Source organism: Actinoplanes sp. G11-F43 (genome assembly GCF_050589265.1).
GTDB lineage: Bacteria > Actinomycetota > Actinomycetes > Mycobacteriales > Micromonosporaceae > Actinoplanes.
The window spans coordinates 1-57,671 of record NZ_JBNZCE010000031.1 but is presented as its reverse complement, the minus strand read 5'-3'; the positions used below and the strand labels follow the sequence as shown (position 1 = coordinate 57,671).

Genomic DNA, 57,671 nt, shown 5'->3' with positions numbered 1-57,671 from the left:
CCTTTCGCCAGCTCGCGATCCTCGCCGTCGCCGCGGTCTGCGGCTACGGCGCCTGGAACGCCTTACGCGATGTTGTCCCGATTCCTGTGCTGGTCGGCGGCGCCGTAGTGCTGGGCGGTCTGGTGTTCGGCCTCGCGGTCGGCCGCCGTGACGGACTGCCGTTGGATGTGTGGCTGCTCGCGGCGTTCCGGCATTCCCGCGCCCCGCGAGCGCTGTCGACCACCGACACCACCGCCAAGGTTCCCGACTGGGTGGAGACACCGAAGTCGAAGGTCATGCTGCCGGCGCCGCTGAAGCTGCCCGCCGGCGCGATCACCGACGACGGTGAGATCACCCTCGGTGGCGCCCGAGCGGCGATGGTGGCCGCGACCAGCGTCAACCTGGCGCTGCGGACCACCGACGAGCAGGCCGCCCTGGTCGACACGTTCGGCCGCTGGCTCAACTCGTTGTCGACGGCGACGCAGATCGTCGTGTCGGCGCAGCCGGTCGATCTGCACTCGCATGCCCGCACTCTCGCCGAAGCGGCCGACAGCCTGCCGCATCCGGCGCTGGCCTACGCGGCCGCCGACCACGCCCGGTTCCTCGACGACCTCGCCGAACGCCGCGATCCGCTGCGCCGGCAGGTCCTGATCGTCACCCGCACCAGCGCGGGGGAACGCGGCGACCACGCTGCCCGCCGCCGCGCCGACGGCACCGTCCGTGCCCTCAGCGGGTTGGGCGTCACCACCCGCGCCCTCGACGGGCACGCCGCCACCGCCGCCCTCGCCGCGGCGGCCGACCCCTACCGGCCGCCGCGCCCCGGCGGGCTGGCCGCCCCCCACACCGTCATCACCGGCCCCGCGCCGGCCGCACCCCGGAGAAAAGCATGAAGACACTGACCCGCAAACGCGGCAGCACCCCACCCGAGGAGCCCGCAAGCCCGACCTCGTCGCTGGCCGCCGCCGCCGCGCCCGCCTCCGTTGAGGTCACCCCCCGCTACCTGCGCGTCGGCGACGGCTACGCCGCCACCCTGGTGGTCACCGGCTACCCGGCCGAAGTCGGCCCAGCCTGGCTCGAACCGCTACTCAGTTGGCCGGGCAGACTCGACCTGGCCCTGCACATCGACCCGATCCCCGCCCCGACCGCGGCGGCCCGGCTCCGGACCCAGCGGGCCCGGTTCGAGTCGTCACGGCGCTCGGACGCGGCGAAAGGCAAACTGGCCGACCCGTACGTCGAAGCGGCTGCCGACGACGCCGCCGACCTCGCCGAACGCCTGGCCCGGGGGGTGTCGAAACTGTTCCGGGTCGGGCTGTACCTCACGGTGCACGCCCGCACCGAGGCCGAACTCCTCGAAGCATGCGCGCAGGTGAAAGCGGCTGCGGCGTCGACGCTGATCGAGGTGCAGCCGGCCACCTGGCGGCACCTGCCCGGCTGGACCACCACCCTGCCACTGGCGGCGGATTCGCTGCAGATGCGCCGGACCATGGACACGCAAGCGCTGGCTGCGGCGTTCCCTCTGGCGTCGGCGGACCTGCCGGCGCCGTTACCCGGCGACCCCGCGACTAACGGCGGGGTGCTCTACGGCATCAACCCGGACTCCGAAGGCATCGTCTGGTGGGACCGCTGGAGCCAGGAGAACTACAACAGCATCGTGCTGGCCCGCTCCGGCGCCGGGAAGAGCTACTTCGTCAAACTCGACGTTCTGCGCCAGCTGTACCAGGGGGTGCGGGTCGCCGTCGTCGATCCCGAGGACGAGTACCTGCGCCTCGCCGACGCGGTAGGTGGGACCATCGTGCGGCTCGGCGCCCCCGGCGTGAAGATCAACCCGTTGGATCTGCCGGTCGGTGACAGCCGCCCGGACGTGCTCACCCGGCGCGGCCTGTTCCTGCACACGCTGATCGCGGTGCTGCTGGGCGAGGTGCCGCCACCGGCTGAACGCGCGGCCCTGGACCGGGCGATCCTGCAGACCTACCGGCAGGCCGGGATCACCGCCGACCCGGCCACCCACCACCGCCCGGCCCCGCTGCTTGCCGATCTCGCCGCGGTCCTGCATGGCGACGACGATCCGGCCGCCACGCAGCTCGCCGCCCGGCTCGCTCCCTGGGTGGCCGGTTCCTTCGCCGGACTGTTCAACGGCCCGACCACCACCCGCCCTGACGGGCACCTGGTGGTCTGGTCGTTGCGGCAACTGCCCGACGAGCTGCGCACCGTCGGCACGCTGCTCGCGCTGGACGCGATCTGGCGCAGCGTCGACGCTCCCGGCCGAGCCGGGCTCGGTGTACGCCGCCTCGTCGTGGTGGACGAGGCGTGGCTGCTGATGCGCGACGGCGAAGGCGCGAAGTTCCTGTTCAAGATGAGCAAGGCGGGCCGCAAACGCAACGCTGGCCTGTCGGTGATCACGCAGGACGTCGCCGACGTGCTCGGCACCGACCTCGGCCAAGCCGTCGTCAGCAACGCCGCCACCCAGGTGCTGCTCAAGCAGGCGCCGCAGGCCGTCGACAAGGTCGCCGACGCGTTCGGGCTCACCGCAGGCGAGCGGCGCATGCTGCTGTCGGCCCGGGTCGGCCACGGGCTGTTGATCTCCGGGGCGAATCGGACCGCGTTCGAGGCGATCTCGTCGCGGGCCGAACACGCCCTGGCCACCACGAAGCCGTCCGACCTGGCAGGCCTCGACGACCAGGAGGCCGACCTGTGAGCCCACCCCTGCTGTCGCCCTCCACTCCGGCGCCTGGTCCTTCGGGACCGGGCGCCGATGTCATTGTGCCTCCGAGCGCGCCCGCGCAGTGGATCCTCGACGCCGCAGCGTGGGCGATCCAGCGGCCGTGGCTGCTCGGCGTCGCCGCGGGACTGCTCATCGCATACATCGCCGGGCAGAACATCCTGGCCGGGTGGCGGCACCGCCGCCATGCCGAAGGCGCCCGGCTGGTCACGGTCGCGCCGCCGCCGGAGGTCGACGCCGCCTCCGCGGCCGCGTTGTGGGCGAACCTACACGGCACCCTCACCCCGTCGGTGAAACGGCGGCTGCTTTACGGCAGCCCGCACGTGGTGTGGCAGTACACGTGGAACGGCCGCCAGCTGATCATCAGCGTGTGGGTGCCCGGCACCGTGTCGCAGGGCGCGGTCGAGGCCGCAGTCCGTGCCGCCTGGCCGGGCGCGGCCTGCACCACCAGCAACGCAGCGCCGCCGATCCCGCTCGGCATGCCGCAGGCCACCGGCGGGCACCTGCTGCCACAGGCCGCGGAATGGCTGCCGTTGAACACCGACCACGACAACGACCCGCTGCGAGCGTTGATGTCGGCCGGCTCGCAGCTCAAGAACGACGAGTACGCCTGCGTGCAGGTCCTCGCCCGCCCGGCCCCACCGAGGCGGGTGGCTCGGGCACGCAGGGCGGCCGGACGGCTGCGCGACGGAAAGACCGCGATACCGGCGATCAACCCGGCAGCGCCGCTGCTGTTCCTGCTGGAGATCTTTCTGCCTGGCCGCAGCACACCCGCCCGCAGCACCACCCCTGCGGCCCGGCGGGATCCGGGCGTCGAACGCGATGTCCGCGCGATTCTGGACAAGACCGTCCACAGCCTGTGGACAGTCGGCATCCGTTACGTCGTGGCCAAGGACAACGAACGCGGCGGCGTCCACGCCCGCGACCGGTTACGGGGCATCGCCGACACGATCGCCTCCGCGTACGCCGTCTACGCCGGCCGCAACCGCCTCGCGCATCGCACCCGGATGGGCCAGCCGGTGGCCGTGGTCGCGGCCCGGCGCCTCGGCGCCGGGTTCCTCGCCTCCACCCCCGAACTCGCCGTCCTGGCCGCGCTGCCGCGGGATCTGGCCGTGCCAGGCCTCGATCGGGCGCGGGCCAAGTCGATGCCCGCGCCGGTGGCGGTCCCTGCCGGCGGGCGTGGGGTAAAGGTGATCGGCGACGCCGAAATCGGCGGCCACCCGGTCGCTGTGGCGGTCTCGGACGCCCGCTATCAGATGCACGTGGTCGGCGCGACCGGATCGGGCAAGACAACGCTGCTGGTGAACATGGCCGTCGACGACATCAAAGCCGGACGCGGCACCGTGGTGATCGACCCGCACGGCGATCTCGTGCTGGACATCCTCGACCGTCTGCCTGCCTCGGTCGCGGATCGGGTGGTGCTGTTCGACCCCGATCAGCCCAACCCGCCTACCATCAATCCCCTCGAGGGCGACGACCCGGACCTGGTGGTCGACAACATCGTGTCGATCTTCGGCAACATCTTTGCCAAGGCGTGGGGGCCGCGGATGGACGACGTCATGCGCGTCGCCTGCCTCACCCTGCTCAAGCACGCCAACGTGACGCTGCAGCACATCCCGCCGCTGCTCAACTCGGCGCAGTTCCGGTCGGCGATGACCGTCGGACTGGACGACCCGGCCGGCTTGTCGGGGTTCTGGCAGTGGTACGACTCGCTCAACCCGGCCCTGCGTTCGCAGGTCATCGGCCCCGTGCTGGCTCGGCTGCGGTCGTTCCTGCTGCGTGACTTCGTCAAACGCACCATGCGCTACCCGAAGTCCAGTTTTGACATGGGCAAGGTCCTCGACGGCGGCGCCCTGCTGGTGCGCATCCCGAAAGGGCAGCTGGGGGAGGACACCAGCAAACTGCTCGGCTCTCTGATCCTGGCGCAGGTGTGGCAGGCCGCCACCGCCCGCGCCACCATCGAGCCGGACCGGCGCCGCGACGCCACGCTGATCATCGACGAGGCACAGAACTTCCTCACCCTCGCCAGCAGCCTGGACAGCATGCTGGCCGAGGCCCGCAAATATCGGCTGTCAATGGTCCTGGCGCATCAGGACCTGGCCCAGTTCCCGAAGGACCTGCTCGCCGCGGCGTCGGCGAACGCGAGGAACAAGATCTACTTCTCGGTGGCGCCGGAGGACGCCCGCGTCCTGGCCCGCCACACCCAGCCCGAGCTCGACGAACACGACCTCGCACACCTGGACGCCTACACCGCGGCGGCCCGGCTGGTCGTCGCCGGCCGGCAGACACCGGCGTTCACCTTCAAGACCCGGCCACCCAAGCCGATCGTCGGCGAAGCGACCGCCATCCGGCAGGCCGTCGCGACCCGGGTTCCGGCGCAGGACACCAGCGCCATCGACGAACTCGTCGACAAGTTCTCGGCCCGGCCCGACGACGGACGCCAGCAGCGCGGCAAGAACGGTGAGAAGCCGAAACCCTGAGCCCAACACGTTCTGTCAGCATGCCGAAAAGGTCGTCGCCGGCAGATCAGAAAGTCTGTCACAGCAGCTCAGCAGCCTGCGAGCACATCTTCCATTCGGGCTTCACCAGCCCTTCACCACCGAGCATCCCGTCGCCCTGACAGAACCGACGGAAGTGCCCTGTTCCCGCAGCACAGTGCCGCGCAGCGACTCTCGGCGGCCGCTGCGCGTACTCCGACACCCCTCCAACGGAGGGACAACCTCTTCGCCTGAAGGAGCATCACTCGTGTCCACCTCGGACTACTCCGGTTCTGACCCCAATTCCTTCTCTTCCGACTCTCGTCCCTTCTCCTCCTCCGATCCTTCGTTCCCCCGCTCCGGTTCCTCCCGGCCCGCTTCTCGTAGGTCCTCGTTGTCTCGCTTGGACCGCCTCGACCGGTTGCGTCGCCTGACCGCCCGCGACCACCTGCTGCTGGCCTGGCTCGCCGAGCACTACGTGCTGACCACCGGCCAGATCGCCACCGCCCTGTTCCCGTCGCTTCGCTCGGCCCGGCTGCGCCTGTCCGTGCTGCACTCACTGCAGGCTGTGACCCGCTTCGTCGACGTCACCACCGGCGACCGCCAGTACCTGTACACCCTCGGCCCGCTTGGGGTGGTGGTCTACCCGACGCAGTACAACGACCCGCTGCGCACCGACGGCCGCGACCCGCGCTCCAGTGTGGAACGCACCGAACGCATCATCGGCAGCCGCCGCCTGCCGCACCTGCTCGGCACGAATCAGCTGTTCGTCGACCTGCACGCCTACACCCGCACCGATCCGACCGCCCGCCTGCGCCGGTGGTGGTCTGAACAGCACGCCACCGCGGTGTACTCGGCGGTCGCCGCAGCCGCGGCCGGTCCCGGGATCCGCCCGGACGGGCACGGCGTGTGGGAAGCCGGCGACCGGGAGGTCGGGTTCTTCCTCGAGCACGACAACGGCACCGAGACCATCGGCACGGTGCTGCGCAAGCTGCGCGAGTACGACCGACTCGCCGGCGGCGGCCCCCGCTACCCGGTCCTGCTACGCGTGCCCGGCCGCCGCCGCGAACAGCACCTACTCGACGTCCTCGCCGGGGTACAGCTGGCGATGCCGGTCGCGACCGGCATCCACGACGAGCATCCCGCCGGCCCGGTCTGGACGCTGACCCACGACACGGGGCTGCGCCGATGGCTGCACGAGCTGCCGTCCGACCACGGCCCGGAGAACCCGGCCACCAACCCGCACCGCTACTCCGGCGGCGGCACCGTGGCGTAGCCGCGCCCCAGCACGACCGGTCTAACAGTCTGACGAAAGTCCGACAAGAGTCTGACAACCCTGGTCAGAGCAGGTTCTGACGATCATGAAGCGGCCGGTTCTGACAGACCGTGCCGCTACCGTTTCCGGCAACACCTCTCTTGTATATCTCCATCCCGGTCCGGTCCCGCCTACGGAACCACCGCCGCACCGTCCGGTGCCCGCACCCACCGCCCTCTTTGAGGCCGGTCGGCGCCCGCGCCGCGCGGCGACCCCAGGTCGCACCGAACCACCAGCACCACCTCTCCACATCTCTCTGCACCGACTCATGCACCCAGTGGGCCGGTCACTTCCGCGTGCCCGAAAGGTACGCCCGCATCCCAAGGAGGAACCCTTCATGACCACTCACACCGCAGCCCGCAACGGCCAGCGTGTCCCGAACCCGCCGGCCCCGGCTGCCGCCCAGCCCACCAGTAATAGCAAACCGCCGGTCGTCCGGCCGACCGCGACCATCACGGCGATGATCGTGTGCCTGCCCGACGAGCTGTCGCGTGAGCCGTTGACCGCTCACCAGCTCGACCGACACTTCGGTGTCTCCGGCACCCTGCAGCCGAGGTTCTGGGCGAAGCCCAACTTGTACCTGTGGCAGCTGCGCCACCTGATCGGCCGGGTCAAGGCTGTGAAGAACCAGCCCGAGTACTGCGCGGGCGGACCGGCACGACTGTTGCAACTCACCGGCATGCGACACGCCGCCGGTGTCGGTGCGGGCATCCGCCATCAAATCTGGCAGCAGGCCGTGCAGGGCACCCGCCCGGCACAGCCGTGGGTCGACTTCCACACCCGGCACCTCGCGGAGCCGGGCAAGTACAACTACGAGCAGGCCGTCACCGACTTCTGGGGGCAGGCCCGCATCAGCGCGATGCGCGCTCACAACGCGGCCAACGTCGGTGTGCCGCTAGCCATCGACGAGCTGGAGATGCTGCAAGCCGGAGCCACGGCCTACCAGCACTACAGCGCCATGACCGCGATCTGCGGCGACGCGCTACTCACCGCCGAAAGCGCCCAGCTGGCACCCGCCAGCGACGCCTTCGCCGACCGGGTGACCTACCTCGAACAAGCCGTGCGCTACCTGGCCGGCATCGAGAACACCAGCCAGCGACTGGTCGCGGTCTCCCTCTGAAACACCCACGGAACCGGTCCGGTAGCTGCCGCCACGCCCTGAAACCAAGGGACAACGCGACAGCCCGGACCGGTGCCATCCCCTTCGAGCGCGCCCGAACCGGCGCCCCCGAACGCAGATGTCCGCCGAAATCCCTGCCCTACACCACATCGCGAAGGAGAAGAACATGCTCGTCAACCTCACCCCGCACCCCCTGCGATTCTTTCCGGCAGGCACGCCGGACCACATCGACGAGGGCAGCGTGGCACCCCGCTTGGTGCTCGCTCCGTCAGCGCAGCACCGGCCGGCCCGGCTCGGTCAGCAGACAACCGGCGAGTCGGTGACCGTCGTCGACGGTATTACCGTCGACGTGATCACCTTCGGGGACACCGCGACATCTCCCCAGCTGCCGCCGCCGCACGACGGCACCTGGTACGTAGTCTCCCTGGCCGTCGGACTCGCGGCGAACCATCGCGATGACCTACTCGTGCTGCACGAGTACGTGCGCGACCCCAACGGACGCATTGTCGGTGCCCGCAAGCTGGGGCGCCCCGGCAGACCCGCCTGACCTTCGCGATCCGGACCTCCGCGCGACCGGCAGCGACCAGCCGTTTCACCGTCAGACTGCCGCCCACCGGCCGCTACCGGCTCGTCGAGCCGCTCGGCAACGCCACGCCGACAACGCCCCACCTCCATCTGCTGGACGGCGGCCGCACCTCGGCACCCGCCGCGAGCCGGCCTTCGCACCCGCGCTCTAGCGCGCATCACCGCCGAGCGCCCCGGGCCGGGGCTTGCGGTAAAGCCGCGGCCGGCGCCACGGCCGACCTTTCCCTCTTCGTCGGTCACGCAGGTCGTCTGCCATGACCGCGAACGCACCGAGTACGCCCTGCTGTTGAAAACCTTCCCCGGGATCATGCCTGCCCCGTTCCCTGTCCCGGATGACGTCCCGGGGCAGATCGTGCGGGTCCGCCACGGCTTTCCGGATTCATCGAGAAAGGACCCCGAGCCCATGTTCGAGCCCTCCACCGCGATCGCGAACCTGCTGACGGCTGTCGCGTCGAGCCCGGCAACCGCCGACAGCGTGCGGCTGACGACCGCCCGTGCCGCCGACTTCGAGCACCCTGCGGCCGCCCAGCTGACCGGGATCGCTCTCGACCCGGCCAGCCGCGACGCCGCCGACCGGTTCCTGGACACCTACTGGTCGGACGAACAGCGCCAGCGCGACGCTCTCACCACCGCAAGCACCGACCGTGACGTGATCATCGGCAGTGGCTTCCACGCCGCCGTCTACGCCGCGACCCGGGTGCTCGCCGGCCACCGGCGCCCGTTGGTGCTGGAGCGCGACTCCCGCGTCGGCGGTACCTTCGCCATGACCAGCCGACCGGTGTTCTGGCTCAACTCCCGCAACCGTCCGGGCGGCCCCGGCCTGGCCGGCGACCAGACGGCCAACCTGAACTACCTGCCCGGAGCGCCGATCCAGGCCGCGAACGTCTCCGCCGCCGAGTATCAGACGAACACCGACATGGCGTTCGTGATTCGGCTGACCCTGGCCCAGTACGCCGACGTGGTCCCCAACGCCACCGTCATCTCCGTCGGTGAGTACGAATCCGACGACTACTACGGCGACGGCATGCCCGTCGACATCTCCGGAGGCCGCAGCCTGTCGGCCGCGCGGATCATCGACGCCCGTGGTCTGGGCGATCAGGCAGGAGAAAACCTCACCAACGGCACCACCATCATGTCCTTCACACAGTTCATGCAGCAGATGTCCGAAGCGTGGCCCCTGCGGGGTCTGCGCCGGGTCGCCGTCGTGGGCGGCGGCGACGCCGGCAAATGCGCGGTCGAGTCGCTGCTGGGCATCGCCCCGCAGCCGCTCATGGCTGCTGCCGGACTCGACTGGGTGCGGCGCATCGACTGGTACGCCGCAGACCTGCCCACCGACTGCGAGCAGTGGCAGGCCACCATCCGGGGCAGATACCAAGCGATCGGCCGCCACCTGCGTGCCGACCGTTCCGGCGCCGGCCGACTGGCCGTGATCAACCGGCGAGCCAGCATCGTCGATCTGCCCGGCACGGCACTTATCGACGGCACAGGCTACGACCTGGTCGTGCTCTGCACCGGCGCCAGAGAACCGGTCATCCAGGGGTTGGGCGACATCAGCGGCACCGACTTCCACACGGTGCCCGGCGTCGGCGCGGTCGCCCGCAAGTACCTCCAACAGCCGGTCTACCGGGTCGGCCCCCACGCCCAGCTGCCGTTCACCTCACTGGAGCGGGCAGAGGGGATCGCCGCGGAACCCGGCAACAGCGTCGCGATGTTCCGGCTCGGCAGCAAGACAGCAGCTCTCGCGGCGACCCTGCCGTCCCCCGCAGACAGCTGAGCACCATCGCGCACTCACCCGGCAGGCAGCCCAGCCGGACAGAGCCTGTCGCCCGGTGACCGCCGGGCCGGGCCCGCAAACGGCCCGTGTAACCCCGTCGACCGGCCGCGCGAAGGCGCGGCCGGTCTTAGCCCTGTTCTGCGTCATCTCCGCACGCAGGAGGCACTATGCCCCGCTACTGGTTCCGACTCGACGACGTCGCGCCGCTGGCCACACACGCGATCGGCTGCGAACTACACACCACCCGCGCCGGCGCCGACAACGGCCCGGCGCTGGTCTTCTCCAGCGACCGCGACGGCGCAAGGTTGCGTTCCAACGGCAACCCCGCCAGATACGACAACACCGGCCGCGAGCACACCGCCGAGGCCACCGCCTGGCGGCACGCCCCGACCGGACGCACCAGCCATGTGCACCTCAGCGACTACGTGCACGCCTTCCTGTCGCTTACCGGCCCGGTCATGCACCTGATCACCACCGCCCGCACCACCGGCGACAGCTGGATCGGCATCCACCTCGACGCCCGCGACCAGCACCTGATCAGCCCCTACGCCATCCGCACCGCCAGCGGCCTCGCCGACATCGTTCCGGCCACCTGCCGATGGCGGCCCGCCGTGGTCACCTGCGCAGAAACCGGCAGCGTCGACTACCCCGCCCAGGTCCCCGACAGCTACACCACCACCGCCGGACATGCCCTGCCGTGCTTCGACCGGCCCACCATCGCCCGCATCGCCGCCGACCTCGACCAGTTGCATGCCATCGACGCGATGCCCGGCGTCTATCCCATCCTGCGGCTGCGCGGCAACGACCTCATCGTCCTGCAGGAGGTGACCTCCGACGGCAACTGGATCTGGCAGCAGGTCGACCGGCCGCGTCCCGCCCCGGGCGGCTACTACGCCCTCGGCGCCTACCGGTGGGCGTGGGAGACCGTTTCCCAGCCGGTACCACTGCTCGCGACGGTGCGCCACATGCAGGCCGTAGCCCGCCGACGGCTATCCAAACAGGTCAGAAACAGACCCGGGCGGTCGTGATCGCCAGCCTGCGCCGCCGCGGACCTGCCGGGCACGGGCACCAGTCCCCGTCTGCCGCAGCCCGCCCCGCGCGGGCGACTCAGCCGCGTTCCGCTTCTCCGCACCCGCACAAGGAGGTTCCATCCCATGTCACATCGACTGTGGTTCCGGCTCGACGACGTCGTGCCGCTGGCCGAGCACGCCATGCACTGCCTCAGCCACGAACCCGCCACCGGTATCCCCACCGACCTCGGCCCGGCCGGGCCGGCACTGATCTGGACGAGCACCGCCTCACTCGACCTGCTCACTTCCACCGGTCTGCCGACCTGGTACGGCCGCAACGGCACCCTGCACGCCGCCGAAGCACAGGCGTGGCGCGACCCGCACGGCCGCTACCGGCCCGCCGGCCGCGACGGCTACACCACCGCCTACCTGCCGCTGACCAGCAACTCCGGAACCCCCGGCCCGGTCATCAACCTGCTGCGCTCCAGCCTGGACCATGGGAAAGGCTGGCTCACCCTGGACATCGATCCCGGCGACCGGCACCTGATGGACGCCTACCGGGTGCACGTGGTGTCCGACCGCGACGACCTCGTCCCGCAGAACGCGGTCTGGCGGCCCGGCTCGGTGACCTGCCCGCAGGTGGGCGAGCGCATCTACTGGGGCCTGGTCGCCGACTACACCACCACCGGCGGTGACCTGATCGTCCGCTTCACCCGCCACACCGTCGAACAGATCACCGACGACCTACAGGCCCAGCACGCCGCCGCGACACCGGCCGGTCCAGCACGCCCGGGACTGGGCTTCGACGGCGACGTCCTGATCGTCTATCAGCTCGATCCCGGCCACGTGTGGCCGCGCCGCACCACCGACTACCTCATCCCCGACCACGGTGACCGCTACCCGCTCGGCGCCTACGTGTGGCCGTGGCGGTACGCCACCGAGCCGACGCGAGTTACCTGACAGAGGTGCCATGCCGTTCGAGTAGTACGGCGCGCCGGTGTCGGCCCGCAGATCGCCCTCCTGCCCGCCCGCGAGCAGGCCCTGTAGGGGCACGGTCCTCCACCAACGCGGTGTCGTAACCGCTGCGGCCCGGACGCGGTGTCCCGCCGCACGGGACCGAACCCGGCTCGGTCGCCCGGATCCGCTGTCAGCGCAACGTGCTCGACGGCCGGCAGTTCTTCGGCTGGGCCAATCCTGACCACTACGAAGAAGGAGCGCACACATCGTGCAACCCTCATCGATCCACCTGCCGCACAGCGGCCTCACCGTTCCCGACATCAGCTATACGGTGACCTCCTACAAGGAGCACCAGACCCACGACGGTGTCGCCTTCACCGCGACCCTGCGGCGTAACGGGAAGATCATCGGCCAGATCGAGAACGACGGTTGCGGCGGTCCCGACATCTTCTACCCCAACACCGCCGGCGGTGTTCGAGAGCAGCGCGACGCTCTGGAGGTGTTCGCCGCCCGCTGCACCGACGCGCGCGGCGTCACTCCCGACGTGGCGCTGCTGTGCGGTGACCTCGTCACCGAGTATCAGACCAACCGCGCGATCGTCCGTGCCGCCAAACGCGGCAACACTCTGCTGCGCCTGCTGAAGGACCACGAACTCGGCGGCGGCCCGATGGGCTGGCCCGCAGCGGCTGCCACCACCGAGGCCCGGCCGGCGGGTGCCGCCGACCGCGTACGGCTGCGTGCGTACCTGCTCGGCGATCCGGAACTCGCCCCGCCCGCACTCGGCTGGTGGCAGATCTGGGGCGCCGGCGAGAACCGCTGGATCGATGTCACCGACCGTCCCGCCCACCTGCTCACCAACCGCCACTGACCACAGCCGGCTCTCGGCCGTCTGCCGCGCCCCGGCACCACATACCGCGCAGCCCGCTGACGCGGCCCGCCCAACAACCGTAAGGAGAGAAGAACAGTGGTAACCCGTATCCAGCGCGTCGTTGAGGACGATTTCGACCACAGCACCGACGGCATCGGCACCTACCGGTTCGCCCTCGAAGGTACCGAGTACGAGATCGACCTCGGCGAGCACAACCTCGAGCGGCTGCGCGCCGCGTTGCACCCGTTCATCGCCGCCGGGCGGCGGCTGCCGAAAAGCTCCAGCGGCAGAACCGGCCGGACGGCACCAGGCGCGAAGGCCGGCACCAGCATCCGGCAGTGGTGGCGTGAGAACCAGGCCGACCTCGACCTGCCCGCCTACAACTCGCGTGGCGCCATTCCGACCCTGGTGAAATCCGCCTTCCGCAGCAGCGCCACTCAGCCCTAACCAGCGCACACGAGGTCCAGGCGGCGAGCCCTCGTCGCCGTCCCGAAATCCCCCTCGCTACTCGGCCGACGCCCGGCCCGGCGCCACCGTGCGCCACCTCCCTGAAGTTCCGGGCGTGGCCGCACGGCCGTGCCCGGAACTCCTCACACCCCATTTCGGTGAAGGAGACCGACCCATGGCACCTGCACACCCGCCCGTCCACCCGCCGGCGTCCGACGACACCGCTGGCACCGGCCCGGCGGACCGGCTCTGGTTCCACCTCGACGAGGTACTGCCGCTCGCGGTGCACGCTGTCAGCACCCCGCGCCGCGGCATCACCGCTGCCGGGCTGCTGGCCGGTTCACCGTTGCTGCCGGCGCTCATCTGGCAGGCCGAACCCGACGGTGACACCCTGACCTCCAACGGCCTGCCCGGCTGGTACGACCGTAAAGGCGGCGAGCACGCCGCCCACGCCCGCCGCTGGCAGCGTCGTGGCGCCGCCAGCAGGATGACGGTCGGCGACTGCTGCGGCCTGCTGCCGTTGCGCGGTGTCGCGGACACCCCGTTGCCCCTCATCGACTGGCTGCAACAGGCCCATGCCCGTGGAGCGCACTGGCTCAGCATCACTCCCACCCGCCGCCCGGTGATCGGACCCGACCAGTGTGATGTCAGCGAGCAGCGCGGGGACCTCTATCCGCCGGCGACGACGTGGGTCGAGGCCACCGTGGTATGCGTGCCGCTGACCGGCAGCGGCAGCTATCCGGCGCTGGTCGCCGACGGCTACCACAGTAACCACGGTGGCGGCCTTCTCGCCCGGTTCGACCGGGCCACCGCCGACCAGATGATCGGCGATCTGCGTCAGTCGCGGCCCGAGCACCGCCCCGTACCCGACGCCTACCCCGTGCTGCGGTGGGCCGGCGACCGCATCGAGGTCTACGCCGAGGGCATCGACGGACTGCCCGGCCTGCGCCGCCACGACGTGGTCGGCCCGGACCCCGACGGCCGGTATCCCCTCGGCGCACACCTGTGGCCCTGGCTGCGCCTGGACACCCTGTGACGCCACCGAACACCAATCCCACACAATGCATCCGACTTGATCAATTTCTTGTTCGAAGCGTGAATGCAGTGAACCACTCGTCACCTGCTGAAACAGAAAGGGACCCGCGATGACCGACAACCCCTCCGCCGCTGCGGCCGAGGAGCCGACGGCGAACACCAACTTCGCCGTCCTGGCCGCGATCGCCGATCTTGCCGACAAGGCCACCCCCGCCGCAATCGCCCAGCAGGTCGGGATCGCCTACTCCACGGTGAACCCGAAACTGCGCTCCTGGGAGACCGCCGGGCTGGCCGAACGGTTCCGGTCCGACAGCGGCCAGTCCTTGTGGCGGCTGACCGCCGCAGGCCGGGCCAGCACCGCCACGCCGGCTCATTTCGCCGCCACCACAGCATCCGCTGCGGCCGGCACCGTCAGTGAGCAGGCCACCACCGCCGCCATGGTGCCCCCTGTGGGTGAGCGGCCTTCCGCGGTGACGGCCGCCGCGGGCCTGCACGACGGCGACGACCAGGATCCGGCGGTTGCCGTTCCGCCTGATACGGCAGCCAGCGACACGCCCGTTCCGGAGCCGACAACGGCTGACCTGCCCCGTGGTGACGACGTCAGCGGTGACGCGGAGCCCGCCGACGCCGCTGCCAGCGGCACCCCGCAACCCGTCACCGCGCCTGAGCCCGTGCCGCCCGCCGCCGATGAAGCGGCCGCACCCGAGGCGGAACACAAAGCCGGTGTCGGCACGACAACGGCTGTCGCGGCACCGACCAAACGTCGACGGCCCAAGGGAGCGCTCCGGACCAGTGCGCTGGCCGTCCTGCAGGCCGCCCCCGACCGCGAGTTCACCGTGGACGACGTGAAGAAGGAGATCGACCAGATCGACGCGGGTACCGGCTACCCGCGCGCCAGCCACGGTGCCGTCTCCAACGCCCTCGACAAGTTGGAGGGCGACGCCGCGATCGAGAAGGTCGACGACCGCAAAGCCGCGACGTTCCGGCTCACGCCCGCCACCGACTGAGACCGAGATCCCCGTCAATCAGCCCGGGACGGGCGTCAGTCGTGGCCCGACACGCCCGTCCCGGTGCTCCTCAACGCGAAGGAGTGATCCCATTGTCCCCGATCTGGACCACGATCTTCACCGCCCTCGGCGGAGTCCTCGCCGGTTTCGCCCTCACCGCAGCTCTGTTGTACCGGCGGCTGGACCGGCTCGACGTCGCCCGACGGCAGACCGCCGCCGCCGAGCAGCGGGCTGCGGCCGCCGAACTATTGGCCCGCCGCGACGACACCACCGGCCTGCCCAACCGCCGCGCCGTCCGTGAACACCTCGAGCGGGAGCTCGCCGCCGGCACCGGTGTCGGGGTGGTGATGCTCGACTTGGACGGCTTCAAAACCGTCAACGACACCTTCGGCCACGAGACCGGCAACGACCTGCTCACCGCAGTCGGGATGCGGCTGGCCGATCTACGAGCCCCGGTCCGACTCGCCGCGCGGCTCTCCGGTGACGAGTTCGTCGTACTCGTCACCGGAGACGCTGAACAGACCCGTGCCTGCGCCCGTGCCGCTTGGCGGGCGGTCACCGGCACCCCGATCCCGATCGCCGACCGCGTCGGGTGGCAGGTCACCGCCAGCGTCGGCTACACCACCACCGGCACCTCACCGACGGACCTGCTCCGCAGTGCCGACCAGGCGATGTATCAAGCCAAGAGATCTGGCGGCGGCGTTTGCGAGCCTGCAGCGGCCAGCCAGCAGCCGTCCCTGCCGCAGCACATCCGATGCCGCGACGCCCATCGCTCCTGAGGACCGGCACCGGACACGGCTCGCGTCAGCACCACGGACGCGAGCCGTGCCGCGTCGATGCCTCGGGCGAATCGGAGGCCCCCGGCGGCCTCTGGCGGCCCCCTCCTCATGCGCCCCCGGACCTTTGGAGCTCCGCCAGTGCTGTCCCTCGAAACCGTTCACGCACTCGTCGACCACCTCATGCACCTCGACAAAGCCCGGCCCAGATCCGCTGCGAGCCGCTGGCGCGAGCTCGGCACAATCGCGCTGGTCCAGGACTTCGCCCTGGGTCCCGGTACCCCCGACCTGCGAGGCTTGCGCGTGCTGCAGCTGCCGCTCGTCACCGACCACCGCCGTCACCAGCCACTGCCTGCCACCCTCCACGCGATCGCCGACGTACTCGCCGTCGACGCCGGCCACTCGCCGCAGCAGGGCGATGTGGCCCTGAATCCGTTCGACCAGGCCGTCCTGCGCCGCGAGGCGCTCCGGCCGGACCCGGGGCTGCGGCCGCTGGCGTGGGCGGTCTGCTACGGCGACCTGCTCACCGACTCCGATCCGCTCACCCGGGTACGCCGCGTCGAGGCCGTCGACGCCGACGGTCGCGTGTACCAACTGAGCCGCACCGCCCGCGAAACCCACCCGGTGGTCCTGGTCGACGAACACCCCGACCCCGCCGACCTACCCACCACCTACCCGGGGCTCGCCCGACTCGCCGCAGCAGCCGCCCACCCCACGACTTGACCTCTACCGCACAGCACGCGTCCATCTGTCATGGTCACCGCCACGGCATGTCTGACCAGGGGAAACATCTTCCGCAGAGATGCCGGGCGGTGACTGTCGCATGCCGTACGCCTGCCGACGGAGGTCACCGCCATGGCACCGCCCCACGCCCACCCCTTCGAGAAGCCGCCGCCGGACGGTGACACCTGCGCGATCGGTGATGTCGTCGACCGTCGCTTGTGGGCGCTGGCCGCCGCGGTCGCCGCCGCCCACCGCGCCGGAACGGACGGCCGCTGCACGAACCTGCTGTGCCACGGCCAGCCAGCACCCTGCGAGCCCGCCCGCAGCGCGCACGCCGCCGCCCAACTGGCCCGCCGCCCACCGGCTTCACCCCTGCCCCTGCCGCCAACGGATGACCATCCGGCGCGCGGGCGCGCCGCTGTGCCCTACGGGCCGAGCGGATTCGCTGGGCTGCTCGATCCGCCGGAGCGCACCACAACGGCGGACGCCGCGACCGACCGCCGCGTCTTTACCCCATTCCGGCGGCCCGACGCCGCTGCCACCCGACAACAGCACCAGGAGGAGGAACGCTCATGAACTTCCTGCCCAACGACACTCTCGCCGGATACGCCCGCACCGCCGTCGACCTGCGCGCCCGCATGGTCGATTTCACCAGCGGGATCCCCGCCCGCACCTATCTGGAAGCCATGTTCGCCGGTATGCCGACCGAGTACGGCACCATGACCCCCGACATGCTGGAGGCGATTCACGTCATCACCGGCAGCCCCTGGCGCACCGGCGAGCCGTACATCGTGGCGCCCGCCATGACGGCGATCATCGCCGCCGCCGCCCAAGCCCTGGACCTGTCCGGCGAGGTGCTGCTCGACGACACCGCCCCTGACGACCAAGGCGTGGTGTTCTTCCCCGAACCGCTCTACCACCGCGGCCACACCGGCAAGGTCTCCTCCATCGGCGCGATCACCTGGGCCCGCATCACCACCACGTCCGGGCAATCCTCCTGGATGGTCGCCGGATGGGCCGATCAGCACGACCCGCACGACCCGTCGGTCGCCCGCCGCCGCGCCGACCTCGCCGCCCGCCCTGACATCGCCCGCCGACTCGGCCCCTACCTGCTGTCGGACTACACCGATATCCCGATCGGCCGCCCCGTCGAACACCCCGAACACCCCGTCATCGACGACGCCGTCCACGACTGGGAACCCGCCCCGGACGGCCGATTCTGCATCGACGAAGCCACCGCCCGCACCCGGGGCTGCACCGCCATCGCCTACGCCTTCTGGTGCATCCAAGCCCAGCCCCTCGCCACCGTGGCCGCGGCCGCAATGGACAGGCCGTCGCGCCGCCGTGCCGAGCGGGCCGCGATCAAGCACGACACCCGCGTAGTGATGCTGCGCCGCACCAGCCCGCTCGCCGAGCCCGGCGACGGTGACCCGAAGTGGCACTACCGCGTCCGGTTCGTCGTCCGTGGCCATTGGCGACGGCTGACCGACCGCGACGGCAACCCTTACCGCATCTGGATCAACGCCCACATCAAGGGCCCCGACGGCGCTCCCCTGCTGCACGGCGAGAAGGTCGCCGTCCTCGCCCGCTGAACCACACCCCCGAACCCAATGTTGTGGCCACCAACCGACAAGGGTCGTCTCACCCAACCGACGCCCACCGAGGAGACAACAAACCGTGAGCACCCACAGCTACGTCGGCATCCCCGACCCCGCACAACCCGGCCATGTCCGGCTGCGCTACGTCCACAGCGACGGCAACCCGTACCGCATGATCCCCGCACTGCGCGGCATCTGGGCCGGAGCCGCCGCCGGTGACACCAAACGGCTGACCACCCTGCTGCTCGAGCACCACTGGGACTACCTGGACCCGGAGATGACCGACGGCAGCGACTCGACCCCGCTGGCCGGCGAGGAGCTGATCCCCGGCATCGGCATGACCCTGGCCGCCACCGGCGGTGACGGCGAGGTCCTGCCGCCCGAGCCGATCATCGTCACCACGCTGACCGCCGCCAGAGACCTGGACGCTCAGTGGATCTACCTGCTCGACCCCGGCACGGACACGGTCACCATGTACCTCAGCAACGGAACCGCCTACGGCACCGAGCCACTCGCGTCATGAACCGCCACCTCGTGGCCGGACCCGCGCCCGGATCGGCCACGAGGTGGGCCACCCGTGGTGACGGAGCAGCAGCCACCCCAGCTGGTCGGGCACCGGCTCAACTGAACGGAGATGACCAGTGATCTCGCGTGCCATCGGCGGGATCACGGCCGTAGTCGCCGTCGTGCTGATGGGCTGCTCCGGCCTGTTGATCGGGATGTTCGGCGGCGGTGCTTCGGCGAACTGCCTTCCCGTCAACGCGATGTCACCGACAGGCTCTCACACCTCCGGCGGCGGCGATGCGAGCGCGGAGCCCGAACCGATCGGAGACTGGAACGTCGAGCAGGTCGCGAACGCGGCGGTCATCGTCGCCGTCGGTCAGCGCCTGCAGGTCCCCGCCCGCGGTCAAGTGATCGCAGTAGCCACCGCCATGCAGGAGTCCTCACTGATCAACCTACCCGGCGGCGACCGCGACTCGGTCGGGCTGTTCCAGCAACGCCCGAGCCAGGGCTGGGGAACGCCCGAACAGCTTCAGGACCCGCAGTACGCGGCGACCAAGTTCTACACCACGCTGCTGGCCATCCCCGGCTGGCAGCTGATGACCGTGACGGCCGCGGCGCAGGCGGTGCAGATCAGCGCCTATCCGCAGGCCTACGCGAAGTGGGAGCCGGATGCCGTCCACCTGGTCAGCGTGGTCACCGGGACCACGACCGCCTGCCCGGCCGTCGGCATGGCCGTGCCCGCCCCCCGCAACCCCGACGGCTCCCTGCCGGAGGAACAGTGCTCCATCCGGCCAGATCCGACCACCGGCGCCGGCTGCCTCACCCCGCGCACGCTGCACCTCGTCCGGCAAGCCGCCGGCGCCGGCTTCCCCGATCCCAGCTGCTGGCGCGTCGACGATCACGGCGAACACCCGAAGGGGCGCGCTTGCGACTGGATGATGAGCGCCGGCGGTGAAGCCACCGGAAGTCAGAAGGCGATGGGGGACGCAATGGCGGCCTGGGCGGTCGGTAACGCCGAGGCTCTCGGAATCCGCTACGTCATCTGGTTCCGCATGATCTGGGAACCCGAGCGCGGCTGGTACGCCTACAACAACCCCTGGGGAGGCAACGATGCTTCCGGCTGGCACACAAACCACGTGCACATATCGATGTACTAGCTGTATGAAGGCAAAGCAAAACCCCGGCGGCATACCCTTGCGGGCAGAGGCGGACCGGGGTCTACGGGAGGAACCTGGCATCCGACCGCATCGGCAAGCACCATGATCCGGTGACTGCTGCCCTGACGGGAAGAGTCCGGCCCATTCGCGCCATCGGAATAACCGTGTTGCCCCGGTAACGAGCCAAGCCCTCATCCGGCGAGACGTTCACGTCGTCGGCTGACCGGCGGTGATGCCGTCCGTGACGAGAACCTACCGTGACGGCCTTGGCCGATGCAGATGCGATGGCACTGCCTCCGAGATCAGTCGCCGTTGCCGACGTCTACGCCTCCACACGACTCGGTCTCACCCGGAGCCTCCCGGCCGTCCTCGACGTCCCTTCGGCGAGCGGCGGCGAACAACAGATCGAAGTCCAACGGGACGACATCCTGCACCTCGTCGCGGAACACGCGAAGCCGCACGGGCCGGCTCTCTCCGTCATTCATTCGCCGAGCATACGCAGGGACGCCCGCAGCCCGCTCTTGACTGCTCGTCCCGCGAACTCGTCGATCTGCACCCGGTGCTTGCCAGCAGGGCCACCGCACCGAACCTCGTCAAACGCGCCTTCACGCAATACCCGCCACGCCGTATCTCAACGGGCGTCGTCATACGCCCGTGAGCACTGCGCTGTAACGGAATCCCCTCAATCAAGGAGAACCTCGTGACCGACCACGATGTGATCGTCATGCCCGCCGCCGGCGGGCATGACGAGACCGACAACACTATCGCCTACCCCATTTCGCCGGATTATGTGAAGTCTTGGACACCCGTCCGGGCGGTGTCCGAATTGATCGCGAACGCGCTCGACGAAGACGAGCATGCCCAGGTCAGCTGGGCTGACGGGGTCCTGACCATCGTCGACAAGGGGCCGGGTATCCCCGAAGAAGGTCTCATCCTCGGGGTCTCCACCAAGACCGACCAGCAGATCGGGCAGTTCGGCGAGGGCAAGAAGCTCGCCTGTCTGGTGTTGGCCCGAAGCCCGCAGATCGGTGGTGTGCGCTGCGAGACCGTCGGCTACGGCTTCACCCCGACCGTGACGCGACGCAAACTGCTCGGCGGGCTCATCCCGTCCCGCTCCGAGCAGGGCAGCGAGGTCCTGGTATACCGGTTCCACCCCAACAGCCGTACCCGCGGCACCGTCTTCACCGTCGAATGCCCGCGAGAACTGGCAGACGAGGCGATCGGACGGTTCCGCGCCCTGGCCGAACCCGGCTACCGGCCGCCGACAGCGCCAGGGGTGTGCGTGCTCGACGGCGAGCCGGGCCGGGTGTGGATCGGCGGAGTCCTGGTCACCCGCATGCCCGGCTTCCTCGCCTCCTACGACCTGCCGCTGGACCACAAAGCGCTACAGAATCGGGACCGCACCGTCATCGAAGCCGGCGCACTGCGCACCGCGGTCCGTGACATCCTCGCCGCCAGCGACAACCTGAAACTCATCGACCGGTTCGCCCGACACGTGCTCGACGGCGGGAAACTGCGCGAGCAGGAACAGTTCTTCGGCGAGGTCCACCGGCCCCACCCGCGCGCGGCGTGGCGATCCTGGGCCCGCATGCATCTGCCGGATAAGACGTACTACCCGGCACCCGGCAGCGAAGAAGCCGTACTCGACCTGAAGGACAACGGCTACACCGAGCAGGTCACCGCCGGTCTCAGCGTCCATCAGCAGGCCCGGCTGATGCACCTGCTGGGGGTCCAAGCCGCCAAGACCAGCCAGCAGAGCCACTACACCCGCACCCGCAACAAGACCCGCTGGGTACCCGCGAAGGCACTCACCAGGGCGGAGCGCACCCTGCTGGACGACTGCTGCCACCTGGTGCGCCGCGCGATCGGATCGTTCGCCCTGAACCAGGTGAAGGTGTACGACCACAGTGACGAGTCACCGTGCGCCGACGGCTTCTACAGCCCGAGAAGCGGCGACGTGGCCGTGCACCGCGAGGTGCTCACCGACCGGCACCGGACGCTGCTGGTACTGCTGCACGAGGCCGCACACCGCGTCGCGCACCGCGGCGGCGGCCACTGGGCCTCGATCCCCGACTTCTACGACCGCAGCCGCGGCTTCGAAAACATGCTCAGCGACTTCGCCGCCCGGCTGCTCGGCCTGCTGGCCGACGGCGCCGGCCTGCCGGACCTGGCCCCGGCCCCCGCGCCAGCCGATGGCCGGGTCCGGAACTGGCGGGCCGACGATCCGGGCGTGCCCGCCGTGCGCCGGGAACTGGCACACCTACTCCTCGACCAACTCCCGCACGCCCTCACCACCGGAGGCTTCCGCGGGACGTCCGAGCTGATGGCCTCCACCGCAGTGTATCCGGGCTACTGGCGCACCCTGACGAACCCGCGCGCGGTCGGGCACCGTTCCCGGCGCGGCGACCAGGCCGGCGACTACGACAAGGTCGCCGTGCTCGCCACCGCCCTCGGCCTTCACCCGCCGGTGGTGTGGCTCGGCTACCACCTGTGCGAAGGGCCCATCCGCGGGCGCCGCCGAGAGGGCTGGGGCCGGGCCGGCGCATGGACTGCCAAGACCCGCGCCGACGTGACCCACGCGTGCACGGACCTGGAGAAACTCGGTGCGCCGTACGCCGACCAGATCCCGCCAATACTGGCGCTGGCCTCCGGGAAGACACCCGCTCCGCTCGACGACGACGGCTGGCACGCCCCGGCCCGGCAGCTGCTGATGCTCGAACGCGATCGCCTCGGCCTCACCATGACCACGCCTGCCTGAGCCTGGCATCCGGCACCACCGGCCCCGGTCGGTGACGAAGCTGAAACGCCCCCGCGTCCCCCTCTACGCCCCTTCGCCCGGCGAGCGGAACCGCCTCGGCCCGACCAGACTCGCCATCCGGACCGAGGCCTCGGCCCCATCCCGGTACGACGGCATTCCGGTCAAGTCTGCCGTGCACTGCGGCCGGGGATCGCACCGCAACGCACGGCAAGCGAAACCCCACTAGACATCGGCTTGCGCCGAATTAACCAAGAAAGGAACGGTATGTCAGACCGCGTCTACATCGGCATGGCATCACGTGGCGGCGTGACCGCCCGTTACCTGCACAACGGCGACGCCCCCGAGTCCCTGATTCCCACGCTGCGCGCCATCTGGGCTGGTTTCGGCGGTGACAGTCGCCGGATGACGGACGCGTTGCTCGCCGAGGACTGGTCCTACCTCACTGCGGACCGGCAGCACACGAGCCCCTACCAGATCGTGACGGGAGTAGGAGTGCCGTCACCCGGCGGCACACGACCCCGCCCGGCCCTGCTCCGGCTGACCGGCTGCATCGGCGCGGATATCGGGTGGCTCTACGTCATCGATCCGGCCACCGCCGTCGTCGCCGTCTACGAAGCCACCGTCCATGACCGCTGGCTTCGGCACAGCGAGCACTACCTGCCGCCAGCCAGGCACGACACCGCACCCGGGCAGCCCGACGAGCCGGACCCGCGCAGGGTATGGCGCGACGACCTCGACGACGCGATTCGTGCCTACGGCGACGCCCGCGAAGAAGGCAATGGCTCCGCCGATGCCTTCGGCGTGGTCGACCACCTCCTCGACCAGGTAATGAGCGAACGCGACGACTAACCGCGCCGCCCGCTGACCGCAAGACCTACCTGCACACAGGGCATCAGGGCATGCCGTGCTGGTCCACGCCCGGCGGTGCGAGGACGCGTCCCGCCCGCGCATTCAGCGCGATCTGCACCCTTCTCTACCGGCCTGCCGGCCGCCATCACCCGACAACCCTCGGGACACCGCGCCGGCGTACTGCCGGCGCGGTGTTCACATCCGCGAAGGAGACCCGCACCCGTGAGCCGAACCTCCCGACCGAATCCCGCGCGAACCGCGCGGTTCGAGCTGCACGAGACCGGCGGCAACGACGTGTTGCTGCTCGGCCCCCGCCACCTGTCGCCGATCACCGACGACCTCGTCCTCTCGGTGCAGCACCGCACCTACGGCGCATCCTCACGCCGGTCGATCCTGCTGTCGCGCGTCCAGACCGGCGAGCTCCTGGCGTGGCTGGGCACCTGGTGGAAGCAGGGCTGGCCGGGCGTCACCCGCGTCGAGGGCCCGACCAGTTCCGACGTCATCGAGCACTACCGCAACATCGCGGTCCGCGAACGGATCCGCGCCGACCACGAGCGCCTCGACGCGCACCGGCTTCTGCACGCCGCGATCGCGCTGGTCGCACCTGGCTCCCGCAGCGAGGACCTCGACGCCGTCGCCCTGGAGCAAGGTCGCGCCTGGGTCCGGCTGCAACAGGAACGCGACCGGTTGGAGGAGATTCGCCGCGGCCTGGTGCAGGGCCTGTGCGAACTACAGGCTGCCAGCAACGCATCGGCCGACCAGCTCCGCGCCGCCGCCGGCCGACTGCTGCGGCTCAACGTCCCCGGCAGCGGGCAGGTCGACGCCGCGGACGCGGCCGACAGCCCGCTGTACGACCGGCAGCGGCTCGTCATCGCCGCCGACCTGCTGCCCCGCGCGGTGTCGGTATCGCCGGCCGGCGGGGAGCGCCAGCCGTGACCACCTATCTTCCCGGCCAGCGTGTCGTCCTGATCCACACCAGCGATCCGCACACCCGGCTGCGGCCCGGCGCCGTCGGTACCGTCCGCCGCCACGACCTGCGATCGAACACTGTCGCCATCGCCTGGGACGACGGCTCCACCCTGGCGATGCTGCTCGACGACGGCGACCGTATTGCCCTCGCCCTCGAACCGCAGGCCGTCACCGCCGACACGCCAGACGCCGAGCATCCGACTCCGGTGGAAGACCCGGCACCGGACCCCGGTCTTCTGACGCCGCCGGTTGCCGCCAGTGATGCGGTCGCCTACGTCACCGAGCTGCCGCCCTGCGACATCCACCGTGCCATGAGCGACACGGTGATTCCCGCCGGCTTCGACGGCTCGACCCGGCTCGGTCCGTGGGCCTACATGTGCGATGGCTGCTTCAAGGCCTACGGCCTCGGCCTCGGTGTCGGCCGCGGGCAACGGCTGATCCTCGGCCGCCGACCCGACCTCGGTACGGCTGCCGACAGCGGCCTGGACTGAGCCCGCCGCCGCTGGCCGCGCCATCCGCGTACGGCACGCCTCGAACGCGGGTGGCGCCACCCTGACCCGGCTAATCGGCACCCGCGACTCACCTGCGACACCTAGCCGGTGACCACTGCACGACACGACTGGGCCGCCGAACGGGGCGGTACTCGACAAACCCCGGCGTGACGAAGCGACCGGCGCCTACCGCGACGCAACTGGGACCACGGTTCGCGACCGGACCACCGACCTGTTGCCGGCAGGTGGTCAACCCCCATCGTCCGGGCCGAGGAGCCGGCACCGAACCGACCTGTGACTGACCGCCTCACGAGACAAGGAGAACCTCATGGCCGAACCGAGCACCGCCACCAGCGGTGACGAGAAGACCGATCCGGATTGGATCACCCGCTGGCTGCGCCCTGGCGACCTCTTCCGCGACGAGCCTCTCACCGATGAGCAGGCCGGCATCGAGTTGTTCGACGGCAGCATCTACGTCGATAACCGGGCCGGGCTCGCTGCCCTGGGCCATGCCATTGTGCAGCACTGCGATGGGCCCGACACCGGCACCGTAGCGGCTGCCGGCCTCGACCCGACTGCTGATGCCGGCCATACCTGGCCTGACGTCGCCCGGGCCGCTCTCGCGAAACCGGCCGTCGTCTACGTCGCCACCACTGACACTCGGCACTACTCGTGGACCGGGATCGGCGCCACCGCCGAGCAGGCCCGCGACGCGCTGATGTCCGCGTGGTACGCCCACGCCGAAGCTACCGGGGCAGATCCCGACCACATCCGGCGCGACGAGCTCAACGTCATCGGCGGCAGGCCCGGCCAGGGCTTCCGCGACTACGCCCCGCTGTCCCGCCTCTGACCCACACCCGCGCCACACCACGGCCTCGCATTCCGGCATCGGAAGGCGGGGCCGTGGCGCGCGCCCAGCTCACGACATCGACAGGTGATCCACACGATCGATCACCACATATCGCCACCTGCCACGAGATCCGCGACCACCCGGTCGCGGATTTCACATTTCCGGAAAGGAAGAACCATGCCCGACAACTACGACTGGCCTCTGCCACAGGCAGCCACCATCGATCAAGTGCTGCGGGACCTGACCGAGCACGCCGGCTACAGCATCGCTGACGACGGCGAACTCGATCTGGCCTTCGCCCAGCAGCCGAAACTGATCCTCACCTGGGTGGCGACGGCAGCCCGCTACACCGCCACCGATTTCCAACTACAGATGCTGCACCACTCGGTCGCCTGGATGCGGATGGAGCTCGCGCCGACCAGCGACCAGGAAACCGAGGACCTGACCACCTATGTGGACAACCTGCGCCAGCTGCTGGTGGAACACGGCAGGCTCCGCACCGCCCGCGCCGATGCTTACCGAGACTTCACCCGCGCCTGCTCCTCACTCGAAGGCCAGCAGGTGCTGGTGCCGGCCGTGCGGGTATGGCAGCCGATCGAGCTGATCGCGGACGGGCTGACCGAGCTGATGACCGTCGAGGTGCCCATCGGCGCTGCGGCTCCGTGGCCGCTGGTCAGGGCCGGGCGGCGGCTGATCGACAGGCTCGTCGACCTGCCGGCTTCGGCGCAGTCCGGTCGGCAGGTGCTGCGTCGGTCGCTGGCCGGGATCGTCTGCGTCGATCATCACGGTGCCCGCCAGTGGGTGCTGCCCGACCCGGAGCGCCGGTACTGGCTGCACGACTTCGGCTGGTCTGTCCCGCATCGTGACGCCGGTGGGGCCGTGGCCGTGGACGGCGGCGACCGATGAGCGACGCGAGCATGTGGGCGATGACCCTGATGGGCCTGTACACCGCTGGCCGGCAAGCCGGCCACGACGCCGCCGACCAGTGGGCCCGCACCAGCCTCGGCAGGCGTGTGCTCACCCGTCGAGGGCCGAACCGCAGCACCGGCATCGGCGGGCAGCTGGTCCCCTACCTGGGCGGAACCGGCGGATGGGTGACCGGCGAGACCTATCAGGCCGCCGCCGGAAGCGGCCAGCCGTCCTGGGATGACCTGACCGACATACAGCGCGACGAGGCGCTGGGGGCGTACATCGACGGATTCGACGACGGGGTCCACGAACGCTCCCCGGTGCATTTGGCGGCCGCGACCCCGACGTTGCCGTGGCGGATGTTGCCTCACCTGCACCCGGAGCGGCTGCGGGTCGGGGCGGCCGGCGTGTTCGCCGGCAGCTGGTCATGGCGGACGTGCCCGTTCGGGACCCGGCGGATCCCGGCCGGGTTCGTCGGCACGCAGCGCGAGCTGCGCCTCGACGGCCGGGCGGTGTTCGCCTGCACCCGGCAGGTCGCCGAGGCGATCGTCGCCGACCAGCACCGGCTGCGCGTGTTCTGGCGCGACGAACTGCTCAACCTCGGCATCCGACCGCAAGCGTGCGCCGAGGCGGTCGACCGGCTACCGACGATGAGGTTCGACGGTGACCTCCTGGTCGTCGACAAGACCGGCGTGTCTGGTGGCCCGGACACCACGAGGAGGATCGCCCCGGACGACGACGGCGAGTACGTGGTGATGGGCGGCGCCTGGAACTGGCGGGCGGTCGACCCGCACGACTGCGACCGCATCGTCGGTGAGGTGCCCGCGCCCGGAGATCAGCAGCGATTCGTGCCGCTGCCCCACGCCCCGGGGATGCAGGTTCCGCACGACCGGTTCCGGCTGAGCATGCTGTCGCGGTGGCCGGCGCGTGGCGGCACGGCCTACGTCGCGGCGCTGCTGCTCGACGGCCAGCGGATCGGCACCGTCGGCGACGACGCCACCGGTGCCGGCCACGAACTGCTGATGAGCGACGCGGCCGGCACCGCAGCATGGTCGGCGTACGTGGCCGCCAGCCGCCACGACGGCCGGCGCGTCGACCAGCAGATGCTGGCCACAGCGGTCGCCGTCGAAGCGGCCATGGGCAACACTCTGCTGCGCCTGGTCGACGATGCCGGCACCACCCTGGCGCTGCGCCCGATTCCCGCGCCTGTCTCGGGGCGCGACCTCGAGCAGGCCCTCACCGCACCGCCAGCAGGCGGGCGGTGGCGGATCTGGACCGGCCATGCCTGGGACACCCTGCCCGACCTCTCCCCTACGAAACGGTGGTGACCACAGCGATGGACCTGGAAAACATGATCGCCAAATACACTGGCCGCGATCTCACCCACCAACAGCTGGAACGTGCGATGCAACGCGGCGGGTTGGCAGCGGAGTTCGCCCAGGAAATCGGCAGCACCGCCGAGGCCGTCGGGGTCACCGAGAACGAGCTGCTCCGTGTCATCGACACCATCACCGGTCACACCGGCACCGTGCGGCAGGTGATCGAGGCCGAACCGGGCCAGCCCGCCACACCGCTGAGAAGGTTCGACGAACTGCGGGGCGCCGGGGCACGCTTCGACGCCCTGCTCGCCGTACGACAGGCGCAGCTCGGCCACCTGGACGGGCTGCTGCGGCTCTGGCAGCTGTGGCTCGACAGCACCGACGAGACCGAGCCGGAGCCGCGGCGATGACCCGCCCGGACGACCGGTCGGTCGGCGACCCCGAAACGATGCGGACCCGGCTGCTGGCCCGCATGTGTGACACCTGCATATTCCGCCCCGGCAACCTCATGCACCTGCAACAGGGCCGGCTGCGTGACCTGGTCGACGAGGCCAGAGCAGCAGAAAGCTTCATCATCTGCCACAGCACTCTGCCCGGCATGGCGCCCGAAGGTGTGCAGCCGGCGGTCTGCCGCGGCTTCGCCGACCGGTACCGCACGAGGTCGTTGCAGATCATCGAGCGGATGTTCGGCTTCACCGAGGTCGAGCCGCCGCCCAAACCCGACGCCTGATCGCCTCAGCCCGATCCCCGCGGTCGCCTGGCTCTGACCGAGCCGGGACCCGCGCACCGCCTTCTGATCCGAGCACCACACGGCTGCGACACCCGACGTCCTCGATCCGACTGATCGAGACGCTCCGGGCGATCGCCTGACCCGTTTCCGCTGTGCGGGCATGCCTGCGCACCCCGGAGACGGGGGGCGCAGGCATGCCCGCCTTCTCGAAAGGCTGCCATGACTGCACCCCCGCCCGCTCCCGAGCCCACCGCCGGGGCCTCGGGATACCTGTACCGCAAAGTCGCCCTCTACCTGCGAGACCACCCGGACCGTCCGCACAAGGTCGGTGAGATCACCAAAGCGATCGAGGCGCCCTCGACCGGTGCCGTATTCGAAGCCGCCAGGAAGATGGCCGCCGCCGGACACGCCACCCATGACCGCGACCCGCACCGGTTCCAGATCACCCAGCCCGGTATCGCCGCCGCCGGCACCATCCCGCCCACCACCCCCGGACGCCACGGCGGTACCCGCCGCAGCGGGAAGCCGACACCGATCACCCGCCCCAGCGGGCTGCTGTACTACCCGCGCCGGCTCGGCCGCGACTGGGACGTCAGCGTCCTGCACCAACTGCGCCAGCAGCGGATGCCGGTGCTGCTGTACGGGCCGCCCGGCACCGGCAAGACCGCCATGCTCGAAGCCGCGTTCCCCGACCTGCTCACCGTCGCGGGCACCGGCGACACCATCGTCGACGACTTCCTCGGCTCCTACGCCCCGCTGCCCGGCGGCGGCTACGACTTCATCTACGGCCCCCTCGTGCAGGCGATGCGCGAAGGCCGGGCGCTGCTGGTCGACGACGCCACCCTCATCCCACCCCGCGTACTCGCCGTGCTGTACCCGGTGATGGACGGCCGCGGCAAGATCACCGTCACCACCCCGAACGGCGCCGAGACCGTGGAAGCCGTCGACGGGTTCTACGTGTGCGGCGGCCACAACCCCGGCGTGCACGGCGCGATCCTCACCGAGGCCCTGGCCTCACGGTTCACCGTGCAGGTCGAGGTCACCACCGACTGGGACCTGGCCGCCGAACTCAAAGTCCCGAAAACCGTGATCGCCGCAGCGGTCGACCTGAACCTCGAACTGGCCGCCGGCCGCATCGGCTGGGCCCCGCAACTGCGTGAACTGCTCGGCTTCGTCAAGGTCAAAAGCACCCTCGGCATGACTGCGGCGCTGTCGAACCTGGCCGGCATCGCCCCCGACGACGCCCGCGACGCCGTCACCAACGCCCTGTCCCAGCACACCGGCAAACCAGTCACCGCCCTCGCCCTCGGCAAACGCTGACCCCCGCCCTCCACCAATCGAGAGGAGACAACCGATGTCGCCATCGAACCCGCACCGCCGCGCCGGCACCGCGAACAAGGCCAAGCCGAACGCGGACTGGCAGCTCTGGTCCGACGCCTGGACCAAATACGTCCCCCGGCTGACCGGCCGCACCGACCTCACCGTGCTCGTCGCACCCGGCGCCGGCGGCGGCGCCCCCGAATGTTTCTACCCGGCACTAAACCGCATCGAGATCAACGCGACCCACATCGCCGACACCCCCGACGTCGCCGACCCCCGACGGGCCGGGCACAAGAAGATCGTGCCCACCGGATACGGACTGCTCGTACACGGCTGCGCCCACGCCGCCCACTCCCTGTGGACGGCACCGCCCGGCACCGCGCCGATCCTGACCGAGGTCGCCGAACTGCTCGAGGAATCACGTGCCGAAGGCCGGCAACGCGGCCGCCGCCGGACCGACCGCCGCTGGCTGCGCCACATGACCAACACCGTGGTACATCCCGGCGCCGCCCCGGTCGACGACCATTGGCACGCCGGGGTGCTGGCCGCGCTGCTCCTCGCCCGCGTCGACGCACGGATCCTGACCAGCAAAGACGTCCGCGGCATCCGCGCCGCCGTCACAGCCGTCATCGGCCGGCTCACACTGCGCCGGCTCCGGGAGGTCTGGCGGCAGGCACACACGGTCGACGACACCGACGCCACCACGATGATCGAACTGGCGCGCCGATGGTGCGAGATCCTCGGCATCGACCCGGACCAGCACCAGCTCGTCCCGATCGCCGATGACAGCCTGTTCGCCGGCCGCCTCGACCAAGCCCTGATCGACTTCCTCGCCGCCACCGTCCGGCTCACCCCCAGCGACTACCGGGCCCGGATCCTCGACCTGCGGCACCGCCCACCCGCCACCTGGACACGCACCGCACCCACCGCCGCGCAGCAAGAAGCCGCCCGCCACCTCGCCGCGCGCATCGCGCGGGCCCGGACCCGCAACCCCGAGATCATCCGGCGCGGCGCTGTGCTGCCACCCGGCCGACTGCGCACCCGGCACGCAATCGCCGCCGACGCCCAGATCGCCGCCGGTCACACCCCCACCGCACAGCCCTGGCAGCACCGCACCGTGGCACCGCCGCCCAAACCCACCCTGCGCTTGGGCATCCTGGCCGACCTGTCCGGCTCCATGCACTCCTATGCAGCCGAACTGTCCTCCGCAGCATGGATCTTCGCGCACGCCGCCCGCCGGGGCCAGGCCATCACCACCACCATCGGCTTCGGCGACCGAGCCACCCTGCTGACCCCACCCCACGCCCGGCCACAACAGGTCCTGCACATGCCAGCCGACGACCGCAACACCGCCACCTTCTGCGAGGCCGCGAAACTCGCCGACCAACTCCTCGACCTGCGCCACGGCCGCTCCCTACGGATGCTGGCCGTCGTGTCCGACGGTCGGCTCGACAACAAGCAGGCCGGGCAGAAACTCATCACCACCCTGCACCGGGCCGGCTGCGCTGTGCTGTGGCTACACCCGAAAGACCTGGCCAGCCACACCTTCGAGCACACCACCACGATCACCGTCGCCGACCCCGTCGACGCCGTCGCCCGCATCGCCGACGCCGCCGTCACCGCCATCGAAAACGCCTGACCACTGCCGCCGCCGACGGTGCCAACCTCCCAGGGCAGTTCACGGCGGCACCCGGCGATACACCACTACGCGCGGGCGCGCCTCTGTCTGTCCCGGTGTCTGGCGTGCCCGCGCCTTCAACGAAACGGCTCAACGAGAAAGGCAGGATCCCGTCATGCCGAGCATGAACGAACTACTACAACAGCAGGTCGAGATCATCGACCGGGTCGGCTGGTCCGTCGTGCACGTCTTTCCCGACCCTGGCGACCCGCCCACCAACGTCGCGTTCACCTACACCGTCGGCCTCACCGCCCACGACCACCCGGAACTGGTTCTCGCCGGCCTTACACCGCAGATTGCGCAGGCTCTGCTCAACGACCTCGGCCGCCGGGTCTTCGACCAGGCCGCCCGGTTCTCCCACGGCGAGCGACTCAGCGACGTCCTGGCCGGCTACGACGCGATCATCGTCGACGGCGCGCCGAACGACGTCCTGCATCCCGGCATCGCGTTCCGGCTCTACGGCCGTGACAAGGTCCGCCTTCAGCAACTGGTCTGGCCCGACCAGGACGGCCGATTCCCATGGGACAGCGGTTACGGGTACCCGCCGCACGCCCAGCCCTTGATCGCGAACCCGGAAACCCTGCCGCCCGCAGAGTAGGTGAACCAGTGAAGCCGTGCCCAGCCGGCGGGCCGGCCGACACTGCTGCTGTTCAGCCGGCCAGCTGACCCAGGCGCCTACGGCAACGGGACCGAAAGATCCGGTGTTGGCTGCCGCTCACACCAGCGAAGCGGCAGCCAACACCGGACAAGTGCGCGGCGAGCCAGCGCGGGCCGTTGAGTCAATTTTAGTCACGTCCTGGATCGGCCGTGTACAGAAGGAGCGACGCGCTCTCGTGCCGAGTTGAGTGCGCTGGGCCGCAACCCTGACCGCACACCCAGCCCAGCAAGATCCTCGTGGAACAATTTAGTCTTACCTAGACTTGCCGACCTCAGGGCTCGATGCAGAAGAGCGAGTCGAGTAAGGCCTGGAGCTTTTAAGCTGGTTGATTCGGTTTGGCCAGTTGAACCCAAGGTGCTCATTCATGAGAAGAATAAGGTTGGGCCCGTCAATTAGCTCAATCCGCTGATCAATCCTTGCATGCTCTAGCGCGGCGGGCTCAAACGAGGACGTGGTTACCAATACACCCCTCAGCGCCTCGCTCTGATTTATCCTGCCTCCGAGGCTGGACGCCTGATCGGACGATATACGCTTCTTGGTGTATCGCTTGCATTGGATATATACAGTCTGATGGTAGTCATTATCGCTGCGCCGGGCCACAACGTCGCGCCCCTTATCCCCAGACCTTGGCGTCAGCTCGGTCTTGTAGCCCATGGCGTCGTAGAGATGCTCAACCACCTGCTCAAACTCACGCCAATCAGTTTCATCGAGCAAGAACTTAACCCGCTCTACCGCAGTGGCCGGGGTTCCGATGAAGTATCCACGTATGATTGCTTCCGCATCGCCAAGCGCGTGGATCATCTTGTCAGAGAGCTCCCAGAGGTTTGCGGTTGTGTATACATCGAGCGCCTGGAGAGCGAGTCGCGGCCGGTCTGGGAGCAGCCGCAGGACCCAGCGCAAGCCTTCGCGAGGCGGTTCATCAGTTACGCCAGCATAGTAGCGCACTATTCTCTTGACAAATGGGTCCGATTCCAGTCGAAGGTAAGTGCTGAAGTCTTCAGGCTTTTCAGAGGATGCAACCTGACAAAAAAATTCGTACCTGAGGTGATCACCGCCCGTCGCCGTAGACGGGATCAGCAGACTTTCAAGCACCCCTAACACTTCCGGTTCCGGCCTAGTCGCAATTACCTGTAGGTAAGCGTCGAGTAGACTATCGCTAGGAAATGCCCATATATCGGGCAATGATGCGCCTAATCCTCCTTCTGCATGCTCTTGAACTTCTTCCATCCACTCCTGCCGGGGCATGATCTTTTCGAGCAGTTCTTCAAGCTCTGCCGGAAGTTGCCTGTCGGTCATCCCTGTATTCTCCCCTAGAGGGAGCGCTCCAGGGAAGCTAGGCCCACATAGCTTGATCTGGCGGCATGTCGGCTTGCAAGGACGGCCTCCATCGAGGAAACACCCAAGTCCATCCTTTCGCAATGAGAGGGAAAGGATTTTCTATTCCAAGTAGGAGTCCAGCCATTAGTATTTCTGCGACCGAGAATGCTATCTTGGCATGAAATTCGACTGCCTCATGAGAGGCTGTCATGGAACTACCCCGACTCACTATCATGCCGCCGTCCGTGCGCGGCGCGGTGGACGGCGGTCAATATTGTCGGCCGCATGCCGGTCTCGCCCTACATCGCCGGCCTTCGTGCTCGTGTCGGCCACGATCTGTTGATGCTGCCCGGAGTCAGTGCTGTCGTCCGCAACGACCGCTGACAGGGCGCTTCGCAGCCGTGGTGAAGGACTGGGTGCCGAACGGAGCGCATCGCTCGGGGAGAACCTGACGAATTAGGCTCCGCCCGGCACCTGAACAGCGTAGATGCTCCGGGCGTGCAGACCGGGCGCTGGGCAGCGCGGGGCACTGATCTGCCGCCGATATCGCGCCCTTCCTGTTCCCGGCAGTCATCAAGCGTCATCACCGGCTCTGTCTGCGGATGGGGGGCATTGCTGAGTCGGTCAGGTGGCTCCGAGAGTCAAGAACATTGGGATCTACATGATCTAGCTGGCTCCGAAACTCACAAGCAGAACCAACGCCAGGACCCCGAGTGAGAGACCGGCTCTTTTTCTCGTTGGGGCCCGGAATCGGGCTGACCTCGCGGTCCAGGCGACTGCGAGGTCAGTTGCTGCCGCTGGCGGTTTCGATGTTGGTGGGGCGTCCCGGACGTCGTAGGTCGGCGATGAGTTTGTCGGCGAGGGTGATGGTGTCGTCGCTGGGTTCTGTGTCGATCTCGGCCAGTGCGCGGTCGAGGGCGCGGCGTAGGGTGCGGATGGCGTCGACGTGCCCGAGCGCGGCGCGGGTCCGCATCGCCCGTTGATAGAGGTGTTCGCTGTACGGGCTGTGCCCGATCGCAGTCTCAAGGACTCTGGCCTGCGCCGTGAGGTCGCCGGTGAGGGCGTCGGCCAGCGCCAGGTGGGCGTCGAGGGCTTGCTGGCGGATGGCTTCGCGGTAGGACTCGGCCCATTCGTAGTCAGCGCCGTCGGCGAGGGGGCCGCGATAGGTGTCGACGGCGCGTTGTAGGGCGGTGACGCGCTGTTGCGGGTCGTTGGCCTGGTGGGCTTCGCGGATCGCGGTGCGCATGCGCCACAGGTCGACGTCGACGGTGTCGGGGTTGAGTGTGTACCGCTGGTGGGGATGGGTCAGGTATGTGGCGGGCCCGCTGATGCGGCGCATGACCGAGCGGAGGTCGGAGACGTAGGTGTGCAGCCGCTCGGGGGCTTTGCTGGCCGGGGCCTCGGGCATCAGGTCGTCCAGGATGGCTTCGACGGTGGCGCTGCCGTCGTGGACGGAGAGGTAGACCAGCAGTTCGAGGGCCTTGCGGCGGGGTCTGCGGTCGGGGTCGGTGGCCACGATGCTCGCCTCGCCGAGCACGGTCACCTCGATGTGTCCCGGCTTGTCGGTGTCGTCGCCGGCGTCGGGTGCGGGCGGGTGTTCGCTGGTGAATGTGGTTGTCGGGTCCGGCCATTGCAAGACGGTGCCGATCTCGGCGTAGCGGTCGCCGGCGGGCGCTTCGACGTCTGCGGTCTGCGGCGTAGCGGCTGGCGTTTCGTCGACCGGATCGACCGGCTCCGGTACGGAAGAGCGGGCGACGGGTGTGCCGAGGGCGTCGCGGCCGATGTCGGTGAGCCTCCAGAGGGTTTGACCGGTCTCGGTGCGGGTCGTCTCCGTGTGGCCGGTGTGTTCCCACTGCACGAGTTTGGCGGTGGTGGCCGGGTACGGCAGGTTGAGGTGGGCGGCGATCGCGGCGGCGGTGGCGTCGCCGCGATCGGCCAGCGCGGCCAGGACCCGGCCTGCGTCGTCCAGGGGCAGGACGAGATCGCCGGAGTTCTCCGCGGGCTCGGTGTCCTGGTGCGGTGGCGTGGCCTCGATCGGTGGTTGCGGCTGTGGCCGGCCGGTCTGTGCTTCGGCCAGGGTGGTGATCACCGCGACGGTTTCGGTGGGGGTGAGGACGGCGAGCCGGCCGAGGTCGGCGGGATGTTGTCCGTGGCGTGTGTTGCCACCGGCTGTGGTGGTGCCGTCGCTGTCGACCACGATGGTGTCACCGGCGGGCCAGTCGCCGAGCAGGATCCCGTGGATGTCGAGGCGTTGGCCCTGGGTGAGCAGGGCGGCGATCCGGGTTCGTTCGTGATGGTTGGCGGCGTCGGCGATCAGCACGATCGGTGGGGTGGGCTCTTCGTAGGGGTCGGCGGCCCGCATCGCGGCGACGGTGTCGACCTCGTGGGAGTAGACCAGCCGGCTGCGATGCAGGATCTGCTGCTCGAGCAGATTGAGGGCTTCGGCGAGGTCGTCGGTGACGAGCAGCCGTGGAGTGCTGGGCAGGGTGACGGCGGCGGCACCGAGTAGGGTGGCCGCGGTGGTGGAGGGCAGGACCGCGCGGCTCGGCGCGGCATCGGGATCGTCGTCGGCGAGGGCCGCGGCCAGGAGACCGCGGGCTGCCGACTCGGCGCCGGGCCCGGTCAGCCCGAGCCCGGACGACGGCCACACTGCTGCCGGGTTCGTCAATGTCGGCACGACCGGCCGGAGCCTCGGCGCATCGGCGTCGACGTGAGCGCCCTTTTCTGGGAGGACGGTCACCACTTCGTCGGGTTCGTCCTCATCCTCGAGTGGGGTCGGGTCGGCAGGATCGCCGCCGGACACATGCAGGGTGTGGGTTGTCGGCGTGGCGATCGGCGGGGTCCAGGACGCGGCGGCATCGGCGTCGTCGTGATCGTCGGTGTCGGTGTCATCGTGTAGGCGGCGCCGGATCTGGGTGACGGCCGGCGGCATCGGCGCCAGGTCGGGATCGTCGAGGCGCAGGTCGGGCGAGAGCGGGCGCGGGCTGTAGCGGCGGCGCCTGTGGGCCCAGACCAAGGCGATGGCGGCGGCGACCGCAGCGGCGAGCCCGACATCGAGCCAGCTGCCGCTGGCCAGCGAGATTCCGGGTGAGCTGGTGCGGCTGCGTTCGGGCTGCGGCTGGTCCGCCGTGTCGCTCGCGGAGGCCGCCGGCGTGGTGGATGCACTGGTGGTGGGAGCGGGCGTCTCGGCGTTGCCGCCCGGCTTCGTTGTCGACGGTGGGGGACCCGAGTGCGGCGACGCCGGTGGCAGATTCTCGGTGCTGGTGCTGGTGCTGGTGCTGGTGCTGGTTGCCGGTGCCGGCCTCGTTGGAGCCGTGGTGGTAGCGGTGGAGGGCGTCGCGGATGCGGCGGGTTCGGGTGCGGTGGTGGTCGGGGCGGTTGTTGCCGGTGTGCCGGGTCGGTCGTCGGTGTCGGCGGCAGAGGGCTGTCGTGGTGGGGTGGCGGGTCGGCTGCCGGGCGGTGGTGTGGCGTCGTCGGGTAAGGCGAGGACCCAGCCGCGCTCGATGTGGTCGCCGTCGTGCATACGGCCGTGGTCGTCGTATCTGCCGGCGTTGAGCTGGTAGATCTCCGGCCAGCGGTGCGGGTCGCCGAGCCATCGGTCGGCGAGTTCCCATAGGGTGTCACCGCGCTGCACGGTGACGGTGTACTGCTGCCCTCTGGTGGCGACGGTCAGCGGGCCGCTGTGGGCGACGAGCGCGAACCGGGGCAACGGCGTCTGGTCGGGTGCCAGGTTGGTGCCGGGCAGTGCGGTCGGGGACAAGCTGCCGCGGTCGGCGTCGAGGACCGTCGGCGGGGTCACGGCGGTGTCGCTGGTGGCGTAAGCCGCCAGCACCGGGGCATCGGTTGCCGGCGGCGTCATCAGCGTGCTCACGACTGCCGGCGGGATGGCCAGGGTGGCGGCGGCTGCCGGGCCGGCGGACATGCCGGCGACCAGCAGCGCTGCCAATGCCTGCAACGGCGACAGTGCGCGGACGTGGCGGGCGGGCCGGCCATGGCGGGCGACGACGATCTCACCGATCAGGCTGTAGCAGAACGCTGCCCAGACCAGCCACAACCCGCACGCCAGCAGGTTGATCACCATGGTGTCGGGGAATCCGCCGGTGAGGATGCGTTCCCAGCCGTCCCAGTCGGTCGGCACCGTTCGCGGTAGCGGCCAGCCGATGACGCCGACTAGCGCAGCGGGCAGGCCGGCGAGCAGGGCTAGGATGGCCAGGGCGCTGGCCATCCGGACGAGCTGGCGGCCGAGTCGGTGCATCAGCATCGTTTTTCACGCTCCCGCAAGGTGTCAGGTCGCAGGGCCGAGGGTGGGGGTGGCCGCTGCGGTCGAGGTGACGGTGATCGTGGTGATGCCGAACATGCGCAGCATCGGGGTTGCCTGCCGGCTGGTGGCGGTGACGGTGATCTGCGCGGCGCTCACCTGGACGATGCCGGTGGCACCTCCGATGGCCAGGAACCGTTTGGCGGCGTGGGCGGCGCGGGCCGGGTCGAGGCGCAGCGTGCCGTCGATGCGGTAGGCGGTGGTGTCGATTTCTTGGGCGCCCGCGCGGGCTGCGCCTTGGGCGAGATCATGACCATGAGAACGGGCGGCGAACACGGCGCTGCCGCCGAGTAGCCCGGCTGCGGCGACGATAGCGATCAGGCCGATGAACAGGAACATGACGGCCACGGCCCCGTCGTCGCGGGCCGGCGGCCTGCTGGAGCGGTGTGGGCGGTCGGGGACGCCGGGAACGTCTCGTGACGGGGGCATCAGGTGTCCGCCCGGTACCTGTCGATGGGGCTGGTCGAGGAGCTGGTGATCGTCACCGTGGAGGGCAGGCCGACACGGCTGAGCCCGCGGGTGGGCACGAAGCAAGCCACGGAGACGGTGACCGTGCCGCCGGGCCGGAAGTTACCGTTGTCGACGGACACCGACACCCGCGCGCAGTCGTCACCGAGGTTGGCGGTGGCGCTTGCGTGGGCCGCTGTGGTCGCACCGGTGGAGGTTCGCGCCAGTGATGCGGCCCGGGAGGCGGCGCCCGCTGCGGTGTGGACGTCAATGTTGGCCCGGCCCATGTTGAAGGCCCCGACGAGCAGGAAGATCAGCAGCACCAGCAGGGGCACGGCGAGGGCGAGTTCCGCGGCGATAGAGCCGCGGTCGTCGGCCCTCTTTCGCCGCGGGCTGTCGGCGGGAGTAACTGTCATGGGACGAATCTCTCGGTGGGTACCTGCACGGTGACGGTGACCGGCACCGGCAGTCCACGGACAGCGCCGCTCACCGTCACGGCGGTGACGGCGGTGCCGCGGGACACGGTCACTGACGAACGTTTGAGGAACGGGCTGCCGAGTTCGTGCAGCGCGGTGCGGGCGGCGGCGTGCCCGGCGGCACTGCTGCCGCCGATCACCCGAGCGGTCTGCGCAGCCTGATTGGCGGCAGCGAACGAGGCGTGGTAGGCCATGCCCCAGGCGAAGGCCTGTAGCAACAGCACGACGCAGGCGAGCAGGATCGGAGCGCCGACGGCGAGTTCCACGGCGACGGAGCCGCGGTCGTCGTGCCGTAGACGACGTCGGTGGCCGGGCCGGCGAAAGGGCGGGGGCACTACTGGAACACCCACCGCTCGATGATCTGAGCGACGCCGGTCTTGTAGGCCGCGTAGAGGCCGAGCACGATCGCCGCGCCGGCACCGATACCGATCGCATATTCGGTGGCGTGGCTGCCCCGCTCAGGATCACGACGCAGCTCGGTGACACGTGCCTGGAGGCCGGTGTGCAGGTAGACGATGACGGTCAGCAGGGGATTGCGGTGCATGACGGCTCCTTGAGGGTTCAGGTGGTGATCGAGGCGATGGCCGGATAGATCAGAAACAGCAGGAAGATGCTGGTGAGAGCCATGAGCGGCACGCTCATACGCTCTGTGGCCGATTCGGCGTCAGCCTCCATGTCCGCGGTGATCCGGTCGGCGAGGGCCTCACCGCGTTGCTGTAATGCCTCGCGGATACGGGTGCCCTCGCCGGCGGCCAGTTGCAGGGTGGAGGCGAGCTGTTCGAGCTGTACGACACCGGTCTGCTCACCGAGCTCGCGCAGCGGCTGCCAGATCGGCTGACGACTCACCCGGGCAGTGGTCAAGGCTTGGCGGATACGGCGCGCGGCCCAACCTTCGGCGATCGAGCTCGCATCGGTGAGTGCCTGCTCGATACCGGCGCCGGCCGCGAGCGCGGGAGGGACGATGTCGAGCAGCGCGGCGAGGGTATGGCGCATCAGCAGCCGCCGTTGTTCGGCCTCCTCGTGCACCGACAACTCACCGACCACGAACGCGCCTGCGGCCAGCGCCAGGCCCAGCCACAGCGGAACGGTCCAACCGATGCCGGCACCGATGACGTTCAGGCCCGCGACAGTGGCCGGCGGGGCGAGCAGGCCGAGCGCGGCGAGTCCGACCTGGCCGGCGAGAAACTCGTGGGGATCGCGTTCCAGCACGGCCAGGTCCTTGCGCACACGTTCGCGAGGAAGACCGAGGTGCTGCAACGGCGAGCCGAGCAGCTGCTGCCACCGCTGTCGGCCGTACAAGGCCGGCGGCGGCCGGTGACGCAACGTCTCGATGGCGTACGCCAGCGGCGGCCGGGCCGGCACCACGGCGCTGATCAGCAGCATGAGACCCGCTCCGACGCCCGCGCCGATCAGGATCAGTGCGGTCACGGCGTCACCACCTGCTCGTCGTGGCCGGTGAGGATGCGGGGCAGGTCACGGACTTGGCCGGTGCGGACCATCCAGACGATGACGCCGGCGAACATCGCTCCGAACACGGCGAGCAGGACCTGCCCGATCCCGGTGCCGTAGGGGGCGAGAAAGTCACCGGCGAACACGGCCAACCCGACCGGGGTGGCCAGCATGACGGCGACGATGATCCGGGTGGCGGTACGCACCCGGGCCCGCCCGGTGGCGATCCGCATCCGGGAGGTGGCCTGCCGGCGAGCCCGCCGGCCGACCCCGGAGATGCCGACGGCGATGTCGCGGGCCTGATACTGCGACGCCTGAAGCAGCACGTTGGCGACCATGTCAGCAGTCGGGTCGGACAAGTCATCGGCGAACGCGCGCAGTGCGTCCGGCAGCCGGATCCCGGCACGCACGGCCTCGGTCAGCCGGGCCAACTCGTCACGGATCTCGACCGGGGCGACAGTGGCCGTCTCCAGGATCGTCTGCTCGATGCCGGCCGCCGCCCGCAGCGTGCCGGACAGATCCTCGGCCCACGCGGCGATCGCCTCGACCCGGGCCAACGTGCGCTGCTGCCCCCGGTCCGGGCCGAGCACGCGCGGTAACGCCCACACGGCCACGGCCGCCAGCAGCGCCGCGACCGGCCACCGGGTCGCCGCGCCGACGACCGCGCCGACGCCGAGGACCGCAGCGATACGCAGCGCGGCCACCCCGGTGAGAGCACGGCGGCGTTCGCCGCGCCCGGGCCGGTCCGGTCGAGGTCGCGGCCGTAGCCCACCGATGAGCACCAGCACGGCGACACCGGCGCCCGCACCGAACAACGCGAACAACGCCCGCATCGTCACCAGCCCCGGATGGCGTCGGGATTGAAACCGGCGGACATCAGCTCACCGAGAGTGTCGGTGCGTAGCGGAGCGGCGGGCATAGCACGCCGGTCAGGGCCCGGTTTGAACACCTCGTTGGAGATGACCTCGGCTCCTTCGGCGTGCAGGACCTCCCGGATCGAGGAGACAACCCGGGCCCCGTCGGTCGACCAGGCCAGGTGGACCACGAAATGCACGGCGCCGCCGATCAGCGGCGCGGTCGACTCGAACGGCAGGCGCTCGGCCGACTGGGCGGCGTAGGTCATCAGCCGGCTGAACGCCTGCTTCGACGACGACGCGTGGATGGTGCCCATCGAGCCGTCGTTGCCCTGGCTCATGCAGTTGAGCAGCGGCACCACCTCACCGCCACGGGCCTCGCCGAGGATGACCCTGTCTGGCGACATCCGCAGCGCCCACCGCACCAGCTCCGCCAAGTCGATCCCACCCTCACCCTCGACGTTGGGTTCGCGGGCCTGTAGCGCGGTGCAGTCGGGATGATCGGGGTCCAGGTCGAGCCCGAGCTCGTCGGTGTCCTCGATCGTGATGAGCCGCTCGTGCGGCGGGATCGCCTTGGCCATCGCCCGCAGGAAGGTGGTCTTGCCGGTGTCCGTGCCACCGCAGATGACGATGTTGCGGCGGGCCAGGACCATCGCGGTGAGCAGATCCCGCAGGCCGCCGTCCATCGCACCGTACGTGATCGCCAACTCGTCCAGGCTGGTCTGCAACAGGGTGTGCTTGCGGATCGACACCGACGGTTCCCTCGCCAGCAGAGTGGCGAACAACCGCGACCCGTCCGGTAGCCGGACCGACACCCGGGGCACACCACGGTCGAAACGGCGCTCGTCGGCACCGGCCCGGGCCGCGATGTCCCGGATCAACGCGATCAACTCGTCAGCGGTGCTGGTGATCGCTGGCACCCGAACCTTGCTGCCGTCGGTGCGTTTGACCCAGACGGTGCCACCGTTGATGAAGATGTTTGTGATCGTGGGATCGGCCAGCAGCGGTTGCAGCGGCCCCATCCCCGTCATCGCGTCCCGGACAGCCTTGGCCACCGCCTTCTCCACCGGCGGATCCAACGGCAACGCCCCCGCAGCGAGCCGCCGCTGAGCATGCGCGTCCAACGCGACACGAACGAGATCGTCGACCCGCTGGTCACGTTCCCGGCCCGACAACCGGGCACCGGAGGCGGCGAGTTGGGACGCCACCTGCTGCCGCAACTCGTCGATCAACGGCTGGTTCACCGACGCCTGCCAGCCGGTACGGGATTGCTGAACCACGCTCACGACCGGACCTCCACCGGGACAAGCTGCTCAGCAGCAGGAACAGGCGGCAGCATCGACGCCGGCTGGGCCGTGACGAGAGTCAGCGCCATGTCCCGCATCGCCCGCGCGAGCTTGAGCCGCCGCCAGTTCGGCACCTGCAACCGGCCGGTAAGCACCCCGGCGACCAGACGGCCCGTGGGCATCTCACCCAGCACCGGCACACCCAGAACCCGACCGAGTTCAGCCGCGTCATAGCCGTCATCACCGGAGCGGACCAGCCACAACCGGCCGGACAGCTCCGGACGCAGCCACCGCAGACGGGCCTGCACCTGCAACGCGTCCGACAGTTGCGCACCGGCCACGACCACCACGTGATCCGCGACTGCGGCCAACCTCAGCCCAGGACCACCACGCACCAGCCGCCCCACATCGACGATGACGGCGTCGTTCTCAGCGGCACGGCGCAACACCTCGGTGCCGGCGTACGCCAGAGTCTGTACCGCAGCCGCCGCCGCATCGCCCGGCGGTGCCAGCACCACCGACGCCCCCACCCCGAGCCGCTGCACGTGGTCACCGAGATCCACCCGGGCGCCCTCAGCGCGGGCAACGGCCGCCAGACCGGTCAACCCCGGCTGCGGGTGATGACCGAACCGGGCCGCCAGATCGCCGCCCTCCGGATCGCACTCCACCAGCAGCGCCTTCTCTGGCCACAAAGCGGCCAAACCCAGGCCAAGAGTGGTGGCGCCCGGGGCGTTCTTCACCGAGCACACAGTGATCAACACAGTCGGGTCACCGCCCCGCACCGAGCTGAATCAAAGTCGCCTCCCCGGTGGCCGAGGCGACCTTCGTAGCGTCGTTCCCGGCCAGCAGCAGCGACACGATCTGCTGCCCCGACTGGTCGGCAGCCTGCTCCACCGACACCACCGTCGCTCGCGCCTGAACCACCGCCCCTAAACCCGCCGCGTCACCGCCGCCCGCGCCGGCAACCGGAACGATCAGCACCGTGACCGGCGACCCCGCGGTCAACCCGGCCGGAGCACGACCCGGCTTGACCGCGACAGCGATCACCGACTGTCCGGCCACAGGCCATGCCAACTCCCCGAACAGGCCGTCATGCAGCAGCGTGCCCGCCGCCACCGGTATCGCCGCCGTCCGCCCGGCCACCGCCAAGCGCTGCGCGTCCGGCAATGTCGCCACCCCGGACTCGGCAGCCACACGCACCACCACGAGGTCGACCTCGGTGATCATCTGCCCAGCGGCGATGTCGTGCGCGGCGGCCAACACCGGCACCCGGGTGTCCACTCTGTTGGCCACCACCGCACCGGCCAGAGCAAAACCCAGAATCAGCAACGCAGCGAGCAATACCCGGTGAACACTGACCCGGCGCCGGATGACCGGACCAGAAGAACCGTTGACAGGCAAGCCGGTAGTACCGCTCGACCGTGACGCGTCGAGCGTTGCGGAGGAAGACATGGTTAACCCCGTGTCGTATTGAGACCTTGAGATTCGGTAACGGTGAGACTGCGGCTGGACGTGGTGGTCAGATCCGGAACGGTGCCGGCCTGCCCACCCCCGGACCAGCTGATCTGCCAGGTCACGGTCGCGGTGATCGTGAAGGACCCCACCCTGGCGTAGGTGTGACCACAGGTAGGCGACTTCTTGTCCGGATCCATACCGGCCACCCACGGCGTACCACGCCCGACACAACGCACGCTCTTAGCGCCGTCGCCGGGAGAAAAGACCAACCTCTTCGGCCTCGCCACCGCCGTAACCGACAGCCCCGGAACGGACGCCGTCGCGGTCTGCGACGCCCAGGAGGAGCCACCAAGCCACAACCAGGTCGGAAAGTGAGTGAACTGCCGAGCGGGCGGATTCGGATTGACCACGACGTCAGGCAGCGGAAGCGTCAACTGCGAGACCGCCTGCTGAGCGATATCCGCCGGGTCTACCGTCGGCGCAGGACCATCAATCCACACCGGCGCGCTGGTCCGCGGACCACCCTTACCGTCACCGATGAGGCAAACCTCCACGTACCAGGCGCCGTCCTCGGAGGTCTTACCCGCAGGAGGGGACGGACTTCCCGGAGCTGCTTCATAGACGCAGCCGTTCCAGGTCCCGTCATCTTTCCCGGAGCCGCCGCCAGCATTTCCACCACCCGGGCCATCATTCTGGTTTCCGTCATGACTTGGTGTGCCGACCGTGACGGTGCACCTCGCTGGCTTGGGGATTCGATCGCAACCCACCGGCTTGATGCCGTCCGCGACGGCTGGTGCCCCCGTCATAACCCACAGGAAGGCTGAGGCTACGACAGCGAGGGGGATGCGCCAGCTCAGCACGTTCCCACCTCCTGTGCCGCGAAGCTTGTGACCTTCCAGCCGGTGGATTGGAAGCTGACCGTTGCAGTGGTGCGACGCTTTCCTCCAGGTGAGTCGCTGTATGGAAGTCCGGGGGAGGCCCGAACTAGTCGTGAATTGGTGCTGTCGAGGCAATCGATGATCTCGACTGTGGTTGGCGTATCCGCCGGGGAGGCTGATGCAATTTCGGGATTCAGTGCGACGTCGCCGATGCCTTTGAGGCCTCCAGCCTTGGTTTCTTGAATCCCGGTGGCCAGGAGCTCAAGTGCCTCCCCATCGGCGTAGCGGGCTAAATCGGGATGCTTCGGGTCAGGGACTCCTAGTGCTGCCGTGTATGCCTTCCACATCCCTTGATATGCGGTGAGTGCGTCTAGCGCCGTGGTTCCGGCGCTTCGTGACTCGGCGGGGGTCGCCGGACCAGGAGCTGTTGGGCTTGAAGGAGAGGGGGGCGGACTTGGGGAGCATCCGGCGCAGAGGAGGCACCATGCGATCCCCGCAGCGACTGCGGCACCGCGTGGCTGAATTTTGCGCACGTCTACCCCCGACAGGCATCGATGAAGAAAGGTCCACAAAGCTTCTACACCGAACACCCCCACTTCCTGCAACACCACTTACCTCACGGAAAGTGCCTGGTGATACACACCGAGTGTGATTTTCAAATACTCGTATATATGAATAATACCGGCATCAACTGTCGGGTTAGCGACACTTGGTTACGCATCGAGGCGTCCTACACTCTCGAAAAATCCTCAAGGAGACCGGTAGATGAGCGCACGTGAAAAGCGCCCCCCGTCGCAGCTGGTTCAGGTCCTGGCCGGCGCTCCCGGCGCTGTCCCCGTTCTCCTCGTTCTCCTCGGCCATGGTGGATCGGCCACTCGGGAGGCCCTGGCGGTGGGCGTGCAGGGTGGGTACCTCGATTCCCTTCGGTGGTTGATCGCCGTGCACCTGGTGCGCCGGTCTGAAGCCGCGTCGGGAACGCTTGACTTCGATGAGCCTGGCACCGTGTACGCGCTCACGGATGTCGGTGCTGGGCTGATCGGTTCGCTGGTTGAACTCGCGCAGGCGATGAATCCGACGCCGGATTTGCCGCCTGTGAAGCCGATGTTGCGACGCGGTAACCAATGGCGGGACCGAGGGCCCAGTGGAGCCCAGAATTGGACTCCAACATCGAAATTAGTCTAGATCTTCACGCTTATCCGACTACACTCGCGCAGGGCACCGCCACTCTGGGTATTCCTGACGGGAGAGGGATGGGTGGATCTCGACACGATCTACGACACGCTCAAACTGCTGGGATACCGGTGGACGCTTGAGATTCTTGCCTCCCTGGCGGAGTCACCGAAGCGGTTCAACGAGCTGCAACGTCACTGCGGCAACTTCAATCCCAAGACGCACGCTGCTGCGGTGGACCGTCTGCTCAGGTACGGCTTGATCCGTCATGACGACAGTGGTGAATCTCGTTATGCCCTCACGGCGAAGGGGGCGCAGGCGCTCCCGGCCCTCCGCAAGTTTGTAGCGGACATGAAGAGATGGGATGAGGTCATCGACGAGGGTGACCGCTCGCGCCGTTCATGAAGACTGTTCAGTCGGTGGGTTGGTTCACGACCGAGGCCGTTCTCGTTCCGGGCTCGCTTGCTGTCGGCGGCCATCGACCTCAATGGCTTCCCCGGTGCCGGCCGGCGCCAGTTGACCGGAGCGCTGCGGTGATGGCTAGCCGAAGCTGCGCCAGGAGCCCGACCTGGAGTTCCTGGTGATTCTGGTCGTCGCCGTGATGAGCGGTGTGGCGGCGGCTGGGTGGCCGCGAATTGCCTATCGTCTGTCGGTTGAGGCCGGCGACAATCCGCGAGGCGGGTGTACCCGATGTGATCGCGCGTTTCCCCGTGGATGGCCAGGTTGGGTCCGTCTCGGCTCCGCCTGCTCGAACTGCCCCCAGCCGTGGTGGATCGCCAGTTCGTTGGTGGCCGTGGCAAGTGCGATCCTGTACTGGCGATCTCCCGGTGCGACCGGCGGGAACCTAGTCATGCTCGCGTGCTGGATGATCATCATTCAGGTGGGGGTGATCTTGTCACTCATCGATCTCGCTGTCATGCGGCTACCCATCCCGTTCGTCACGGGCCTCGCAGTCGTCGTGGGCACCGGCGCCCTTGCCGCGGCCAGCGCCGCCGGGAACCCGCGGTCGATCGGCTCGGCGGTGCTGGGCGGCTTGGCTGTTGGCGGTCTCTACCTGCTGCTCGCTCTGGCGTTACCGCACACCGTTGGCCTCGGTGACGTGCGCCTTGCCGCAGTGCTTGGCGGTGCACTCGGTGCCCACAGCTGGAGCGCGGTGCTTCTGGGGCTGACGCTGCCATACCTATTGGCGTTCCCATTCGCTCGTGCGCAGCTCAGACGAGGCACCGAAGGAGCGGCCTATCTCCCCTTCGGTCCCTTTCTGATAGCCGGCGCCGTGCTCGCCTCGATCGTCACCGGACCGCTGACCACATGACCGGCCGGGCCGGGGCCCGGCCGACGAAGCCCGCCTCGCCCGCCTTCCGGCCCCCGGCTGGCCGGCATCCACTGGCCGATCCCGGACGCAATAACCGCGGAGGGTTACTCCGTCACGATCTCCGACTGCTGCGCCAAGACCCGCGACCCGTCCCGCAGAACCACCAACGCTGTGCCGTCCGCCCCGGCCTTCCCTACCCCGAAGATCGATCCACCCGCCAACGTCTGGATATCAGCCGGTCGATCCTGAGCCGGCCGAAAGACCCAGATCAACTCCCGCGTTGACTTACTCATCGCAACACCCTCTCTGCCGGCAACCCGCACCACTCCGCCACCGATCATCGAACACTAGTGCTATCGGGGCTGCGGTGCTACGACGTTGGGGCGTGTCGCACAGGCGTCCTATCGCCTCCCTTTACGAGCTCGCGCCCGATTCGGAGCGGTTCGAACGCGGGGATGGCATCACCGCAGGCGCCGCTCCCTGTCAGCCGGGGCGCCGATAGATCTCTGCCGACCGGCAGCTGGCGGCAAAGGCCGATATGGCAGGAGGCCGGGTCGTGCCACCCTCACGAGTGATTGACCGGCGTCAAACTGTGCTGATAGCAAAGTGAGGTGCATCTTCACGCTTACACCGAGATGCTCACCGGCGGCGACACCAGCTGGTGGCATGCGGCGACCCGGCGCACAGCGAGGTTACTGGGGGGCGAGCACACGTGGATCGACACCTCGAGTGTCATCCCCCGCCAGGCGCTCTTGATCGATACGACAGCGCTGCTGACCTACGCGCTCGCGCGCAGCCTCAACGAACACCCGGCGGCTGTGACGGGTACGGAGCTGGCCGCCTGGGCATGCCCTCGCCTGACCCCACTGCGGCAGGCGATCGAGCACCTCTGCCTCGTGCCCGGATGCGACCGGGACGCACTCTGGTCCTGGCATGGCTCCTTCGGCCGTATCGGGAAAGCGGTGGTGCAGGAGGCCTCCTATCTCCTGGTCGCCGCCGGTCATCTGCTGCCCGTTCCCGGCCACCCGGCACCCGGCGAGAATCCCGTGGTCTGTCTCTGGGCCGACCTCGTGGAGCGTGAAATCCCGACCCGGCGGTACGCGAGCATGCCAGGCCCCGCCCTCATTCACGGCCTTGCAGAAGTCGCCGCCTACTTCGCCCGGCCCGCCCTCAAGCCGTAGACGCCTGTCGCCCAAGCCGCTCTCGTGGGCGGCTCCGCTTTATTCCGGACGAGGGCCAACAGCTCACGCCTAGCAAGCGCACCATCGCAGGATTGCTCAAGCGAGAGGCAGCCATGATTCACACCTTCCAGGCATATGGCTTCAAGCTCGGCGGCCCAGGCCGCTGGGCACTCAAAGGGATGCAACCTGGCAGTCGGCTGGTCACCCCCTGGTACGACGAGGCCAATCCCACCCACGACTTCGCGGCGTTGGCCACCACGGAGATCGCCAAGGGCCTGAATCACGACTTGACCCTGCGGCAGCGCATCGCCTACGAGATCCAGACGCCGTTCCTGTTCGACGCCGCAGTCGAGATCTCCCCGCCGGGATGGACCCGTGAGGCCAGCGCCCCACCAACCATCGAACCACACCTGCCACCTTCATCCCCGCTGCGCGATCTCGACCGGCCGGCGCCACCCCTCTACGTCTTAGTTGTGGGCGACTCCGTCAGCGATCTGGACGCCATCGAGGCCGCCTACTACGACGAGGACGACGAAGCCGACGACGAGGAATCCATGGTCCACGACTCACCCAGTGACTGGGACAGCCTTCTGGATGCGGCACTGACCGAGATCGGCCTGCAAAAGCCCGACCTGCCCGACTGGTTCTGGTACCGCACCGAGACCGGGTAGGACTTACCAGTTCTCCCTCGAACACTGGCATCGGCCAACGGACGCTCGGGGCTCACCCTGGTCGCCAAGGGCGCTGCCGGTCGGCTTGTGCCTTCCCGGATCGGCGCGGGCGCGCCGGTGAGTCGGAGGGGCGTCTACGGCATCAGGATTGCATCGCGATTTGCGATCTCCGATGCGCTGAGTCAGTGATTTGGCCTTTTCGTGAGCGGAGCACAGCGCTGGGAGGTGCTCATGGGTTCGGACGACGATGCAGACGACAGTGAGGCCAGGTTCTGGCTGTGGGCCAATCTGTCGCCGGGGCGAAGGCTCCGATTCGCCGTCATCGGCCCGTACCCGTCGTGGCAGGAGGCAGCGGACGCCGCCGAGCGTGCCCCGAATGTCCTCGATCTCGATCCGAGGATCCGCTCGGCTTGGCAAGTTGATGAGACCGAGCCGACGACGGACTGCGAGATTCATCGTATCGACGAAGGTGACAACGGCGATGACTGGTTCGCCTGACTCCGAAGCTCTCGTGCTGGTCGGGTGGCCATAGGGGTCCGACCCGGCCTGTTCTGCGGATGGCCGGTACACGGGCGCCCGTGTACCGCGGTGACGACCTTCAGGATCAGCTCCTCGGTGCGCTTACACGAACCTTCCTGCCGAATGGCCAGCGAGAAGGGGAGATGTTACCGCTGGAGATGCTCACGGATCGTGGTGTAGAGGGCCGCCGCAGTGCTCACACCGACTGCCCACGCTGGGCTGTACGCGGCCAGCAATCCGGCGACTGCGGCTCCGCCTGCCGCAATGATCAGGGTCCACCGTGGGGACCCCGGTGAATTCGGGGTGGAAGAGCCATTTTCGCTGATCATGAAACCGTTCACTCCTTCGTGGCCGAGAGGCCGATCGCCTCGTGTCACATAAAGGAACCAGCTGGCGAACGTCCGGTTCCTGACAAGCTCGCGGGGCTCCAAACCGGCCAGGAGCGGTACGGTTCCAGATCGTGGCCCGCAAGATTCCGAGTCCCGCAGACACCGCACTGCTCGCCGCCGCCGGCGAACGAGGAGCCACTGCCACCTTCACCCAGCTCGAACGGTGGCGGACGGCAGGGCTATTGGTCCGCAACAACCGGCACGGAGCCGGGCAAGGCCGGGGCAGTAGCTCGGCAGCCCCGGCCGAGGCGGTCGACCTGGTGGTGTGGCTCAGCGCCCACGCCCGCCCGGGCCGCCGCCCCGACGACCTTGCCTTGCAGGCATTCGGAGCCGGCCTACCGATCCCGGAACCGACCGTGCGCCGGGCGTGGCTGACCGCCACCGACTTCCGGCAGGACGCATTACTCGGACCGTACGAGGCCGGCGACCGCAGCACCTGGATCGGCGACGTCGCGGACGAACTGGCCCACAAACACGGCAGCAAGACAACGCTGCTACCCCAGCGCCTGCGCGACATCGACGCCCGCATCGCCTCCGCCGGCATCTCCTTCGCGGCGTCCGAGGTGGCCGCGTTCGACAAAGGCCCCACCGAGACCGAGCCGTACACCACCCGGGACCTCCTCACCACGGCTGTCTCCGCAGTGCTGGGCGGCACCAACGAGTTCGTGGACGCCGACCTCGCCGCGTTCTCTCGGGCCCTGGCACCCCCCGGCGCGGCCGTCCCGGTCGCCTCCATGCTCGAATACCCCGACGGCGGGCCCGCCCTTGCCGATATCAACGACGGCCACGGCCTGAACCTGCTTCCGGCCGGCGATGCCCGTGACGAATTGACCCAGATCGTCACCGAAGCCTCCCTCACCCAACTGCGGGCGGCTTGGCATGCCGTTGACGAGATGCACCGCTGGGCGGTGTCACTGTGCGACACCGTGGAAGCCGAACTGGACGCGATCGCGGCCGGCATGCCCCCACCCGACCTACCGGGCCTCCAGCAGTGGTTCTACGGCATCGCCTTCGCGCTCAACCGGCTGCTGCTGCGCCAGGCACTGCTCGACCCTGCTCCATCGCCCAAGGCTCAGGCGAGCACCGCCGTGATGCTGTTGTCCCTGGCTACCGGAATGAGCCGGCTGCGGTTGCTGGTGCCCGATGGGCAGTTCGAGCTGCTGCCGGTGCTCCTGCCACCGTTTCTGTACGAACTGGCCCAGCTGGTCGCCGCCGACCTGCCGGCAAGTCTGCGCTCAGACGAACCAGACTGAACGCAACGCCGCCGACCAAAGCCGATCATCACCACCGGGACGGGCACGGCGGCGATCGTCGTGGGCAGCGATCGCAGAATGATCGGATGTCTCCCGATCGGCTACGACGGAAAAAGGCCGCCACCTTCCGCCGAAGCGGAAAGAGACGGCGGCACGGCCAGCTCGCGTGGGAGCCCAGACCTCTAGATGGAGCGCGCAGCGAGGTCAGCGCGGGGCAGTTGAGTCACTTTCCGCCACGCTCTGGATCGGCCGTGCATGACGGGGCGTTGCGCACTCATGCCGAAGAGAGTGCACCGAATGACTCACAATATGGGCGGGAGCCCAGACAGGCGTTCAGCCAAGTCGCGGCACCGTGATTTCCCGAATCCAATGCCCGGCGCCATCACCGTCGTCCGGGCTCGCCGGTCGGCCGCATGCGCAAAACCACGCCTGCCCTCTACGCGGACGGTAAGGCCAGAAAAGTAGCTCCACGCTTGTGGGTGGTGCGGCATTACCGCGGGTGTTAACTACAACACTGACCTCGGTTCCGAACCCGATACGCTCTGGTTTCACATCAAGTTCCTTACGTGCCCCGCCGGCCCAAACCCCAATGGCTTTAATTAGGTAGGGGCGGGCGACGGTGAACGTGTATAAATCGCGCCACTCGGCCGGGTCAAGCGCCTCCTTGTTCAGCTGCCACGTCGCCATACTCAGGTCTGGCGCCCGGCGATCGTGTTCCCGGTCCAGCTCAACGCGAGTGGCCTTTTCTGCGGCTTCGGCAGCGGTGCGGGCATGGTCCGAGGCCTGCCGGGAGGTCACGGCGGCGTCCTCAGCTGCTGCGGCGCTCCGCCTATTGAAGGCCAAAGCCCAAATGGACAGGGCGAGGGCGACGATGGCCGCAGCGGCGGTGACCCAGTCGGTAACGGACGGGTCCTCGCGGGCAGTCTCAGTGGCCGTGAGCAGAAGAACGGTGGTCACGGCTGCTGACGGTACGCCGTAGAGGTGACGGTTCATAGGCGGCGATGGGAGCGCTTCGAACGACGGGAGGCCACCGCCGTGCGGCATCCTCACTTGCCGCTGAGGGCAACTCTGCCCTATGCGTTGATGCGCGAGCAGGTCAAAGACGCCATCCGATTGAGCGCATCGCAAGACCCGCAGACCCGCTCTGGGCCTTGATTACGAACGGAACCGACAGAGCATCTCGCCTGCGCTCGCTAGCCACACCTCGCTATCCTCCAGCGCATGAGCAACCTGGCCAGCGCGAAGGCGAGCCGTGAAGAAGAGATAGCATTTCTGGCCCTCGAGCAGGTGCTCGGCGTCGATATCATGCTTGCGGATGCAGGTGCTGGTGACAAGAAACCTGACGGCACCTGGGTTTACCCCGGTGGCCGGCAACGCACGGGCGTCGTAGAGATCACCTCACCTCCAGCTGAGAGGCTGATGGGTACATGGGCGCGAGCTAAGAAGGCGGGGCAGCCGCAGGTCGAGAGTGGATCAATCCCTTTGCGCTGGAACCAGCTGGCAGAGGTGTGCGCCGAGATGCTCGCAGAGGACTGGGCCCGCGAGAACATCGACAAACTTCTGTCACAGTCGGCGGATGAGCGGCATCTCTTCCTTTTTGCGCGTTCGCACAAGGACGGCGGTCATCATTTCTACCGGTTGTCCGATTCGTATGATGATGGAGCAACGGAGCACGTCGAGGACCTTGTTCTCCCAGCGGGCATCTCGGACGTTTGGTTCCGGGGCCGGGCGCAGCGAGATCCTGAGTACCCACTAGGCCAAGCGACACTACGTTTGGCTAGATTCCAAGCAGGGTCGGGTTGGCAGCGTTACGTGGTGACGATCCAAGAACTGCACTTGCCCGCTCCCAATCGGCACATCGCTGACGACGAAATTCCCGCAGATCAACGCCGTCCGAAGAACCGAATGATCAACCCAGCCGTGGGCTGGGGCCTGGCTGAGATTTGAGCACAAGAAGGCGGAGGCAAATCAGCCATCTCTCGTATCTGACGACATCCTCATCTCCCGCAGACGCCGAGCGGCTCCCCGCGGAGCAAGTCGGTGTGGTGGGAGCAGAGAGTACCGCAGCCGGATGACGCTACCGGCCGACCGGCGGCCCACCCACGCCGATGCGTTCGGACCTGAGAGCATCGGAACCGTGATTAGCTACGAGCAGCGGCTGCGGGAACTCGCTGACGAATGGGCCGGGATTACTCGTGCGCAGGTCGGACAGTGGGAGAGCCGGCTGGATGAGTTAGCCCGGGAAACTTCTGAGATCAAGGCGGCCGGGCGGTGGCGTACCGGAAAACGGACGTTGCTAGAGGTTTTAGGAGTTCACAACCTTGAGGTAAAGCTCGTTGCATGCCTTGCCTGGATCTTGCGGCCCGAGGACCACCACGGACTGGGTGATCAGGTTGTTCGTGGGCTGTTCGACAGGCTTGGCTTACCCTTCGACACCGCGGCACCGGTACGGGTGACTGTAGAAGAGACGCGGTACACCCAGGATGGGACACGCACCCGCGCTGACCTTGTCGTGCGCGTCGGCGGTTCATGTGTCGTAGTTGAGGCTAAATACAACGCTAAGCAGCATGGCGACCAATGTGCTCGGCTCGTCAAACTCTGGGCGGACGAGGCAGCCACGTTCGTTTACCTGACAAGAGACGGTCAGGATCATGACGCCCCCTCTGGCTGGGTAACGCTGACCTGGCACGACATTGGAAAGCTCATGGCTCCGCTATTGAACGGCGCGTCGGCCGGCGCCCGAGACTTCTGGGAAACTCTAAACGGTGAAGGAATCACGATGCCGGACGACAAGACCAAGTTCTACCTGCGCCACCGGAGTCAGATCGAGGAATGGGCAGCCTTGCGCGACGAGGCAGTGAAGGAAGTTGAGGCCGCTGTCGAACTTGGCATGGACAGCATCGACCCCGCCATCCTCGCCAAAGCTGACTACGGCTGGACCTCTAACGCGGCCTACACGACGTATGAGCTAACTCGCCCTGCCTGGCAACTCGGTGCTTTACAGGCGACGATTGCACTGCAATGGCATGGACCGGGCCTGCTGATTGACGGCGACTCCACGTGGCCCTATGTTGGTGTGCGGATCTATCACGCGAAGAGTCTCGCGAAGGATCGGTTGGCGAAGCTCCTGACAGAAAGATTAGAGGAGCACGCCGTGAAGCTTGGCTGGAATCATTCGCAGATCGCACAGGGATGGCTGTGGTGGCGCTTTGTCAAGCCGACTGGCTCAGACGAGGAGCTGGAAAGCCTTACTGAGACTTGCCGCAACGCGGTCGAGGACGGCTGGAGGACGCTTTCCGGCCCACTCGATGAGATCTTCTTGGTTGAGACGGTCCAAACCGCCGAGACGGTCGGTGCCCTCCAGGCTTCCAACGCAGCCGAACCTCCTAAATCGTAGTGGCGCACTCACATGCCGCCGAGAGCGCTTCAGCCTTGGCGGAAGAGCCACGTCGAGCTCAGGCTCTCAGGATGAGCCCTCTTCGCCAGCGAGACGGACTCGCGCCCGGTCCACTAGATCTCGGTAGTTGGACCGAAATGGCTCGACCAACTCGCGCTCCAGCAGGGCGGAAAGGTTCCACAAAGCCACCTGCTCGCCATGATGCTCCGGCGGCAGGACGCGATCTGAATCCCCGCACCGGTGCAGCCAGTCGAACAGCACCAACGCCTCGCCGGAGGTCAGGCGAAGCGTGACTTCATGCTCATCATCTGGTGGCACGGGCATGAGGTTGCCAGCTGGGCCATGACCGTTCAACCGTTATCGCTAACAGAGGCGGACAGGAAACCTGAACGCGCTCATCTGCCGCAGATCGGGCGTCGCAGCGGATCGGCCTTGTTGCCGTGAAGTGGCACTTCGCCGTCAGGGTTCGCCATCAGACGCGCGTTTAGCCGCCGATGCTGGCGTTGCGGCGGCATGGAAACGGTCCTACTACATACCTCTACCGGGCCGGCAGGCCGGCCGACGCGCTACTCCTGTACGAGGCCACCCGAAAAGCCCTCATCAAGAACCTCGGTGCCGAGCCAGGACGACAGCTACGCGAGCTTCAGCGCCGGATCGTGCGTGTCGAGCACCCACCGGACCAGATTCGCCACTTGTCCTACGAAGTCCGTGTGAACGGTGAAGACATGCCGTGGACCGTCGGCGATCACCCCGCCCTGGACTTCTGCAACACCTACGCCGGCTGGCATCGAACCCTGCTGCCGGGCAACGACTGGCTCCCCACGTATCGAGCACTCGCGGTGTGGACCGGGTACGTGAACCTGATCGACGAAGCCGCAGTGAACCGCCTACTCGAGCAGGCGAAGTGGGATCCAGGACAAGCGGGGCGCCTCATCGAGGATGCGCTCGCGCTACGGAGCCATCTCTATCGCTGCCTCACCGACACCGATGACCAAGTGGCGTTCGGTGCCGTCGCACGCCATGCCGAGTCGGCGGCGCGCGCTATGACGTACACCTGGAACAACGCCGGGCGCGGCCGATGGCAACCGAATCCAGACAGCCACCTCCACCTGCCGACCCACGCCATCGCATGGAGCGCTGCGGAGCTTTTGGCCGATCCACGCCGATTCATCGTCCGTGCCTGCCCCAACCCTCGATGCGGTTGGCTGTTCCTCGACGAGACCGGCACACGCCGCCGATGCAACCTCGCGACGTGTGGCCAGCACGCTGACAGCTCTGCTCAATGACCAGCAACCGCAGCACCCCTGGCATACCTGCTGAGTCATCGCTCCGCCGGGGCCCGGCCGCTGGTTCTGACGCGGCCCCCACCCGGGCGACCCAGTCGGCAGCGTTTGGTCATGGAAAACTGCAGTCAGGCATGCAACCACCTTTTTGGCAAGCACGCTCAAGTAGCCGAGTTGAGTGCGTTCGAGGTGCGGGAGAGGTGATTATCGGTGCTCCGAATAGTGACACTGCCCTATTGAGGCGGTTCTCTCAGCTCACCACATCGAACTGCATGATCAAAAACTATCAATCCAACAGTCTGTGCAGTCTCTTTCCGCCCGGGATTCCCGCGAGCCCTAATTCAACTGAAGCCCGCGCCGAGAGGGCGGCAGGCGTTGCAGGACTTGGCTGAAATGCCGCGTGCACCAGACGATCGACTCCTGCAGCAACTAAGACCGGGACGGTGCGAAGCGTTGGTGCCAATGCGATAGAGTTCGACCTGCCTGTATGCATCACTAGGTTGCGCTGCTGGTACAGCCTACGAAATGCATCTGAGTAGTATGAGCGAACCCTCGAAAGAACGGCAGGGGGATTTTGATAGAGGGACCGCATTCGAGCTAGAGCGGCCATGTCGGCTGGCTGGGTTAGCTGCACATCTTTCCCCTGCGTCAGCAGGCCGTCCAGGAGGTCGAGGCGGTCCGTGACGGTAGGTTGCCCCTTAAGGCGATCACCGAATTCGCCACCAGCGGCTATTAAGACATCAACTATTTGCGTCATTTCAGCCCTCGGCCAACTGCATGCAACAATGCCAGCCATTCTATCGGCTGCACTGGCTCCGGAGTCGTCTAGTGGAGCAAGGAGGCCCTCCACAACTGCCCAGGTTGCTGCTACTGAAGCCCACGTGGTGGAGGTGCCTGCGCTGGCAAGTAGCTCAAAGGCGTCGTCCAGAGCTTCAGTGACGTCGGGGTAGGAGCGGCGCAAGAGAAGCTCATTCCGCTGTATCGATGGAACCACTACATCCTTACGCCAGCTCCGAAACGGCCGCCACCTGAGCGATTCCTCACCTCGGCCGACCAAAGCATCCGAGGCGGCCTCGACCTGAGCTGACGAGAGGCCAACAACGGTCCGAGCAGTCAGGCGGCGAACCTGGTCCTCGGCGGCCGAAATTGCACCGAATGGCTCACGTGCCTCAACCCGAAACCGTAAGGCGCCCGCTCCTTGGCGGAGTTTTGGCGTGCCGGTCCGGTGCGAGGCGCGTATTGCATGGAGGCTTCCCCATGATACGAAGTCATCACCAGCCGCGCTCACAACCTCCGCCGGAAGCTTCCGGAACGGGACAATAACGATGTAAGTGCTAGGAGAGCCATCCAAAACCTGGTCGACACTCATGAATGTCACGTTGAGTGAGATTTGGGTTGTTGGCCGGGCGTTGGCTGTCCGGAATGGACACAGCG

The 57,671-nt window shown here is 68.5% G+C and carries 54 protein-coding genes and 1 pseudogene (1 of these 55 running past the window's edge); 41 read left to right on the top strand and 14 right to left on the bottom strand.

Annotated elements, in window-relative coordinates; all coding sequences use genetic code 11:
• From ACQ0O7_RS33535 to ACQ0O7_RS33445, 19 genes are all read left to right on the top strand, one after another.
• On the top strand, positions 1–869 hold the 3' portion of the coding sequence (locus ACQ0O7_RS33535) for a PrgI family protein (RefSeq protein WP_430788229.1). It extends 46 nt beyond the left edge of the window; the window shows 869 of its 915 coding nt (coding positions 47–915); its start codon lies beyond the left edge, outside the window; its stop codon occupies positions 867–869.
• Positions 866–2,674 carry a VirB4 family type IV secretion system protein gene (locus ACQ0O7_RS33530; protein WP_430788190.1) on the top strand — a complete coding sequence of 603 codons (1,809 nt, stop codon included), beginning with the start codon at positions 866–868 and terminating at the stop codon, positions 2,672–2,674. Before ACQ0O7_RS33535 ends, ACQ0O7_RS33530 begins: the two co-directional genes overlap by 4 nt.
• Before the next feature lie 65 nt (positions 2,675–2,739).
• The gene (locus tag ACQ0O7_RS33525) at positions 2,740–5,178 is read left to right on the top strand and encodes a type IV secretory system conjugative DNA transfer family protein (RefSeq protein WP_430788188.1); all 2,439 of its coding nucleotides are present in this window, start codon (positions 2,740–2,742) and stop codon (positions 5,176–5,178) included.
• 391 nt (positions 5,179–5,569) lie between these two features.
• Positions 5,570–6,451 (top strand): replication-relaxation family protein, encoded by an 882-nt coding sequence (locus ACQ0O7_RS33520; RefSeq protein WP_430788186.1) that lies wholly within the window; start codon positions 5,570–5,572, stop codon positions 6,449–6,451.
• A gap of 376 nt (positions 6,452–6,827) precedes the next feature.
• Positions 6,828–7,610, top strand: a complete 783-nt coding sequence (locus ACQ0O7_RS33515) for a hypothetical protein (protein WP_430788184.1) — start codon at positions 6,828–6,830, stop codon at positions 7,608–7,610.
• Positions 7,611–7,776: 166 nt separating this feature from the next.
• Positions 7,777–8,157, top strand: coding sequence for a hypothetical protein (locus ACQ0O7_RS33510; RefSeq protein WP_430788182.1), 381 nt, complete (start codon positions 7,777–7,779; stop codon positions 8,155–8,157).
• A gap of 441 nt (positions 8,158–8,598) precedes the next feature.
• Complete coding sequence (locus ACQ0O7_RS33505; protein ID WP_430788180.1) at positions 8,599–9,969, top strand: hypothetical protein; 1,371 nt, start codon at positions 8,599–8,601, stop codon at positions 9,967–9,969.
• A 167-nt stretch (positions 9,970–10,136) separates the two neighbouring features.
• A complete protein-coding gene (locus tag ACQ0O7_RS33500) occupies positions 10,137–10,997 on the top strand; it encodes a hypothetical protein (RefSeq protein WP_430788178.1) in 861 nt (286 codons plus the stop codon).
• Positions 10,998–11,123: 126 nt separating this feature from the next.
• Complete coding sequence (locus ACQ0O7_RS33495) at positions 11,124–11,939, top strand: hypothetical protein (RefSeq protein ID WP_430788176.1); 816 nt, start codon at positions 11,124–11,126, stop codon at positions 11,937–11,939.
• A gap of 265 nt (positions 11,940–12,204) precedes the next feature.
• On the top strand, positions 12,205–12,804 hold the full coding sequence (locus ACQ0O7_RS33490) for a hypothetical protein (protein ID WP_430788174.1): 600 nt from the start codon (positions 12,205–12,207) through the stop codon (positions 12,802–12,804).
• 96 nt (positions 12,805–12,900) lie between these two features.
• A complete protein-coding gene (locus ACQ0O7_RS33485) occupies positions 12,901–13,251 on the top strand; it encodes a histone-like nucleoid-structuring protein Lsr2 (protein WP_430788172.1) in 351 nt (116 codons plus the stop codon).
• 175 nt (positions 13,252–13,426) lie between these two features.
• A complete protein-coding gene (locus ACQ0O7_RS33480; protein WP_430788170.1) occupies positions 13,427–14,287 on the top strand; it encodes a hypothetical protein in 861 nt (286 codons plus the stop codon).
• 109 nt (positions 14,288–14,396) lie between these two features.
• Positions 14,397–15,293 (top strand): hypothetical protein, encoded by an 897-nt coding sequence (locus ACQ0O7_RS33475; RefSeq protein ID WP_430788168.1) that lies wholly within the window; start codon positions 14,397–14,399, stop codon positions 15,291–15,293.
• A 92-nt stretch (positions 15,294–15,385) separates the two neighbouring features.
• Positions 15,386–16,072 carry a GGDEF domain-containing protein gene (locus ACQ0O7_RS33470; protein ID WP_430788166.1) on the top strand — a complete coding sequence of 229 codons (687 nt, stop codon included), beginning with the start codon at positions 15,386–15,388 and terminating at the stop codon, positions 16,070–16,072.
• Positions 16,073–16,252: 180 nt separating this feature from the next.
• Positions 16,253–16,792, top strand: coding sequence for a hypothetical protein (locus tag ACQ0O7_RS33465; protein WP_430788164.1), 540 nt, complete (start codon positions 16,253–16,255; stop codon positions 16,790–16,792).
• Between the two features lie 132 nt (positions 16,793–16,924).
• Positions 16,925–17,368 (top strand): hypothetical protein, encoded by a 444-nt coding sequence (locus ACQ0O7_RS33460; protein WP_430788162.1) that lies wholly within the window; start codon positions 16,925–16,927, stop codon positions 17,366–17,368.
• Positions 17,365–18,384, top strand: coding sequence for a hypothetical protein (locus tag ACQ0O7_RS33455; RefSeq protein WP_430788160.1), 1,020 nt, complete (start codon positions 17,365–17,367; stop codon positions 18,382–18,384). Before ACQ0O7_RS33460 ends, ACQ0O7_RS33455 begins: the two co-directional genes overlap by 4 nt.
• A gap of 85 nt (positions 18,385–18,469) precedes the next feature.
• On the top strand, positions 18,470–18,913 hold the full coding sequence (locus ACQ0O7_RS33450) for a hypothetical protein (protein WP_430788158.1): 444 nt from the start codon (positions 18,470–18,472) through the stop codon (positions 18,911–18,913).
• 169 nt (positions 18,914–19,082) lie between these two features.
• On the top strand, positions 19,083–20,051 hold the full coding sequence (locus tag ACQ0O7_RS33445) for a hypothetical protein (RefSeq protein ID WP_430788227.1): 969 nt from the start codon (positions 19,083–19,085) through the stop codon (positions 20,049–20,051).
• A gap of 302 nt (positions 20,052–20,353) precedes the next feature.
• On the opposite strand, the gene ACQ0O7_RS33440 is transcribed toward ACQ0O7_RS33445, so the two are convergent.
• Positions 20,354–20,512 carry a hypothetical protein gene (locus ACQ0O7_RS33440; protein ID WP_430788156.1) on the bottom strand — a complete coding sequence of 53 codons (159 nt, stop codon included), beginning with the start codon at positions 20,510–20,512 and terminating at the stop codon, positions 20,354–20,356.
• Positions 20,513–20,751: 239 nt separating this feature from the next.
• Here ACQ0O7_RS33440 and ACQ0O7_RS33435 point away from each other — a divergent pair, with 239 nt between their 5' ends.
• The 12 genes from ACQ0O7_RS33435 to ACQ0O7_RS33380 all read left to right on the top strand — a co-directional run bounded on the left by ACQ0O7_RS33435 (position 20,752) and on the right by ACQ0O7_RS33380 (position 32,522).
• Positions 20,752–22,809 carry a hypothetical protein gene (locus ACQ0O7_RS33435; RefSeq protein WP_430788154.1) on the top strand — a complete coding sequence of 686 codons (2,058 nt, stop codon included), beginning with the start codon at positions 20,752–20,754 and terminating at the stop codon, positions 22,807–22,809.
• A gap of 264 nt (positions 22,810–23,073) precedes the next feature.
• Positions 23,074–23,658, top strand: coding sequence for a hypothetical protein (locus ACQ0O7_RS33430; RefSeq protein ID WP_430788152.1), 585 nt, complete (start codon positions 23,074–23,076; stop codon positions 23,656–23,658).
• A gap of 222 nt (positions 23,659–23,880) precedes the next feature.
• On the top strand, positions 23,881–24,594 hold the full coding sequence (locus tag ACQ0O7_RS33425; RefSeq protein WP_430788150.1) for a hypothetical protein: 714 nt from the start codon (positions 23,881–23,883) through the stop codon (positions 24,592–24,594).
• Positions 24,591–25,118 carry a DUF4314 domain-containing protein gene (locus tag ACQ0O7_RS33420; RefSeq protein WP_430788148.1) on the top strand — a complete coding sequence of 176 codons (528 nt, stop codon included), beginning with the start codon at positions 24,591–24,593 and terminating at the stop codon, positions 25,116–25,118. Before ACQ0O7_RS33425 ends, ACQ0O7_RS33420 begins: the two co-directional genes overlap by 4 nt.
• A 328-nt stretch (positions 25,119–25,446) precedes the next feature.
• A complete protein-coding gene (locus ACQ0O7_RS33415; protein ID WP_430788146.1) occupies positions 25,447–25,968 on the top strand; it encodes a hypothetical protein in 522 nt (173 codons plus the stop codon).
• 177 nt (positions 25,969–26,145) lie between these two features.
• A complete protein-coding gene (locus tag ACQ0O7_RS33410) occupies positions 26,146–26,874 on the top strand; it encodes a hypothetical protein (RefSeq protein ID WP_430788144.1) in 729 nt (242 codons plus the stop codon).
• Positions 26,871–28,205: a hypothetical protein gene (locus ACQ0O7_RS33405; RefSeq protein ID WP_430788142.1), complete on the top strand. Its 1,335-nt coding sequence runs from the start codon at positions 26,871–26,873 to the stop codon at positions 28,203–28,205. The genes ACQ0O7_RS33410 and ACQ0O7_RS33405 overlap by 4 nt, the downstream gene beginning before the upstream one ends.
• Entirely contained in the window at positions 28,202–28,606 is a 405-nt protein-coding gene (locus ACQ0O7_RS33400) for a hypothetical protein (RefSeq protein WP_430788140.1), read from the top strand. Before ACQ0O7_RS33405 ends, ACQ0O7_RS33400 begins: the two co-directional genes overlap by 4 nt.
• Entirely contained in the window at positions 28,603–28,926 is a 324-nt protein-coding gene (locus ACQ0O7_RS33395; RefSeq protein ID WP_430788138.1) for a hypothetical protein, read from the top strand. Before ACQ0O7_RS33400 ends, ACQ0O7_RS33395 begins: the two co-directional genes overlap by 4 nt.
• Positions 28,927–29,145: 219 nt before the next feature.
• Positions 29,146–30,246, top strand: a complete 1,101-nt coding sequence (locus ACQ0O7_RS33390; RefSeq protein WP_430788136.1) for an AAA family ATPase — start codon at positions 29,146–29,148, stop codon at positions 30,244–30,246.
• A 34-nt stretch (positions 30,247–30,280) separates the two neighbouring features.
• Positions 30,281–31,885, top strand: a complete 1,605-nt coding sequence (locus tag ACQ0O7_RS33385) for a VWA domain-containing protein (RefSeq protein WP_430788134.1) — start codon at positions 30,281–30,283, stop codon at positions 31,883–31,885.
• A 154-nt stretch (positions 31,886–32,039) separates the two neighbouring features.
• Entirely contained in the window at positions 32,040–32,522 is a 483-nt protein-coding gene (locus tag ACQ0O7_RS33380) for a DUF4262 domain-containing protein (RefSeq protein ID WP_430788132.1), read from the top strand.
• A 312-nt stretch (positions 32,523–32,834) separates the two neighbouring features.
• Here ACQ0O7_RS33380 and ACQ0O7_RS33375 read toward each other — a convergent pair whose 3' ends face one another.
• The 11 genes from ACQ0O7_RS33375 to ACQ0O7_RS33325 form a co-directional block, all read right to left on the bottom strand.
• Positions 32,835–33,878 carry a restriction endonuclease gene (locus ACQ0O7_RS33375; RefSeq protein ID WP_430788130.1) on the bottom strand — a complete coding sequence of 348 codons (1,044 nt, stop codon included), beginning with the start codon at positions 33,876–33,878 and terminating at the stop codon, positions 32,835–32,837.
• Between the two features lie 805 nt (positions 33,879–34,683).
• Positions 34,684–38,160, bottom strand: coding sequence for a BTAD domain-containing putative transcriptional regulator (locus ACQ0O7_RS33370; RefSeq protein ID WP_430788128.1), 3,477 nt, complete (start codon positions 38,158–38,160; stop codon positions 34,684–34,686).
• Between the two features lie 24 nt (positions 38,161–38,184).
• The gene (locus ACQ0O7_RS33365) at positions 38,185–38,646 is read right to left on the bottom strand and encodes a hypothetical protein (RefSeq protein WP_430788126.1); all 462 of its coding nucleotides are present in this window, start codon (positions 38,644–38,646) and stop codon (positions 38,185–38,187) included.
• Positions 38,646–39,080, bottom strand: coding sequence for a pilus assembly protein (locus ACQ0O7_RS33360; RefSeq protein WP_430788124.1), 435 nt, complete (start codon positions 39,078–39,080; stop codon positions 38,646–38,648). Before ACQ0O7_RS33360 ends, ACQ0O7_RS33365 begins: the two co-directional genes overlap by 1 nt.
• Positions 39,077–39,490 (bottom strand): hypothetical protein, encoded by a 414-nt coding sequence (locus ACQ0O7_RS33355; protein ID WP_430788122.1) that lies wholly within the window; start codon positions 39,488–39,490, stop codon positions 39,077–39,079. Before ACQ0O7_RS33355 ends, ACQ0O7_RS33360 begins: the two co-directional genes overlap by 4 nt.
• Complete coding sequence (locus tag ACQ0O7_RS33350) at positions 39,475–39,684, bottom strand: hypothetical protein (RefSeq protein ID WP_430788120.1); 210 nt, start codon at positions 39,682–39,684, stop codon at positions 39,475–39,477. The genes ACQ0O7_RS33355 and ACQ0O7_RS33350 overlap by 16 nt, the downstream gene beginning before the upstream one ends.
• A 17-nt stretch (positions 39,685–39,701) precedes the next feature.
• Positions 39,702–40,568 (bottom strand): type II secretion system F family protein, encoded by an 867-nt coding sequence (locus ACQ0O7_RS33345; protein ID WP_430788118.1) that lies wholly within the window; start codon positions 40,566–40,568, stop codon positions 39,702–39,704.
• Positions 40,565–41,422 (bottom strand): type II secretion system F family protein, encoded by an 858-nt coding sequence (locus ACQ0O7_RS33340; protein WP_430788116.1) that lies wholly within the window; start codon positions 41,420–41,422, stop codon positions 40,565–40,567. The genes ACQ0O7_RS33345 and ACQ0O7_RS33340 overlap by 4 nt, the downstream gene beginning before the upstream one ends.
• Before the next feature lie 2 nt (positions 41,423–41,424).
• On the bottom strand, positions 41,425–42,729 hold the full coding sequence (locus ACQ0O7_RS33335) for a CpaF family protein (RefSeq protein WP_430788114.1): 1,305 nt from the start codon (positions 42,727–42,729) through the stop codon (positions 41,425–41,427).
• Positions 42,726–43,469 carry a hypothetical protein gene (locus ACQ0O7_RS33330; protein ID WP_430788112.1) on the bottom strand — a complete coding sequence of 248 codons (744 nt, stop codon included), beginning with the start codon at positions 43,467–43,469 and terminating at the stop codon, positions 42,726–42,728. The genes ACQ0O7_RS33335 and ACQ0O7_RS33330 overlap by 4 nt, the downstream gene beginning before the upstream one ends.
• Positions 43,470–43,497: 28 nt before the next feature.
• On the bottom strand, positions 43,498–44,181 hold the full coding sequence (locus ACQ0O7_RS33325; protein WP_430788110.1) for an SAF domain-containing protein: 684 nt from the start codon (positions 44,179–44,181) through the stop codon (positions 43,498–43,500).
• A 2,135-nt stretch (positions 44,182–46,316) separates the two neighbouring features.
• Here ACQ0O7_RS33325 and ACQ0O7_RS33320 point away from each other — a divergent pair.
• The 6 genes from ACQ0O7_RS33320 (at position 46,317) to ACQ0O7_RS33295 (ending at position 51,557) form a co-directional block, all read left to right on the top strand.
• On the top strand, positions 46,317–46,637 hold the full coding sequence (locus tag ACQ0O7_RS33320) for a winged helix-turn-helix transcriptional regulator (protein WP_430788108.1): 321 nt from the start codon (positions 46,317–46,319) through the stop codon (positions 46,635–46,637).
• 460 nt (positions 46,638–47,097) lie between these two features.
• Positions 47,098–47,544 (top strand): prepilin peptidase, encoded by a 447-nt coding sequence (locus ACQ0O7_RS33315; protein ID WP_430788106.1) that lies wholly within the window; start codon positions 47,098–47,100, stop codon positions 47,542–47,544.
• Positions 47,545–48,155: 611 nt separating this feature from the next.
• Positions 48,156–48,725 (top strand): hypothetical protein, encoded by a 570-nt coding sequence (locus tag ACQ0O7_RS33310; protein WP_430788104.1) that lies wholly within the window; start codon positions 48,156–48,158, stop codon positions 48,723–48,725.
• Between the two features lie 92 nt (positions 48,726–48,817).
• Entirely contained in the window at positions 48,818–49,396 is a 579-nt protein-coding gene (locus ACQ0O7_RS33305) for a hypothetical protein (protein WP_430788102.1), read from the top strand.
• Between the two features lie 231 nt (positions 49,397–49,627).
• On the top strand, positions 49,628–49,894 hold the full coding sequence (locus ACQ0O7_RS33300) for a hypothetical protein (RefSeq protein ID WP_430788100.1): 267 nt from the start codon (positions 49,628–49,630) through the stop codon (positions 49,892–49,894).
• 481 nt (positions 49,895–50,375) lie between these two features.
• Positions 50,376–51,557, top strand: a complete 1,182-nt coding sequence (locus ACQ0O7_RS33295) for a hypothetical protein (protein WP_430788098.1) — start codon at positions 50,376–50,378, stop codon at positions 51,555–51,557.
• A gap of 333 nt (positions 51,558–51,890) precedes the next feature.
• Here the strand turns inward: ACQ0O7_RS33295 and ACQ0O7_RS33290 are convergent, their stop codons facing one another.
• A complete protein-coding gene (locus tag ACQ0O7_RS33290; RefSeq protein ID WP_430788094.1) occupies positions 51,891–52,514 on the bottom strand; it encodes a hypothetical protein in 624 nt (207 codons plus the stop codon).
• Between the two features lie 264 nt (positions 52,515–52,778).
• On the opposite strand from ACQ0O7_RS33290, the gene ACQ0O7_RS33285 reads away from it, so the two are divergent.
• Positions 52,779–53,504 (top strand): hypothetical protein, encoded by a 726-nt coding sequence (locus ACQ0O7_RS33285; RefSeq protein ID WP_430788092.1) that lies wholly within the window; start codon positions 52,779–52,781, stop codon positions 53,502–53,504.
• Between the two features lie 124 nt (positions 53,505–53,628).
• The gene (locus ACQ0O7_RS33280; protein ID WP_430788090.1) at positions 53,629–54,954 is read left to right on the top strand and encodes a PD-(D/E)XK nuclease family protein; all 1,326 of its coding nucleotides are present in this window, start codon (positions 53,629–53,631) and stop codon (positions 54,952–54,954) included.
• 66 nt (positions 54,955–55,020) lie between these two features.
• On the opposite strand, the gene ACQ0O7_RS33275 is transcribed toward ACQ0O7_RS33280, so the two are convergent.
• The gene (locus tag ACQ0O7_RS33275) at positions 55,021–55,272 is read right to left on the bottom strand and encodes a hypothetical protein (RefSeq protein ID WP_430788088.1); all 252 of its coding nucleotides are present in this window, start codon (positions 55,270–55,272) and stop codon (positions 55,021–55,023) included.
• 176 nt (positions 55,273–55,448) lie between these two features.
• Here ACQ0O7_RS33275 and ACQ0O7_RS33270 point away from each other — a divergent pair.
• Positions 55,449–55,598 (top strand): annotated as a pseudogene (locus ACQ0O7_RS33270) (BTAD domain-containing putative transcriptional regulator); the annotation flags it as partial.
• A 48-nt stretch (positions 55,599–55,646) separates the two neighbouring features.
• Positions 55,647–56,240, top strand: a complete 594-nt coding sequence (locus ACQ0O7_RS33265; RefSeq protein ID WP_430788225.1) for a CGNR zinc finger domain-containing protein — start codon at positions 55,647–55,649, stop codon at positions 56,238–56,240.
• Positions 56,241–57,671 lie beyond the last annotated feature (1,431 nt).

Coding starts and splice junctions, on each gene's coding strand:
- ACQ0O7_RS33530 (WP_430788190.1), top strand. CDS start 866: ATGAAGACACTGACCCGCAAACGCGGCAGCACCCCACCCGAGGAGCCC.
- ACQ0O7_RS33515 (WP_430788184.1), top strand. CDS start 6,828: ATGACCACTCACACCGCAGCCCGCAACGGCCAGCGTGTCCCGAACCCG.
- ACQ0O7_RS33510 (WP_430788182.1), top strand. CDS start 7,777: ATGCTCGTCAACCTCACCCCGCACCCCCTGCGATTCTTTCCGGCAGGC.
- ACQ0O7_RS33505 (WP_430788180.1), top strand. CDS start 8,599: ATGTTCGAGCCCTCCACCGCGATCGCGAACCTGCTGACGGCTGTCGCG.
- ACQ0O7_RS33500 (WP_430788178.1), top strand. CDS start 10,137: ATGCCCCGCTACTGGTTCCGACTCGACGACGTCGCGCCGCTGGCCACA.
- ACQ0O7_RS33495 (WP_430788176.1), top strand. CDS start 11,124: ATGTCACATCGACTGTGGTTCCGGCTCGACGACGTCGTGCCGCTGGCC.
- ACQ0O7_RS33480 (WP_430788170.1), top strand. CDS start 13,427: ATGGCACCTGCACACCCGCCCGTCCACCCGCCGGCGTCCGACGACACC.
- ACQ0O7_RS33475 (WP_430788168.1), top strand. CDS start 14,397: ATGACCGACAACCCCTCCGCCGCTGCGGCCGAGGAGCCGACGGCGAAC.
- ACQ0O7_RS33465 (WP_430788164.1), top strand. CDS start 16,253: ATGCACCTCGACAAAGCCCGGCCCAGATCCGCTGCGAGCCGCTGGCGC.
- ACQ0O7_RS33460 (WP_430788162.1), top strand. CDS start 16,925: ATGGCACCGCCCCACGCCCACCCCTTCGAGAAGCCGCCGCCGGACGGT.
- ACQ0O7_RS33455 (WP_430788160.1), top strand. CDS start 17,365: ATGAACTTCCTGCCCAACGACACTCTCGCCGGATACGCCCGCACCGCC.
- ACQ0O7_RS33445 (WP_430788227.1), top strand. CDS start 19,083: ATGGGCTGCTCCGGCCTGTTGATCGGGATGTTCGGCGGCGGTGCTTCG.
- ACQ0O7_RS33430 (WP_430788152.1), top strand. CDS start 23,074: ATGTCAGACCGCGTCTACATCGGCATGGCATCACGTGGCGGCGTGACC.
- ACQ0O7_RS33415 (WP_430788146.1), top strand. CDS start 25,447: ATGGCCGAACCGAGCACCGCCACCAGCGGTGACGAGAAGACCGATCCG.
- ACQ0O7_RS33410 (WP_430788144.1), top strand. CDS start 26,146: ATGCCCGACAACTACGACTGGCCTCTGCCACAGGCAGCCACCATCGAT.
- ACQ0O7_RS33405 (WP_430788142.1), top strand. CDS start 26,871: ATGAGCGACGCGAGCATGTGGGCGATGACCCTGATGGGCCTGTACACC.
- ACQ0O7_RS33395 (WP_430788138.1), top strand. CDS start 28,603: ATGACCCGCCCGGACGACCGGTCGGTCGGCGACCCCGAAACGATGCGG.
- ACQ0O7_RS33390 (WP_430788136.1), top strand. CDS start 29,146: ATGACTGCACCCCCGCCCGCTCCCGAGCCCACCGCCGGGGCCTCGGGA.
- ACQ0O7_RS33385 (WP_430788134.1), top strand. CDS start 30,281: ATGTCGCCATCGAACCCGCACCGCCGCGCCGGCACCGCGAACAAGGCC.
- ACQ0O7_RS33380 (WP_430788132.1), top strand. CDS start 32,040: ATGCCGAGCATGAACGAACTACTACAACAGCAGGTCGAGATCATCGAC.
- ACQ0O7_RS33375 (WP_430788130.1), bottom strand. CDS start 33,878: ATGACCGACAGGCAACTTCCGGCAGAGCTTGAAGAACTGCTCGAAAAG.
- ACQ0O7_RS33370 (WP_430788128.1), bottom strand. CDS start 38,160: ATGCTGATGCACCGACTCGGCCGCCAGCTCGTCCGGATGGCCAGCGCC.
- ACQ0O7_RS33365 (WP_430788126.1), bottom strand. CDS start 38,646: ATGCCCCCGTCACGAGACGTTCCCGGCGTCCCCGACCGCCCACACCGC.
- ACQ0O7_RS33360 (WP_430788124.1), bottom strand. CDS start 39,080: ATGACAGTTACTCCCGCCGACAGCCCGCGGCGAAAGAGGGCCGACGAC.
- ACQ0O7_RS33350 (WP_430788120.1), bottom strand. CDS start 39,684: ATGCACCGCAATCCCCTGCTGACCGTCATCGTCTACCTGCACACCGGC.
- ACQ0O7_RS33340 (WP_430788116.1), bottom strand. CDS start 41,422: ATGCGGGCGTTGTTCGCGTTGTTCGGTGCGGGCGCCGGTGTCGCCGTG.
- ACQ0O7_RS33325 (WP_430788110.1), bottom strand. CDS start 44,181: ATGTCTTCCTCCGCAACGCTCGACGCGTCACGGTCGAGCGGTACTACC.
- ACQ0O7_RS33315 (WP_430788106.1), top strand. CDS start 47,098: ATGATCATCATTCAGGTGGGGGTGATCTTGTCACTCATCGATCTCGCT.
- ACQ0O7_RS33300 (WP_430788100.1), top strand. CDS start 49,628: ATGGGTTCGGACGACGATGCAGACGACAGTGAGGCCAGGTTCTGGCTG.
- ACQ0O7_RS33285 (WP_430788092.1), top strand. CDS start 52,779: ATGAGCAACCTGGCCAGCGCGAAGGCGAGCCGTGAAGAAGAGATAGCA.
- ACQ0O7_RS33280 (WP_430788090.1), top strand. CDS start 53,629: ATGACGCTACCGGCCGACCGGCGGCCCACCCACGCCGATGCGTTCGGA.